Source organism: Alteromonas sp. DYW1 (assembly GCF_059752595.1).
Genome location: NZ_CM186038.1, coordinates 1,932,230 through 1,989,900, shown reverse-complemented (window position 1 = coordinate 1,989,900; position 57,671 = coordinate 1,932,230). Strand labels below are relative to the sequence as shown.

The 57,671-nt window shown below is 44.5% G+C and carries 47 protein-coding genes (2 of these 47 running past the window's edge); 32 read left to right on the top strand and 15 right to left on the bottom strand.

Annotated elements, in window-relative coordinates:
* From AC121Z_RS08805 to pabB, 3 genes are all read right to left on the bottom strand, one after another.
* On the bottom strand, window positions 1–1,132 hold the 5' portion of the coding sequence (locus AC121Z_RS08805) for an L-serine ammonia-lyase (protein WP_498128200.1). Its footprint begins 242 nt before the window's first position; 1,132 of the gene's 1,374 nt are visible here — the first part of the coding sequence; it begins with the start codon at window positions 1,130–1,132; the stop codon falls past the left edge of the window.
* Window positions 1,133–1,290: 158 nt separating this feature from the next.
* Window positions 1,291–1,863, bottom strand: coding sequence for a CoA pyrophosphatase (locus AC121Z_RS08800; protein WP_498123660.1), 573 nt, complete (start codon window positions 1,861–1,863; stop codon window positions 1,291–1,293).
* Window positions 1,860–3,233: an aminodeoxychorismate synthase component I gene (pabB, locus tag AC121Z_RS08795; RefSeq protein ID WP_498123659.1), complete on the bottom strand. Its 1,374-nt coding sequence runs from the start codon at window positions 3,231–3,233 to the stop codon at window positions 1,860–1,862. Before pabB ends, AC121Z_RS08800 begins: the two co-directional genes overlap by 4 nt.
* Window positions 3,234–3,351: 118 nt before the next feature.
* Here pabB and AC121Z_RS08790 point away from each other — a divergent pair, with 118 nt between their 5' ends.
* From AC121Z_RS08790 to AC121Z_RS08775, 4 genes are read left to right on the top strand one after another with little or no spacing between them, the layout of a single operon-like run.
* A complete protein-coding gene (locus AC121Z_RS08790) occupies window positions 3,352–4,881 on the top strand; it encodes a fumarate hydratase (RefSeq protein ID WP_498123658.1) in 1,530 nt (509 codons plus the stop codon).
* Window positions 4,882–4,938: 57 nt separating this feature from the next.
* Window positions 4,939–6,351 carry a DNA recombination protein RmuC gene (locus tag AC121Z_RS08785; protein ID WP_498123657.1) on the top strand — a complete coding sequence of 471 codons (1,413 nt, stop codon included), beginning with the start codon at window positions 4,939–4,941 and terminating at the stop codon, window positions 6,349–6,351.
* Window positions 6,335–7,288, top strand: a complete 954-nt coding sequence (locus tag AC121Z_RS08780) for a prenyltransferase (RefSeq protein WP_498123656.1) — start codon at window positions 6,335–6,337, stop codon at window positions 7,286–7,288. The genes AC121Z_RS08785 and AC121Z_RS08780 overlap by 17 nt, the downstream gene beginning before the upstream one ends.
* Window positions 7,273–7,968: an SOS response-associated peptidase family protein gene (locus AC121Z_RS08775; protein WP_498123655.1), complete on the top strand. Its 696-nt coding sequence runs from the start codon at window positions 7,273–7,275 to the stop codon at window positions 7,966–7,968. Before AC121Z_RS08780 ends, AC121Z_RS08775 begins: the two co-directional genes overlap by 16 nt.
* A gap of 184 nt (window positions 7,969–8,152) precedes the next feature.
* Here the strand turns inward: AC121Z_RS08775 and AC121Z_RS08770 are convergent, their stop codons facing one another.
* The 3 genes from AC121Z_RS08770 to cysK form a co-directional block, all read right to left on the bottom strand.
* Window positions 8,153–9,328, bottom strand: a complete 1,176-nt coding sequence (locus AC121Z_RS08770; RefSeq protein WP_498123654.1) for a hydroxymethylglutaryl-CoA reductase — start codon at window positions 9,326–9,328, stop codon at window positions 8,153–8,155.
* Window positions 9,329–9,437: 109 nt separating this feature from the next.
* Window positions 9,438–9,896, bottom strand: coding sequence for a hypothetical protein (locus AC121Z_RS08765; RefSeq protein ID WP_498123653.1), 459 nt, complete (start codon window positions 9,894–9,896; stop codon window positions 9,438–9,440).
* Between the two features lie 99 nt (window positions 9,897–9,995).
* Complete coding sequence (gene cysK / locus AC121Z_RS08760) at window positions 9,996–10,961, bottom strand: cysteine synthase A (RefSeq protein WP_498123652.1); 966 nt, start codon at window positions 10,959–10,961, stop codon at window positions 9,996–9,998.
* Between the two features lie 253 nt (window positions 10,962–11,214).
* On the opposite strand from cysK, the gene AC121Z_RS08755 reads away from it, so the two are divergent.
* From AC121Z_RS08755 to AC121Z_RS08740, 4 genes are all read left to right on the top strand, one after another.
* Complete coding sequence (locus AC121Z_RS08755) at window positions 11,215–12,051, top strand: AAA family ATPase (RefSeq protein ID WP_498123651.1); 837 nt, start codon at window positions 11,215–11,217, stop codon at window positions 12,049–12,051.
* Window positions 12,051–13,232: a vWA domain-containing protein gene (locus AC121Z_RS08750; protein WP_498123650.1), complete on the top strand. Its 1,182-nt coding sequence runs from the start codon at window positions 12,051–12,053 to the stop codon at window positions 13,230–13,232. Before AC121Z_RS08755 ends, AC121Z_RS08750 begins: the two co-directional genes overlap by 1 nt.
* Window positions 13,233–13,344: 112 nt before the next feature.
* Window positions 13,345–14,025, top strand: coding sequence for a rhomboid family intramembrane serine protease (locus AC121Z_RS08745; RefSeq protein ID WP_498123649.1), 681 nt, complete (start codon window positions 13,345–13,347; stop codon window positions 14,023–14,025).
* A 260-nt stretch (window positions 14,026–14,285) separates the two neighbouring features.
* Window positions 14,286–15,035 carry a pseudouridine synthase gene (locus AC121Z_RS08740; protein ID WP_498123648.1) on the top strand — a complete coding sequence of 250 codons (750 nt, stop codon included), beginning with the start codon at window positions 14,286–14,288 and terminating at the stop codon, window positions 15,033–15,035.
* Here the strand turns inward: AC121Z_RS08740 and AC121Z_RS08735 are convergent.
* The 7 genes from AC121Z_RS08735 to cmoA form a co-directional block, all read right to left on the bottom strand.
* Window positions 15,004–16,365, bottom strand: coding sequence for an MATE family efflux transporter (locus tag AC121Z_RS08735; protein WP_498123647.1), 1,362 nt, complete (start codon window positions 16,363–16,365; stop codon window positions 15,004–15,006). The two genes, AC121Z_RS08740 and AC121Z_RS08735, sit on opposite strands and share 32 nt — an antisense overlap.
* Before the next feature lie 129 nt (window positions 16,366–16,494).
* Entirely contained in the window at window positions 16,495–18,258 is a 1,764-nt protein-coding gene (locus AC121Z_RS08730) for a sugar phosphorylase (protein WP_498123646.1), read from the bottom strand.
* A 2-nt stretch (window positions 18,259–18,260) separates the two neighbouring features.
* Complete coding sequence (locus tag AC121Z_RS08725) at window positions 18,261–19,484, bottom strand: glycosyltransferase family protein (RefSeq protein WP_498123645.1); 1,224 nt, start codon at window positions 19,482–19,484, stop codon at window positions 18,261–18,263.
* A 13-nt stretch (window positions 19,485–19,497) separates the two neighbouring features.
* Window positions 19,498–20,325 (bottom strand): HAD-IIB family hydrolase, encoded by an 828-nt coding sequence (locus AC121Z_RS08720; RefSeq protein ID WP_498123644.1) that lies wholly within the window; start codon window positions 20,323–20,325, stop codon window positions 19,498–19,500.
* Window positions 20,325–21,206: a kinase gene (locus tag AC121Z_RS08715; protein WP_498123643.1), complete on the bottom strand. Its 882-nt coding sequence runs from the start codon at window positions 21,204–21,206 to the stop codon at window positions 20,325–20,327. The genes AC121Z_RS08720 and AC121Z_RS08715 overlap by 1 nt, the downstream gene beginning before the upstream one ends.
* 334 nt (window positions 21,207–21,540) lie before the next feature.
* Window positions 21,541–22,521: a tRNA 5-methoxyuridine(34)/uridine 5-oxyacetic acid(34) synthase CmoB gene (cmoB, locus tag AC121Z_RS08710; protein ID WP_498128198.1), complete on the bottom strand. Its 981-nt coding sequence runs from the start codon at window positions 22,519–22,521 to the stop codon at window positions 21,541–21,543.
* A complete protein-coding gene (cmoA, locus tag AC121Z_RS08705; protein WP_498123642.1) occupies window positions 22,521–23,246 on the bottom strand; it encodes a carboxy-S-adenosyl-L-methionine synthase CmoA in 726 nt (241 codons plus the stop codon). The genes cmoB and cmoA overlap by 1 nt, the downstream gene beginning before the upstream one ends.
* 118 nt (window positions 23,247–23,364) lie before the next feature.
* Here cmoA and add point away from each other — a divergent pair, with 118 nt between their 5' ends.
* Together add and AC121Z_RS08695 are read left to right on the top strand one after the other, a co-directional pair.
* On the top strand, window positions 23,365–24,357 hold the full coding sequence (gene add / locus AC121Z_RS08700; RefSeq protein WP_498123641.1) for an adenosine deaminase: 993 nt from the start codon (window positions 23,365–23,367) through the stop codon (window positions 24,355–24,357).
* Between the two features lie 138 nt (window positions 24,358–24,495).
* Window positions 24,496–24,657, top strand: coding sequence for a YqaE/Pmp3 family membrane protein (locus AC121Z_RS08695; RefSeq protein ID WP_498123640.1), 162 nt, complete (start codon window positions 24,496–24,498; stop codon window positions 24,655–24,657).
* A gap of 72 nt (window positions 24,658–24,729) precedes the next feature.
* Here the strand turns inward: AC121Z_RS08695 and AC121Z_RS08690 are convergent, their stop codons facing one another.
* Both AC121Z_RS08690 and AC121Z_RS08685 read right to left on the bottom strand, forming a co-directional pair.
* A complete protein-coding gene (locus AC121Z_RS08690) occupies window positions 24,730–25,062 on the bottom strand; it encodes a hypothetical protein (protein ID WP_498123639.1) in 333 nt (110 codons plus the stop codon).
* Window positions 25,063–25,796: 734 nt separating this feature from the next.
* Window positions 25,797–30,680: a S8 family serine peptidase gene (locus AC121Z_RS08685; protein ID WP_498123638.1), complete on the bottom strand. Its 4,884-nt coding sequence runs from the start codon at window positions 30,678–30,680 to the stop codon at window positions 25,797–25,799.
* A gap of 419 nt (window positions 30,681–31,099) precedes the next feature.
* Between AC121Z_RS08685 and AC121Z_RS08680 the strand changes: the two genes are divergently transcribed.
* The 22 genes from AC121Z_RS08680 to AC121Z_RS08575 all read left to right on the top strand — a co-directional run.
* On the top strand, window positions 31,100–32,287 hold the full coding sequence (locus AC121Z_RS08680) for a thiamine pyrophosphate-dependent dehydrogenase E1 component subunit alpha (protein WP_498123637.1): 1,188 nt from the start codon (window positions 31,100–31,102) through the stop codon (window positions 32,285–32,287).
* The gene (locus AC121Z_RS08675) at window positions 32,287–33,264 is read left to right on the top strand and encodes an alpha-ketoacid dehydrogenase subunit beta (protein WP_498123636.1); all 978 of its coding nucleotides are present in this window, start codon (window positions 32,287–32,289) and stop codon (window positions 33,262–33,264) included. The genes AC121Z_RS08680 and AC121Z_RS08675 overlap by 1 nt, the downstream gene beginning before the upstream one ends.
* Before the next feature lie 10 nt (window positions 33,265–33,274).
* On the top strand, window positions 33,275–34,855 hold the full coding sequence (locus tag AC121Z_RS08670; protein ID WP_498123635.1) for a dihydrolipoyllysine-residue acetyltransferase: 1,581 nt from the start codon (window positions 33,275–33,277) through the stop codon (window positions 34,853–34,855).
* Window positions 34,856–35,077: 222 nt separating this feature from the next.
* Window positions 35,078–35,920, top strand: coding sequence for a 23S rRNA (adenine(2030)-N(6))-methyltransferase RlmJ (locus tag AC121Z_RS08665; protein ID WP_498123634.1), 843 nt, complete (start codon window positions 35,078–35,080; stop codon window positions 35,918–35,920).
* Window positions 35,921–35,922: 2 nt separating this feature from the next.
* Window positions 35,923–37,737: a serine/threonine protein kinase gene (locus AC121Z_RS08660; protein WP_498123633.1), complete on the top strand. Its 1,815-nt coding sequence runs from the start codon at window positions 35,923–35,925 to the stop codon at window positions 37,735–37,737.
* A 22-nt stretch (window positions 37,738–37,759) separates the two neighbouring features.
* Window positions 37,760–38,629: an acyl-CoA thioesterase domain-containing protein gene (locus tag AC121Z_RS08655; RefSeq protein WP_498123632.1), complete on the top strand. Its 870-nt coding sequence runs from the start codon at window positions 37,760–37,762 to the stop codon at window positions 38,627–38,629.
* On the top strand, window positions 38,626–39,150 hold the full coding sequence (locus AC121Z_RS08650; RefSeq protein ID WP_498123631.1) for a gamma carbonic anhydrase family protein: 525 nt from the start codon (window positions 38,626–38,628) through the stop codon (window positions 39,148–39,150). Before AC121Z_RS08655 ends, AC121Z_RS08650 begins: the two co-directional genes overlap by 4 nt.
* 460 nt (window positions 39,151–39,610) lie before the next feature.
* A complete protein-coding gene (locus tag AC121Z_RS08645) occupies window positions 39,611–40,699 on the top strand; it encodes a pyridoxal-phosphate-dependent aminotransferase family protein (RefSeq protein WP_498128196.1) in 1,089 nt (362 codons plus the stop codon).
* Window positions 40,700–40,752: 53 nt separating this feature from the next.
* The gene (locus tag AC121Z_RS08640; RefSeq protein ID WP_498123630.1) at window positions 40,753–41,982 is read left to right on the top strand and encodes a nucleoside recognition domain-containing protein; all 1,230 of its coding nucleotides are present in this window, start codon (window positions 40,753–40,755) and stop codon (window positions 41,980–41,982) included.
* Between the two features lie 76 nt (window positions 41,983–42,058).
* The gene (locus AC121Z_RS08635) at window positions 42,059–42,736 is read left to right on the top strand and encodes an SIMPL domain-containing protein (RefSeq protein WP_498123629.1); all 678 of its coding nucleotides are present in this window, start codon (window positions 42,059–42,061) and stop codon (window positions 42,734–42,736) included.
* Window positions 42,737–42,743: 7 nt separating this feature from the next.
* Window positions 42,744–43,196: a GAF domain-containing protein gene (locus AC121Z_RS08630; protein WP_498123628.1), complete on the top strand. Its 453-nt coding sequence runs from the start codon at window positions 42,744–42,746 to the stop codon at window positions 43,194–43,196.
* On the top strand, window positions 43,193–43,480 hold the full coding sequence (locus AC121Z_RS08625; RefSeq protein WP_498123627.1) for a hypothetical protein: 288 nt from the start codon (window positions 43,193–43,195) through the stop codon (window positions 43,478–43,480). The genes AC121Z_RS08630 and AC121Z_RS08625 overlap by 4 nt, the downstream gene beginning before the upstream one ends.
* Before the next feature lie 20 nt (window positions 43,481–43,500).
* A complete protein-coding gene (gene proQ, locus AC121Z_RS08620) occupies window positions 43,501–44,151 on the top strand; it encodes an RNA chaperone ProQ (RefSeq protein ID WP_498123626.1) in 651 nt (216 codons plus the stop codon).
* Between the two features lies 1 nt (window position 44,152).
* Entirely contained in the window at window positions 44,153–46,189 is a 2,037-nt protein-coding gene (gene prc, locus AC121Z_RS08615; RefSeq protein ID WP_498123625.1) for a carboxy terminal-processing peptidase, read from the top strand.
* A 112-nt stretch (window positions 46,190–46,301) separates the two neighbouring features.
* Window positions 46,302–47,636: a sodium-dependent transporter gene (locus AC121Z_RS08610; protein WP_498123624.1), complete on the top strand. Its 1,335-nt coding sequence runs from the start codon at window positions 46,302–46,304 to the stop codon at window positions 47,634–47,636.
* A 9-nt stretch (window positions 47,637–47,645) separates the two neighbouring features.
* Window positions 47,646–49,127: a Na+/H+ antiporter NhaC gene (gene nhaC / locus AC121Z_RS08605; RefSeq protein ID WP_498123623.1), complete on the top strand. Its 1,482-nt coding sequence runs from the start codon at window positions 47,646–47,648 to the stop codon at window positions 49,125–49,127.
* A 7-nt stretch (window positions 49,128–49,134) separates the two neighbouring features.
* A complete protein-coding gene (gene pepN, locus AC121Z_RS08600; protein ID WP_498123622.1) occupies window positions 49,135–51,690 on the top strand; it encodes an aminopeptidase N in 2,556 nt (851 codons plus the stop codon).
* Window positions 51,691–51,695: 5 nt separating this feature from the next.
* A complete protein-coding gene (locus AC121Z_RS08595) occupies window positions 51,696–51,950 on the top strand; it encodes a DUF2835 family protein (RefSeq protein ID WP_498123621.1) in 255 nt (84 codons plus the stop codon).
* Between the two features lie 153 nt (window positions 51,951–52,103).
* On the top strand, window positions 52,104–54,185 hold the full coding sequence (locus tag AC121Z_RS08590; RefSeq protein ID WP_498123620.1) for a DUF1302 domain-containing protein: 2,082 nt from the start codon (window positions 52,104–52,106) through the stop codon (window positions 54,183–54,185).
* Between the two features lie 11 nt (window positions 54,186–54,196).
* Window positions 54,197–55,564: a DUF1329 domain-containing protein gene (locus AC121Z_RS08585; protein WP_498128195.1), complete on the top strand. Its 1,368-nt coding sequence runs from the start codon at window positions 54,197–54,199 to the stop codon at window positions 55,562–55,564.
* A gap of 70 nt (window positions 55,565–55,634) precedes the next feature.
* On the top strand, window positions 55,635–56,660 hold the full coding sequence (locus tag AC121Z_RS08580; RefSeq protein WP_498123619.1) for a WD40/YVTN/BNR-like repeat-containing protein: 1,026 nt from the start codon (window positions 55,635–55,637) through the stop codon (window positions 56,658–56,660).
* 8 nt (window positions 56,661–56,668) lie between these two features.
* On the top strand, window positions 56,669–57,671 hold the 5' end (the start) of the coding sequence (locus AC121Z_RS08575) for an efflux RND transporter permease subunit (protein ID WP_498123618.1). Its footprint extends 1,322 nt past the window's final position; only the first 1,003 of its 2,325 coding nucleotides appear in the window; its start codon is at window positions 56,669–56,671; its stop codon lies beyond the right edge, outside the window.

The following is a 57,671-nucleotide window of genomic DNA, read 5'->3' as shown; positions in this document are numbered from 1 at the left end:
GCTCCATGCCAATTTCAGCAGCGTTTTCCACCGCATCAACTGAGCCACCAAGGATCTCAGTTAACGCCCCTGCCGCCATTGAGCAGGCTACGCCCACTTCGCCCTGACATCCAACCTCAGCCCCTGAGATTGAAGCGTTTTTCTTATACAGAATACCTATTGCTGCTGCAGTTAATAGATAGCGGGTTGCAGTTTCATCATCAACGGGTTGCACGAACTTATCATAATAGCTAAGTACCGCTGGTAAAATACCTGCGGCACCGTTGGTCGGTGCTGTTACGACGCGTCCGCCAGCGGCATTTTCTTCATTCACGGCCAATGCAAACAAGTTAACCCAGTCCATTGCCTGCATAGGATCGCTCGATTTTTCATTTTTCAAGCGCCGGTATAGGCCAGGTGCACGTCTTAATACTTTTAGGCCACCCGGCAAAATGCCTTCCGTTTCGATACCGCGTTGAATACAGGCTTGCATTACCTGCCATATATTCGCTAGCTTATCTTGTACCTCTTGCTTCGACGCATGGACCATCTCGTTGCGCCACATTAAAGAGCTAATTGATATACCGTTTGTCTTTGCTTGGTTAACTAACTCTTCGGCAGTGCTAAATGGATAAGGGACTGGTGTATCGTGAAGTTCAATCGCCGCTTTTTTCGCGTCTACAAACTCTTCTTCAGTAACGATAAAACCGCCACCGATACTGTAATAGGTTTGTTTGTGTAGCAATGTTTCGCCTTTATAGGCAAATATTGTCATACCATTAGCATGCAAGGGTAATGTCTTGCGCCGATGAAAGATGATCGCTCCGTCACGAGGAAACGCAATCGTATGTTGTGCGGTGACTGGCAAGCGTTGGGCCTTTTCAACATTTTCAAGCAATTGCTCTATTCGTTCTACTGGAATACTTTCTGGCGTCTCACCATGTAAGCCCAGAATAACCGCTTTACCAGTGCCGTGGCCTTTGCCCGTTTGCCCTAAAGAGCCATACAGTTCCGTTACGATGCGATCAACTTGGGGTAAAATGTCACTGGCGATCAGGGTTTGAATAAATTGATTTGCCGCTCGCATTGGTCCCACAGTATGTGAACTTGAGGGGCCGATACCAATACTGAACATATCGAATACACTAATCATCATTGTGCCTAGTAGGGGGTCTTATAGCCATTATTATGCGCTCAATGTTAGCTGTCTCAAGTCAAAAATCCTAATGCTTCGAATTAGGCTGGTTAATCAATTGTAAAGAAAAGTTTATGCTAGATAACTCTAGCCAGGCGATCGACACAGATTATCTGTTAATCATAGATATGATTGGCTAGCGTACGCAGTATGGCAGCAGTGGCTCCCCAAATGTACACGTCACCATAAGGAATAAAATAGATGGGCATTCTGCGCTGTTGGCGATGCACCCAATGAATTAAATAGTTTTCTTTATTTAGAATATGCTCTAGTGGAACCTCAAATGCATCACAGACTTCATTCTCATCAAGGGTTAGCTCGATACCCGGCGGAACAAATCCTATGACTGGTTGCATGACGTAACCACTAATGGTTCGATAATCAGGTAACTGCCCAATAATTGTTACTTGATGGGGAGGAATACCGATCTCCTCATGAGTTTCTCGCAACGCTGCGGCAACGGCGTCTTTATCATCGACTTCTTGACGTCCGCCCGGAAAGCTAATCTGGCCTGGATGATGACGTAAATGAGTCGCTCTGCGAGTGAGTAATAGATTGATCCCTGTGTCGTGAGTGATAAGGGGTAACAATACGCCGGCCGGTTTACCCGTATAGTGCAGCGGATAGTCAGCCTCAGCAGGTACACGTCTGGTATGATGAAAAAGGTCCAGAAATTCATCTGCTTTCATTGCAAAACCGGTAATATTTTATTCACTTTATCGAGGCTCTCTTGGTATTCTGCGTGAGGGTCGGAGTCCAAGACAATCCCGCCACCAGCCCAGCAATGTAACTCACCGTTACACGCCAGAACGGTGCGGATACATATACTGGTATCCATGTCTTTTTGGGCGCCAATATAGCCCATACTGCCACAATATATACTGCGTGGTGAATGCTCTAACTCATCAATGATCTGCATCGCTCGCACTTTGGGCGCACCAGTGATCGATCCCCCTGGGAATGCATCACGCAATAACTCAAAGGGTGAGGATTGTGGGGCAAGTTCGCCAACGACCGTAGACACCATATGATGGACCGCGGCGTAGCTTTCTAGAGCGAACGGTGACGGAACTTGTACCGAGTTTGGTTGGCAATGTTTGGATATGTCGTTACGCAGTAAATCAACGATCATCAAATTTTCTGCACGATCCTTGTCTGAATTCAGCAGATCCTCAGCAAGACTATGATCCAAGACAGGATCATCACTGCGCGGACGCGTGCCTTTAATTGGTTTAGTTTCAACTTGGTTGTCACGCACTGAAAGGAAGCGTTCAGGGGAAATACTTAAGATGCAGCAAGAAGGTAAGCGCATGAATACCGAGTAGGGCGCTCTATTTGCTTCGCGTAGGCGAAGATACGCTTGATATTCACTGCCGCTATAACCGGCAGTGAAACGCTGAGCGAAATTAACTTGATAACAATCTCCAGCGACCAAATAGTCATGGATCTGGGCCAGTTTATTAATGTATTCCTGCTCTGAAGTATTTGCTCGCCAAGGTTCTGTAAGTGCAAACGCAGGGCTGTTAGGAACCGTGTGGGCAGGCTGAAATGGCTGCGAATCAAATGGCCGGCACTCGTACCATTGTTGTGCAACACGATCATAAATGAGTGAGCGATCGTAAACACCCAATGCCATGTCAGGGCAATCAATCGTATGAGTGAAGGGCGAGGGTAAGTCTTCAAAGTGGCGCCCTAAATCATAACTAAATGCTCCTGCAATACCTACCAAGAAAGGTAATTGTTGCGCTAAGTTAGGCTCGTTAAACGTTAAATTACCGACGAAGTCTTGATGCGCCTGTTGCGCAACGGAAATGGGATCACACTGTGATATGTACTCAGTGTTACCCAAAGTATCAGTAACAATGGTCGTCTTTGCTGTAGTGACAATCGTCTTTATCGGCGAGTGCAGTATGATATCAAAGCGATTATCCTGGTGGGCGTGACCCGCACTATCAAATAGTATGGCCCAAGGTTGCGCGGCAAATTGGGCGAATAAGGCTTCAGCGGAAACCACTGAGGGAATATCTAATTGGCTGATGATGTAGGCTTTTTTATCCATTATCTACTTAAGTCTTAGGTGCAGTTAGTGCAATACCACTAATCAAGGTAGTATACTGTTTGCCTAAACCAATTCACCATGAAAATTTGTGGTTTAACCACCGAGTACAGAGGACACCATGACTGTAATTCGTCAGCAAGATTTGATTGATAGTATTGAAGACGCCCTACAATTCATCTCTTATTACCACCCGTTGGATTATATTAAGGCTGTTGAACAAGCCTATTTAAAAGAAGAAAGCCAAGCAGCTAAAGACGCAATGGCGCAAATACTCATCAATTCTAGGATGTCAGCTGAAGGCAAACGGCCTATATGTCAGGACACTGGTATTGTCACTTGTTTCGTTAAAGTGGGCATGGGTGTATCGTGGGATAAGACGGACATGACGATCCAAGAAATGGTCGATGAAGGAACACGTCGTGCCTATCTTAATCCTGATAATCCATTGCGAGCTTCTATCGTTTCTGACCCAGCAGGTGCACGTATAAACACGAAGGATAATACTCCTGCCGTGGTGCATATTGACATGGTACCTGGCGAAAAGGTCGAAATCATGATTGCGGCGAAAGGCGGCGGTTCTGAAAATAAGTCTAAAATGGTTATGTTAAATCCTAGTGATGATATTGCTGAGTGGGTAGTTAAAACATTACCTACTATGGGGGCCGGTTGGTGTCCGCCAGGGATGTTAGGGATAGGTATCGGCGGAACGGCTGAAAAAGCCGCTGTGTTGGCGAAAGAAAGCCTAATGGATCCGGTCGATATTCAAGAACTGATGGAACGGGGTGCACAAACGACTGAAGAAAAGCTGCGTTTGGATATCTTTGAAAAAGTGAATAAATTAGGGATTGGGGCGCAAGGCCTTGGTGGCATGACGACCGTAGTCGATATCAAGATTAAATCGGTTCCTACTCATGCGGCTTCTAAACCGGTAGCGATGATCCCGAATTGTGCCGCGACTCGTCACGCACATTTTGTATTAGATGGTAGTGGCCCTGCCGAATTACGTGCGCCAAAGCTTGAAGAATGGCCTGAGGTAACTTGGGAAGTCGGGGAAAACACGCGCCGTGTTAACCTGGATACTGTTACCAAGGACGATATTAAAGAATGGAAGGTGGGTGAAACCGTTCTGTTATCGGGTAAAATGTTAACCGGCCGCGATGCGGCACATAAGCGTATTCAAACTATGTTAGATAGTGGTGAAGGCTTACCTGAAGGCGTTGACTTAACCAATAAATTTATCTATTACGTAGGCCCTGTTGACGCAGTGGGTGATGAGGTAGTAGGTCCTGCAGGCCCTACTACAGCAACCCGTATGGACAAGTTTACCGATATGATGCTGGAAAAAACGGGCATTCTGGGCATGATTGGTAAAGCAGAGCGCGGTCAGGCAACGGTGGAGAGTATCGCAAAACACCAATCGGTATATCTGATGGCGGTTGGTGGGGCTGCATATCTGGTTTCTAAGGCGATTAAAAAATCCCGAGTTGTAGCTTTTGAAGATCTTGGGATGGAAGCTATTTACGAGTTTGAAGTAGAAGATATGCCAGTAACTGTTGCCGTAGATAGTGAAGGTAACAACGCACATCAAACCGGACCAGCAATTTGGAAGGCTAAAATCGCTGATCTGGATAGTAAGTTAAAAGCTTAATCATTAGCTAAGGCAAGCGAGAGCTTGCCTTTTTTACAAGGAGACCCCGTGCTCGAAATGACGTTTTTGCAAGTCGGACTTGTGTTAGGTGCAGTCGGACTTTTGCTTATTGGATTTATCGTTTTCACATTTCAATCACGCACCAAGCATGCCCAACAGCAGTGGCAATATGAGCGCTTACAAGAGCAATTAACGCAACGAGACGAGCAACTCGAAGAGCTTGATAGCATACGCCAAAAGGCAAGTGCGTTTGAGCATCAGGTTATTCAACTCACACAACGTTGTACTGGCTACGAAAAACTCGAAGTTGAACACGAAAAGTTGTCCGCAATTTTACAACAAACGCGGGAGCAACATGCACAACAGCAGGCGCAATATGAAGCCAAGATCGCAACCTTGCTGGCAAATGAACAAGCTGCAGCAGATAAGCTATCGCTATTGCAGCAAGCCGAAGTGCGCATGCAAACACAGTTTGAGAACTTAGCGAATCGAATTTTTGAACAGAAAAGTGAAAGTTTCGCAAAAGCAAATAAGACCGGTCTTGATGGACTTCTAGCACCGCTTAAAGAGCAAATCGAGGGCTTCAAAAAGCAAGTCTCCGATGCCTATATAAAAGAAGGGCAAGAACGTGCTTCGTTAAAGACTGAGATCCTCAGTCTAAAAGAATTGAATCAACGCATCACGGCTGAAGCGAATGCCTTAACCAGCGCACTCAAAGGCGACAATAAACAACAGGGTAACTGGGGCGAAGTCGTTCTTGAGAAAATTCTGGAGCAAAGTGGCCTTCGTGAAGGTTACGAGTTTGATACCCAAACCTCGCTATCGACAGAGGATGGGCGAGCCCGGCAACCTGACGTTATTGTTCATCTTCCAAATGAAAAGGACATTATTATTGATTCTAAGGTGTCACTGGTCGCCTATGAGGCTTACCACAATGCAGATGATGAACAGCGCCGTAAAGATTTTCTAAAACAACACGTCAATTCGCTACGAACTCATATCAAAGGTTTAGGGAAAAAGGATTATCAAAACTTAAAAGGGGTTAAGACTCTTGATTACGTGTTGATGTTTATTCCCATTGAGCCTGCGTTTTTATTAGCGGTAGATAGTGATCCTGAGATTGTAAGTTACGCGCTCTCCAACAATATCATGCTCGTGAGTCCAACCAATTTGTTAGTCGCATTACGCACTATCAATAATATTTGGCAATACGAATATCAAAATCAAAACGCACAAGCCATTGCCGAGCGTGCAGCGAAGTTGTACGACAAGTTCAGTGGATTTATCAGTGATATGGAAAAGCTGGGTAAATCGTTGGAGACGACAAGCAAAACCTATGATGCTGCATTTAACAAGTTAAGTACGGGTAAAGGTAATTTATTACGTCAAGTCGAACAGTTTAAGAGCATGGGGGTACAACCAACGAAACAGTTACCGAAGCATTTACTGTCCGATGGGGAAGACGAATAATGCAATTCAAACCATCTGCTGGCGTTCGCTAAACGTTATTATGTTTCAGCTTCTCATTGGGGTGTGTCGCTTACCCTTCCTGACTTTGATTGCAGGCCTAATGCTTTTGTTGGCTGGAATGCTTACTGTCGTCACTGTTGACCCCATTGACTGGCAGCGTTTTATCATGGTTTTCGCTACCGCGCTGTTAGCGCACATCGCAGTAAATGCACACAATGAATATTGTGATCATATCTCGGGACTTGATGCAACTACGCAAAAAACGCCTTTCAGTGGCGGTAGTGGAACGCTACAGCGTATTGCGTTATCGCCGCGTATTGCACTTTATTTTGCTCTTGCTTGCGGCCTGCTATGCGCTGGTATCGGGATCTGCTTAATGGCTACCTCTGCGTATTTCTTCATGCTAGGTGGTCTGGGTATATTAGGTCTGATACTGGTTTTCGCTTACACACCGCTAATCAATCGTTTGCCTTGGCTTTGTCTCATTGCACCGGGTTTAGGATTTGGCATTGTAATTGTGTACGGCGGCTTCCTCGCTGTTGCTCAGCAACACTCATTAGCAGTGCTAATGAGTGCTCTTGCAGTAGCTGGATTGAGTAATAATTTATTGCTTCTCAATCAGTTTCCTGATCGCGGCGCTGATGCTGCAGTCGGTCGCAATCACTGGGTGACTGACAATACACTATCAGTTTGTGTGAATACTTATGTCATGCAATTTTTGTTAAGCCTTGCCTTTCTGACTGTTAGTATTTGGCTGTTGCCAGTGCCAAAAGTTGCTTACCTTGGTCTACTCCCAATGCTGTGTGGCGGTTTTGTTGCTGGCAGCTTATATAAACTGCCTGATTTTACTGTTACTGCAAAGCTACTGGGTTTGAACGTTGCAAGCACTGTTTTAACGCCGTTAATGGTCGGAGGCGTTTTATGTGTGGTCGCCTAAACGTTACGGATGATGCAGCTGTTCAAGATCTGTGCGAGCAACTAGGTCTGCCATTTGCGCCAAACCCGACACCTGAACGGTTTGTCAGGGCTGCTCAAAATGTATGGATTTTACTGCAGGACTCACACGAGCCGAGATGGTGCCGCGCGACCTGGTGGTTGCTGCTTGATAAAGTGCGTAATGAAAATGGCCGCTTGAGTTTTAAACCGAGTCGTTATACATCGTTTAATACCCGTTCGGATAAACTTAATATCAAAGGAAGTGCGGGCTACCACTCGTTTCGGCAGCAACGTTGTTTAGTCATGGTGTCCGGTTTCGGTGAAAGTCAAAAAACGGCTGATGGTATGCAGTATACGGACTTTATGGGAGAAGCAGGGCAGTGCATCGTGCTCGGCGGACTTTACCGTAAGTGGCCTCAAGAGCAGGTTAGCTTCTCCATCATTACAACTCACGCTCACCCTAAAATTGCGCCGTATCATTCTAAGGCGAGCCCATTGATGTTACCGCAGTCTGCTGACACGTTGAACCGCTGGTTAGATCCGACGTTTACCAATATTGATTACTTTTCAACGTTCTTAGAGCGACCAGCACTACCGCAAAATTTGCTTGCACAGTCGATTGATAAACCCAGTTCGTATAATGCAATCGAGGAACCGGTTTTTGTTCCTAAAGACCCATAACAACGAAAGAGTCTGAATTCTTTATCTTGCTCTAATCTATCAGTATGTCGAATGTTCTAGCAGTTTGAAGTGTTATCAGTCGGCTTCTTTGAAGCTGCAAAAGTAGATAGTAGCGTACAGGATTTCAACATAAAAAACGCCGACTTAAGTCGGCGTTCAATTTTCTTTTGAGCTAAGTAGCTAATTAAGTGCGGTTACGGCCGTACTTATCGTGGCTCGATACCCAATGTCCTGCAATAACCGCACAGGCAAGTGAGATATCACCAGCAAGCACTGTCGCCGCAACGATTTCAGCTAACTTGTTAGCTTTCCCTTTACCGTAACATCCGAGCAATTCGAGACATTCTTTTTGTGTCGGTAATCCAGTACCGCCACCGTAAGTTGCACAAATCAATGAAGGAAGAGTAACCGCCATGTAGAAGTCACCATTGTCCAATAACTCATGCGACAGTAAACCCGCGTGTGATTCAACCACGTTAGCCTCATCCTGCCCGGTTGCAATAAATAGCGACGCAATACCATTAGCACTGTGTGGGCCGTTGTATGCCGCGCCAGCCATCATTGCGCCGGTGTTGGCTAATACAGATGCCTTGGCAAGGGTTTTCGTATCGACCTTCATGATACGTTCAAGCACTTCTTTCTTTAACGTAATTTCGGCGATGACGCGTTTACCGCGGCTATGCAGCACGTTTAAGTGTGAATGTTTCTTATCAGTATCCATATTGCCGGAAAGCAAGTATAAACATTTACCCGGATAATTCGCTTTGATCCACTCACAAGCCGCTAATGTCGCCTTACCGACCATGTTTTGGCCTGCAGCGTCACCAGTGGTGTAGTTAAAGCGTAGATAACGCACACGCGCCACTGACCATTGATGTATGTGTTTGAGTTTACCAATGCTGGTTGTGCTTTCGGCAGCAGCACAGATACCATCCATATTGTCACAGACCCATTGGCCAAATTCACGCGCTTCGCGTGCATCAGCAAAAATGAAGGCAGGGGCACGTTGCATAAACTGTTCAACAACAGTGGTTTTAACACCACCACACTCGTTGATCACACGCATGCCACGGCTATAACTAGCAACCAAAGTTCCTTCAGTGGTTGCTAATGGTACATAAAACAGCCCGTTTGCATGCTCACCGTTAATTTGTACTGGGCCCGCAACACCGACCGGCATCTGCACGATACCAATAAAGTTTTCAATGTTACCTGGTAGCGTATCCGTGCTGATCGAGTACTGACCAGTATGGGTGAGTTCAGCACCGGTTTTTTCCTTTAGAAACGCGCGCCGCTTTTCTGCCCACTCGTCACTATAGTCATTGTCCGCGCTGCGGGGAATACGAAAATCTTCGCTCATCTAATGCTCCTACCTACATCGTGTTAATTAAATGTTAAATTTGCATTTTTCTTGGAAAAACACAAGCAATAATCGTCCATAAAACGGTTAGATGATGACAAAATTACCGCTACAAGAACGGATCTGCTTCGATCTTGTCAACTTTCCAATCACCGCGAACTTTAATTAATTCAACGGTTCGTAACTCGTCAATTTTATCGTCGTTATAAAATCCAGTAAAAAACAAGGTGACTTCAGCACTATCTGAAAACTCGGTCCGACCCACACTGTCGCTACCCTCAGGGCTTACTTCAACTTGATCGTAGACTAGGCCAATGACATGGCGCTGTACGTTGCGGTTAGTACGGTAATTATTTAAAAGGCGAGACATCCGCTCAGAGCTAAGTGCCAATGCTGCGTCGATTGACGAGTCGCGATAAATACTGTGCATAAACATCACTGCTGCGTATTCGGGGGTGTTGTCGGCCATCATACCGTATTTACCGACACCTTCGCCTTGCTTGACTTCGCTGCAAGCAAATAGGGTTAAAAGCATTAGGGCTGATACTAAGGCTTTATGAAGCTTCATTGGGTTATCTCTTTTCTTGTTATCCCTTATTGTAGACACAAAAAAAGGAAGGTGTCAGCCTTCCTTTAAAATTCATTGACTTTTCTGCACTTAGCTGTGCTATTGCACTTCTTCAGCGTCGGTAAACTGACCTGCAAAAAGTGGGCTACTGAGATAACGTTCAGTACCACTCGCCAACAGCACTACTACTATTTTATCCTGGTTTTCGGGGCGCTCAGCAAAACGTTTTGCTGCAACGACAGCTGCGCCAGAAGAAATACCCGCTAGAATACCTTCTTCTTTCATCAAGCGATGAACCATCTCCATACATTCTTCGTTAGTTACTTGTTCTACTTCGTCAACTAAGTCCAAATCCAGATTGCCTGGAATAAAACCGGCGCCAATACCTTGGATTTTGTGTGGTCCGGGGGTTAGTTCTTGCCCTGCTTTAGCTTGGGTGATCACTGGTGAATCTGCGGGCTCAACCGCGACAGACGTGATCGCTTTGCCTTGGGTGTTTTTAATGTAGCGACTTACACCAGTGATGGTACCGCCAGTTCCTACGCCGGCAACGAAAGCATCGATTTTGCCGTCGGTATCATTCCAAATTTCTGGTCCGGTGGTTTTTTCATGAATTTCAGGGTTGGCAGGGTTATCAAATTGCTGCAATAAAATATATTTACTTGGATCTGAGTCAACGATCTCCTGAGCTGCGGCAACAGCGCCTTTCATACCCTTAGGAGCTTCGGTTAAGACAAGGTTTGCGCCCAATGCTTTTAGTAATTTACGTCGCTCCAGTGACATGCTTGATGGCATAGTTAAGGTAAGCTTGTAACCGCGCGAGGCTGCTACAAAGGCTAGGGCAATCCCAGTGTTACCGCTGGTTGGCTCAACAATTTCTTTGTCTTTGGTTAGTACACCACGTTTTTCTGCATCCCAGATCATATTTGCACCAATCCGACATTTGACACTAAAACTGGGATTGCGTGATTCGATTTTCGCGTAAACATTGCCGCTAGTGACGCGGTTCAATTTAACCAGTGGAGTGTTACCTATCGCTAGCGAGTTATCTTCAAAGACTTTCATAATTTTCCTATTCTCTTGAACCAGTAATAAAGCCCATTATGCAGCGTTGGCTATTCGTTTTGTTTATCCATCGTTGCAGCGTGGCGCGCTCAAATGATCCGTTAACGCTAATTTTAGTCACAATGTGAACAAGGCGTTAACTCTTTGCGTAACATAATAACCACAGGATTGGTATGATGGCTAAAAAAGCAAGGTGCTTTTTTGCTATAACTTATAGAATTTTTAATCGCGCAAACAAACGATGAGGTTTTACATGGGGTTTACCGGCACCGACGAATATATCGCAAGCAAAGAATTACAATTGGCTGTGAATGCCGCAATGACATTGGAAAAGCCGTTATTAGTCAAAGGCGAACCCGGTACTGGTAAAACCATGTTGGCAGAGCAATTGGCAAATAGTTTAGATACCCAACTGATCCAATGGCACATTAAGTCTACCACTAAGGCACAACAGGGGCTTTATGAATACGATGCGGTGTCACGCTTGCGAGACTCACAGTTAGGTGATGAGCGTGTACACGATATTGGCAACTATATCGTCAAAGGTAAGCTATGGCAGGCTTTTACCGCTGAACAACGCTCAATTTTGTTGATCGATGAAATCGATAAGGCTGATATTGAGTTTCCTAACGACCTGTTGCTGGAGCTGGATAAAATGGAATTTTTTGTCTATGAAACGCAACAGACCATCCGCGCGACCCAACGACCGATCGTTATTATAACCTCCAATAATGAGAAGGAATTACCGGATGCCTTTTTGCGCCGTTGTTTCTTTCATTACATTCAATTTCCGGATGCCGACGAAATGCGCAGAATCATTGATGTGCATTACCCCAATATTAAGCAACGTTTGATTGATGAAGCCTTACGCGCCTTTTTTGATCTACGCGAAATACCGGGATTGAAAAAGAAACCCTCAACCTCAGAGCTATTGGACTGGTTAAAGCTGTTGGTGGCGGAAGATATCCCGCCTGAAGCGCTACAACAAAAAGACGGTAAGTCGTCGATCCCACCGTTGTATGGCGCGTTGCTCAAAAACGAACAAGATATCCATTTATTCGAGAAATTAGTGTTTATGGCGCGTCGCTAGTGTTAGTTGATTTTTTCTTTACGCTTAAAAAATATCGCTTACCGGTTAGTTTGCGGGAGCTTCTTGATCTCATCAATGCGCTTGAGCAACACGTTGTATATGCTGATATGGAGGGTTTTTATTTTCTTTCTCGCATGATCATGGTGAAAGATGAGAGTCAGTTCGATAAGTTTGATCGTGCCTTCGCTGATTATTTCAAAGGTGTTGAAAGTATCGATTTGTTTAATACCGAGATCCCGGATGATTGGTTGAATAACGCATTAAACCGATACTTTAGTGAAGAAGAAAAGAAAAAGATCGAGGCGATGGGGGGGCTTGATAAATTAATGGAAACGCTCAAGCAGCGTCTCGAAGAACAACAGAAGCGGCATCAAGGCGGAAACAAATGGATTGGAACTGGCGGCACGTCGCCTTTTGGTGCGAATGGATTCAACCCAGAAGGTATCCGTATGGGCCAAGACGGTAACCGCAATTTCTCAGCGGTTAAAGTCTGGGATAAACGCGAATTTAGGAATTTATCCAATGACACTGAGTTGGGTACGCGTAACCTAAAAGTAGCGCTGCGCAAGCTGCGTAAGTTTGCGCGCACAGGGGCTGGAGAAGAGCTTGATGTCAATGAGACTATTGGGGCAACGGCTAAAAACGGTGGATTATTGGATATCCATATGGCACCTGAGCGGCATAATGCGATTAAAGTGTTAATGTTTTTCGATATCGGCGGCTCCATGGATGCTTATATTCAGCAATGTGAAGAGTTGTTTTCGGCCGTACATACCGAATTTAAGCATCTAGAGTATTTCTATTTTCATAACTGCATTTATGAAGATGTATGGAAAGATAATGCGCGTCGCGATAAAGAGCGCTTATCGGTTTACGAAATTCTGCATAAGTACGGGCGCGACTATAAAGTGATTTTTGTCGGTGATGCCACCATGGGGCCCTATGAAATAACTTATCCTGGAGGCAGTGTAGAGCATTGGAATGAAGAGCCGGGGGCTGCATGGGTCAGTCGGATCACACAGCACTTTAGTCATTGCGTGTGGCTAAACCCGCAATCACAAGCGCATTGGAATTTTTATGCTTCTGTGCAGATCATGAATGATTTGTTGGATCAGCGCATGTACCCACTGACACTTGAAGGGTTAGGTGATGCTATTAAGCGATTGACTCAGTCACACTAGTTAATTTCAGAACGGATAAATCTATGCCATCGTTAGGTCGTCTAAGTGGCGACTTGTATCTGGTGTTTTTGTAATTATATCTGTTAGTACACTATCACTCCTGAGTGACTGAATGAAAAATGCAATTATTATCGCAACAGGTTTAACCGCATTGTTGTGGGTTATACATTCTGCGGTTGTTCTATTTGGCTTAAACCAAGGTGTTCTTGGTTTGGTACCGCTACAGGTTTATTCACTGCATGGCATACTGACGGCGCCATTGGTGCATGGTAGTTATGAACACCTGTTTAACAACACCTTGCCACTTATTTGTCTGATAACCATGCTTATTTATGGTTATCCTAAAACGCGTTGTCGGGTGCTGTTAATGATTTGGCTGGTATCTGGCTTGGGGGTGTGGTTATTCGCCCGCTCGGCAACCCATTTAGGTGCGAGTGGTATCACTCATGGTTTGTTTTTCTTTTTATTCACGGTGAGTATATTTCGGCGTGATAAACGTTCTGTGGTGTTGATGATGATTGCCTTTTTTATGTACGGTGGCATGGTCATGACAATCTTTCCACGTGAACCCGGTATTTCCTATGAGTATCATTTCTTCGGCGCAGTGGCAGGTATATTGAGCGCTATACTTTGGCATCGTCGCGATCCTAAATTTGTTGAGAAAACGTATTCCTGGGAATTGAACGACAGTCTTGATGCGGATATCGCACGCATCGGTGATGCATGGAAAACCGACGCTCAGAGGGCTAGGGAAGAGGGTGAAGCAAACGCTCAAAGCCAGCGTGGTACCTGAGTTTAGTGCATGATGGCAATCAACCCGACACCTTAACAAAGCAAATCTTAGCTAACAAAAAACGATAAAAGAGTCAAAAATAAGCACAAGCGCCTGTTAATGACTGTTAAGCTGGCTGCTATGCCAGTTTTCTGTTGCGCAAAAAATAAGCTATGAGCGTAACGCGCATATTCGGTGCTTAGAGTCATTTTACCGAATTCATTGACCTTAATAGTTAGCTCGCGCAAAATGCTCAGACTTTTTTGCGCAGTGGTGGTGTTTTGCAGCCTAAACGACTCAATAAATATATCAGTGATTCAGGTTTCTGTTCACGTCGTGAAGCCGATGCGTTAATCGCAGCAGGGAGAGTGACAATTAATGGCAGGGTTCCAGAGTTAGGCACAAAAGTCTGTGATGGCGATAATGTCTGTGTCGATGGCAAGTCAATAGCAGCGGTCAAGCAAGATAAGAGCGATCGTGTGTATATTGCTTATCACAAGCCAGTGGGGGTGATATGTACCACCGAGCGCAAAGTCAAAGGGAATATTATCGATGCCATCGGTTATAGAAAAGCGCGCATCTTCCCGATTGGTCGTTTGGACAAACCCTCGGAGGGTTTGATCCTATTAACCAGTGACGGCGATATCGTGAATAAAATCCTGCGCGCTGAAAATGCTCACGATAAGGTTTACCGAGTCACTGTCAATAAGCCGGTGACGCCTCGCTTTATTGAAAGAATGGCGCGTGGCGTACCTATCTTAAACACTGTTACGAAACCTTGCCAAGTTAAAGCGCTGAGTCAAAATGGATTTGAAATTGTCCTTACCCAAGGCTTAAATCGTCAGATCCGACGTATGTGCGAATACCTCGGGTATGAGGTCAAGCGGCTGGTCCGTAAGCGTATCATGCATATCAGCATAAAAGGTTTGGCTCCTGGTCAATGGCGTTATCTCACAGAAGGTGAATTATCATTACTGAATGATGCAGTAAAGACGTCCACTAAAGTTGCTGTTGGATCCGCTGCTGAATAACAGAAACTCGATAACCGAGCATCACAGCTGCGCAACTTAAGCCAATAATAAACCCAATCCAAAATCCTCTGGCCTGCAGCGGTTCTACGATCCAGTCTGTTAAAGCGAGTATTAATCCCATTGGTAGACCAATTAACCAATATGCAGTAAATGTGATAAGGAACATCGCTGTAGTGTCTTTATAGCCACGCAGGGCGTTGGCCGATATGGCTTGGATTGCATCAGAAAACTGAAACAGAGCGGCGAGTAAGAGCAATGGTGCAGCGTAGTTGATGACGCTTAGCTCTTGCGTATATAAGGTTGGAATGAAGTAGCGTAGCGCAACAGTTAGTGTAGCGGTAAACATAGCGATGGTTAACCCTAGCAACAGCGCAGATTTTAATGCGAGTTTTGCTTTCTGGGGTTGCTTGTGGCCGATCAAGTAGGCTATTCGAATCGATACTGCCATACCAATACTGAGTGGGAACATAAACATCAACGAAGAAAAATTAAGCGCAATTTGATGTGCGGCCACAGTGATTGCCCCAAACGGAGCCAGTAATAGCGCTACTACTGAGAATAATGTTACTTCAAACAATATTGTCATTGCGATAGGCAAACCGATTTTGATGCTTGCCAGCATCTTCTTACGATCGGGTTGGTACAGGTGTTTGAAAAGGTGCACATAACGCAGTGTCTTACTGTAATTTGCGTATATGAGCGTCGCGACCATCATCATCAGAAATACCAGTGCAGTAGCTAAACCGCATCCAGCACCGCCCATCGCAGGTAGGCCTAAACCACCATAGATAAAGACATAATTGGCGGGAATATTTACCATGAGTCCAATTAACGTGATAAGCATGGTTGGCCGGGTTTGATTTAGACCCTCACAAAAATTTCTTGCTCCCTGATAAAGTGCAAATGCGGGAGCCGACCAGAATACAAAGGTGACATACTCAATAGTGATAACACGCAGTTCGTCCGCCATTGGTACTAGTGCCAATAAAGGCTCAATGAATATGAGTAAAACGTAAACCAACAAACTGATGCTTAATACACTCCACATGGCCTGCTGAGTTGCATAGGCAATTTTTTCGGTCTCGCCGGCTCCATTTAAGCGCGAAATAATAGGGGGTATAGCTAAAGCAATGCCTTGAATAAACATCAGGACGGGCGTGGTTATACTAAAGCCAATAGCGACTGCTGCCATGTCATTTGCAGAGTATCGACCAGCCATCATGGTATCAGCAACGCCCATTAACATTTGCGTAAGCTGGGCAATTAATAACGGCCAGGCTAAATGAATAACTTGCCTGAGTTCTGATGATAAGGAGCGAGTGTGCGGCACAAATAAACGTACATAAGACCAAAGTATCGGCGCAGTCTAGCGGATAGTGCGGATTAAAGCGATATACAGGTCAGATGATCATGCAAAATTGTTCGCCGTCATTGATGCAGGCTCTCAAGCCAGTCTAGCTTACATAAATTCTTGATGGTTGCTGATCCAGACCGTCTGATAAGGCGCTAGGTTTAACATTACATCGGTTAGATTAATGGTATCGCCAGTGATCAGGTCAATCCAATTGTCAGTGCCGATCAGATTAATATCTGACAAAGCAATGCGTTGTGGCTGGTCTGATATATTCGAAATACAAAAAATACTTTGATGACGCTTAAGGCTCTGTCGCCAATAGCCAAAAATTTGATCGCCCAACTGTAAGGTAAACTGTGTCGCATTCGGGTGAAACGCAGGTTGTGCTTTACGGATCCGAATTAATTGGGATAACCGTGTCAGGACTTTGTGGTGCTGCGTTTTCGGATCATCAAGCAATGCTTCCAGTTCATTGAATTGCCAACGGCGTCGATTGATCGAGCGATTTTGCCCAGTATGTTCGACTTTTTCATAATCGTTTGATGTGGCAATGAGGCTGTGTATGTAGATGCCAGGAATACCTTCTAATCCAAGCATTATGGCGTGAGCACAAATAAATCGGTCAATTTGAAAGCGGTCAGGGCCTTTAACCGTGCCTTGCAGTGCGTCAAATAAAGTAATGTTTATTTCATAGGGTTTCTGTTGTCCCATATCGGATGTACGCCAACTGACACGGCCACCAAAGTTTTGCATAGTTTGAACGAGTGACGCGATTTCCAGATCGGTGAGTAATCCTTCCGCTGGCCGTAAGCCGATCCCATCATGTGAGGCAATAAAATTGAAATAGGTTGTACCATTTTGGGCGGGAGGCATGGTCATTAACCAACCCTTCAAATACCGGCAGTCACCCGTTACCAATGTATTGACGAGAAGTGGTGGTAAGGAAAAGTTATAAATAGCGTGCGCTTCATTCGCGTTGCCAAAATACGTTAGATTTTCACGGTTAGGTATATTGGTCTCGGTGATAATAATCGCATTTGGATCCCGATTTTCTATTAGCGTCCTTAACAGCCGGATAACTTCATGAGTTTGCGCCAAGTTGATGCAGCTAGTGCCAATCTGTTTCCACAAAAATGCCACTGCATCAAGCCGGAACAACGTTGCACCTTGCTGCAAATAATCTCTAATAATCGCCACAAAAGTATTGAGTACAGCTGGGTTACGAAAATCAAAATCCACTTGGTCATGTGAAAACGTACACCAAACATGTTCAAGTCCGCGCGGCGTTTCGGTTTCACGTAGCAATGGCGACGTCCGCGGTCGCACAACTTTGGACAGATCATCGTCGAGTTGAGCAGTATAGAAAAAGTCGTGTCCGACACCTTCGCCTTTAATGAAATTTTCAAACCACATACTGCGGGCAGAGCAGTGGTTAATGACTAAATCAAACATCAAGCCATAGTCTTTCGCTAAGTCGTTAATATCATGCCAGTCCCCCAGTGCTTGATTAACTGTGGAATAGTCTATGACTGAAAATCCGTCATCCGAACTGTATGGATAAAACGGCAATATATGCACTTTATTGATGCTATTGACACAGTAACGTTGCAGAAATTTATGCAACGTTTTCAATGGCTGAGCACCTTCTTCAACAATACTGTCACCATAGGTGATCATCATAATATCTTGCTCGGTCCATAGATTACGATGAGCGTCAGGTAGGCAGGGAGGTTCGGTAGTAGTTATTCCCATCGTCGCTATGAGTTGGTCAGCTAAGCCCGTGTAGTCGGTAACCGCGTCAACTTGGTCGTAGATGCACGCGAGATGATGCACAACTTTGTCTTTTAAAACCGCGATTACGTCTGTCATGACTAGGCTCCAAATTCTTTTGCGTCGAGTTCAACGGCTTCTTTCAAGCGTGGGAATATATCTGGCATAGCACTGTTCACCCGGTTCCAACTTGGTATAAATGGCGTTTCCATTGGGTTTTCTAAAAAGCTTTGGCCCGCTTTCATGATATTTTGGGCAAACATTTCAACCGCTTTTTCTTCGTTATGGATATCCAGTTTGAGACCATTCATTACCGCATCATTGTGGTAGGTTTCAATAAAATCTAACGCAATTCTAAAATACGTAGCTTTTATTGAACGGAACATTTCAGTACTGAATGTGTGTCCTTGCGTTGCTAGCTTTCTGAACAGAGCTTTGGTGATGTCGATGGACATTTTTGAAAGCCCACCAGCATCATTATTCAGGCTCAAATCTTGGTGTTTGTGATCATAGACTCTGGCGATATCAGCCTGACATAGTCGATTGTGATTATAGTTGCGATGCATTTCAGACAATACGCCAATTTCTAGACCCCAGTCGCTCGGAATTCGAATATCGTTCAGCACATCACGGCGAAACGAAAATTCACCGGCTAATGGGTAACGAAAACTATCCATAAATTGCAGATATTCATTGTAGCCACAGGTTCTTTGTAGCGCTCGGATCAGTGGGGTTACCAATAATCGAGATACGCGGCCGTTGATTTTACCGTTAGCGACGCGGGCGTAATAACCTTTACAAAATTCATAGTTAAATTGTGGGTTGGCAACAGGATAAATTAGCCGCGCGAGTAGGGCACGATCATAAGTTAATATATCGCAATCGTGCAGAGCGACACTTTCGGATTTCCCTGAAGCTAAGATATAGCCCATGCAGTACCAGACATTACGGCCCTTACCCATTTCCTTTGGGGCCAACGACAAGGCCTGCAGTTCTTCATCTAAGGCCTTTAAGCGCGGACCGTCATTCCATAGTATGCGGTGATGCTGCGGTAGTTTGCCAAAGAACTTCAGCGCATGCTCAAATTGTGATTGGCTTGCGCGATCCAGCCCAATGACGATTTCATTAAGATAGGGAACATCACATAAGTGATCGACAATAGTCGGCAGTGCCTCTCCTTCGAGCTCTGAAAATAGTGATGGCAATATCAGCGCCATTGGACGCTGCTTACCAAATTCAATTAGCTCTGCTTCAAGAGCTTCTACAGGGCGCTCTGACAAGTTATGTAATGTAGTTACGATACCATTTTGATAAAAGTCTGCCATGGGTACTCCAAAATTAGTCGAGCGTTAAAAGTTGGTTTAGTGCTTCAGCCCAACCTGAGGGACCAAAAGCGTGAGTAGTGTAAACATTGTCTATGCGAGTCAATGCCGGTGGGGCGTGCACCGGTGAAAGAACGCGCACGGCGATATCGGATTTCTCAAGCATTGCAATATCGTTCTTTCCATCACCTAGCGCGACCGTCGTTGGTGTGTCATTAAATGTGTTTCCATACAGCTCAGTTAACCATTGCATGGCCACACCTTTATTACAGTTGCCACAGATGTGAATAAACCGGCCACCCTCAACTGGGCTTGCCCCTAATGACTCTAACTGCTGCATAAAGCTTTGTTTTTCTTCTTCATCGCCCAGCCAAACAACAGGTTCACCGAATTCTCGTTGGGACGCTTTACTCGCATTTTCAGCGGTTAATCCGGTAAGTTCTTGGATGCCACTAATACCTAGTTCGGTAAAACTCTTAAATAAGCCTTGGTACTGAGGAGTCATACGGCTTAACAAACTTACCCAGTGTGCGTGAGGTTGGGTAAATACTTTTCGCAAATACCCGGAATGTGGTGCCGGCTCCAGCGACACATCCTGAAATTTTTCTGTTATAGCGCTGGGGAAGTAGCATGCGGCACCATTTTCAGTGATCAAGGGAGCGTTAAGCTCTAACTGTTTAGCTATATCGCTCACTTCGAAGAAGGTTTTACTGGTATTAATGATCACAGGAATATCATGTGCTAGCAGCTTTTGCAGCATGCTGTGGGCTGGTTCACTCGTGTAAGTGTAGTGATCAAGTAGGGTTCCATCCAAGTCGGTGAATATTAAATAAGGGCGAATCATTACAAATACTCTGCCGTCACTTTAGTAATATTGCGTTGATTATCTAATTCAAAAAGACAGTTAGTTTTAGCGGGCAAGGTTTGTAATATATGCCGAGTAAGGCGTTCAAAATAGCTGACAAATCTAACTATCTCTTCGTTGCTCATTAACGCTGTTGCGAGTGATGGATCTGTTTGCATTTTTCTTAGTTTAGCTTCCTGTTCAATGCGCCATTTCACGACACAATCAAAGGTAGGTGCCTTTAACATGATCCAATAATTCATCAATCTTTGTAACGGCACATAGTCATTACGCAGGGCCGCATTAGCATATTCACGCCAGACACCCAGTCCATCTTGGTTTTGCTCAAGTTCATTGACGGGCATTGATAAAGCCGTACTCTCCTGTGGTTCAGCGCCCCAACACCAGCCTTCAAATAGTACGACATCAACCGGAGCATTGATGACTGGCCATTCAAGCACAGGAAATGGATTATCTGTGGCTTTATTGAAGCGTGGTAGCGAAACCGTACCATAATTCCTTAATTGTTTTAGCGTCTTAGCCATGAGTGGAATATCATGCGTACCGGGTACGCCGCGCGTTTTGAGCAATGGATGCACTTTGACTGCAAGAGCCATGCGTTCGGACTTAGGCAGGTAAAAATCATCCAATGATAAAGTAACGGTGTTCAGGCCTTTTTCTTGTTGCAGGTAAATCGCAAGATATTGCGCTAATGTTGACTTTCCAGAACCTTGTGCACCATTGATCCCAACGTAAAACGGTTTTTTTGCACCTTTACAGTGCAATGATAGTGCATCACCCAGAGGGTTGAACCATTGTTGTGCAAACACCAAGTAATCTTGGGACAGCAAATTTGATTCCAGAAAACCGTCGTAGTCCATACCTATCCTTTAAATAGCGCATATTTGCAAACCATATCCCTAAAGTATAAACAACTACTGTGCCAATTAAGGCAAAGCGACACGCTTATTAACTGTATTGTGTAAAATTCAGTAAGTTAAATGAGTAGAACTAAAACATAGCGGCCCAATATCCCTTGATTAGCAGCTTTAACCTGGTGTGGTCAGTTTCTGCTCTTTAAGCACGCTCTAAAGATTACTGATTTGGGATGAGGAGGGCGTACAAAGGCGCAAACATATCCACACAGACTGATTTTAATGATGCAATCTCGTCACTATTGTCCGGTGCCTTGTACAAAGTTAAACGCAATACTCCTTAGCGTTTGGTGGCGATGATGACCGAACGCAACGGAGCAGGGTAGCCTTCGATAGTTTTGCTTTTATCGGTGGGATCTAAAAAATCACTTAACGATTGGCTTTGCATCCAATCCGTTTTACGTTGCTCTTCTACGCTAGTAACGTTAGTGTCAACCACTCGTATATCAACAAAACCTAGACGTGATAACCAGAGTTTCAATGCTTCGTTACTGGGAAGAAACCACACGTTGCGCATTTGTGCATAGCGGTCAGTTGGCATCAACACGGTACGAGTATCTCCTTCCACAACTAAGGTTTCTAGAATAAGTTGGCCCCCAGATTTCAGTTGATTTTTAAGCTCGGAAAGAAATGCGATAGGGTCGCGACGATGGTACAAAACTCCCATCGAAAATACTGCATCAAAGCCGTTCAACTCAGGCATTTCTTCGATCCCTAAGGGCAACATGTGGACAGGCGCATCACCATAGAAATGCTTTACGGCATAAAATTGCGCTAAAAAAAGTGGGGTTGGATCGATGCCAATAACGAGGTTTGCATCGCAACCCAGCATACGCCAGAGATGATAACCACTGCCACAACCAACATCTAACACGGTTTTATTATTTAAATCTGTGATATGTGGAACGACTCGTTCCCATTTCCAATCCGATCGCCATTCAGTATCGATAAGAATATCAAAGAGATTGAATGGGCCTTTTCGCCAAGGCATAAACTTTTTTAGTAGTGCATGAGCCCGATTTCGGTCTTGTTCACTTAGGTCACTTGCTTGCCCAATAGTAACCGCCCGTTTGATATCTATGACGCTCGGTTTACCTGCAGGTAATTGGTTAATGAGTCGACTGAGCTTAATGACTTCTTCACTGCGGTGGGAATTGAGCCATTGCTCCATTTGTGCGGGGAGGTCAGTCATCCACGCGCCTACAGATGAACCAATGATGTCGTGATAACAGGCGTTAAACCAATCTTGCGGTGCTTTCATCACTTAATCGCCACCATTGAACAAAAGTTATACTGTTGCTGTGTAACGGCAACAGCTTTGAATCCAGCATCATGTAAACGAGTTTTATGTTCTTCCAGGGTGTTCAGTTGCATAACATTTTCCAACGCAGCTCGCTTTTGACTGATTTCTAGCTCACTGTAACCATTGTGCCGTTTAAATTGATGATGAAGGTCGATGAGTAGTTCATCAGCGTCCGGTTGGGGATGCTTTACCTTCTCACTCAGTATCAAAATGCCGCCGTTTTCAAGCCCAGCATATATTCGCTTGATAAGTCCGTCGCGCTGGTCCAAGGGAACAAACTGTAAAGTAAAGTTCATGATCACTATACATGCATTGGATATTTCAATTTGAGTGATATCATTTTCGAAAAGATTGATATTAGCCGCATGTGAAAATTGCCTAATATAACGCTGGCAACGTTGCAGCATGGCGCTTGAATTGTCTACCGCGTACACTTCATTTTGATGTCGACTTCCGTGCGCTGCAGCAAGACTAGCCGCGCCAAGTGAACAACCTAAATCATATATACGTAAGTTTGGTCTGGCGTAACGCTCACTTAACTGTTCGATAATTCGCAAAATATTATTGTAACCTGGCACTGAACGGGAAATCATATCCGGGAAAACGTCAGCAACTTGGTCATCAAAGCTGAAATCTTCGACCTTATTCAGTGGTTGCGAAAAAAGTGTGTCGGTTTTGGTCATGTTACTTTGCGTTTTTTTCAAAGGTGGCATTTTACGTGAAAATGGTTGTTTTCCAAAGCATGCAATTTGTTTAATCGTCTGGTAATTTAGTGTTCTTATAACAACTAAAAGGATCCCCATGTTTAACCCGTCTTTACCCGTGATTGATTTACACCGCCATCTGGACGGGAATATTCGCCCGGCAACTATTCTCGAGTTAGGGCTTCAGCATGGTGTTTCGCTACCAGCGCAAACAATTGAAGAGCTAATACCACACGTGCAAATCATAGATAAAACTAGCGATCTTTTGGCATTTTTACAAAAGCTTGATTATGGTGTCTCTGTGCTTGCCGATGTTGATGCCTGTTATCGGGTTGCGTATGAAAACCTACTCGATGCACAAAGGGAAGGTTTAGACTATGTCGAATTGCGATTTTCGCCTTACTATATGGGAATGAATCATAGCATATCTCCAGGTGAAGTTACCGAAGCCGTTATTCAAGGCGTGCATGACGGTATAAAAGCGACAGGTGTTAAGGCAAACTTAATTGGGATCTTAAGTCGTACGTTTGGTCAAGAGAAATGTCAGTATGAGTTAGATGGATTATTGGCTCACAAAAACCATATAACGGCATTGGATTTGGCCGGTGACGAATTGGGTTACCCTGCGGAACTGTTTGAGCAACACTTCAGTGCTGCGCGCAAAGCCGATTGGCGTATTACTGTGCATGCAGGGGAAGCTGATGGTCCGAACAGTATTCGCCGAGCCATAGACCTTTTAGGAGCCGAGCGGATAGGGCATGGTGTTGCGGCTATCAAAGATGATGAGTTGATGGCTGAGTTAGCACATAAGCGTATAGCTATAGAGTCTTGTCCAACATCTAACTATCAAACTTCGACATTTGTTGATATTGCTAACCACCCAATAAAAACATTCTACGAGCATGAACTGTTGGTCACAATAAATACCGATGATCCAGGCGTTTCCGCAATCGATTTAGGCAATGAGTATAAAGTTGCTAAGGAGACGATCGGTTTGACAAGCGAAACTCTCGATCGTATTCAACTAAACGCGCTCGATGCTGCTTTTATATCGGATGGAGATAAACGAGAACTGAAAAACGCCAAGTGAATTCTGTGTGTTGGATTGACTTAGAGTGAAACCATGCACTATAGCATGAACAGGTCACAATAGAAATTAATGTACAAATGCTCAGGCTTACATGAAACTGCTATCTGGGACCTAAGAAAACAATAATGAGGAAATCGAATGAATCAATTAGTGATGATAATTTTGTGTCTTTTACTTCCGTTTGTCGCAGTATTAATTAAACATGGCTTTGGGAAAGATTTTTTAATTAACATTTTACTGTGCATTTTGGGTTATATCCCCGGGGTGATCCATGCACTTTGGTTGATTACAAAAAAATAATAGACTCGATATTCATAAACAAAAAAGGTTCCATTGGAACCTTTTTTTGTTTGCCTTAAAGACGAGGAGAACTTAGTAGTTAAACGTAGTCTCGCCGCTAATTTCAATCTCAATCGCACGTGATTGCGATTGAGGTAAACGCTTCACATACAAGGTTCCAGCCTCTACGCTAGCGAATACTTGTTCGTTGATTGAAGTGACGTTTGGGCAGGCTGGACTAAAGCTATTTATAATCAATGAATCTTTTGACTGACCCGAAAAACTCTTACTTTTCTTTTGCATTGTTTGAACAGCTTGATGGGTAGTATCACATGTTACCGCTTGCTGTGCAGTAGAGCTCGCAAATGCAGTAGAATTAACTGCAGTACAGAGTAGTAGTAAAGTGGCTTTAACTGCTTTCAACATGAGCGCTCCTTTGAGTTCGCAAAAAAGTGATTAAATCTTTTATTGTGCAAGAGCAAAATGTTTGAGGTTATACCTAAGTATATTTATTTATACCTTATGCGAAATTCTGACTTTATTTTCGGTGTTTTGCCGAACGGATATTTATTGAAATTATGCACAAAATATAGGACTTTATCGTCCTAAATAGATTGGGTTCAAAAGTATCGATTCCTTAGATAATAAGCCTAACGAGAGGTATAAGAATAACGACAGGATAAAGGTTAACGATAGCAGCGAGACTATTTAGCATAAACGAGGTGGCAGAGTTCTCTATTACAACTTGTGCTTCCAGCGCACTTAGGGCGGCGTTAATATTTTCCTAACTACTAATTCTCTCTAGCACTTCAATTCTCTTCTCTTGCTCCTATGTTAGAGCGTTACCATCCATTTTGGTACGACTTGTTGCGAGAATTCTATAATTCCAATTTAGTCGACTATGCTTGCGAAGCTAAATTAAAACTACAGAGGGGCCGTGAATAGCATATTGGCCTTGTACTTTTTTAACGCTCATTTCGCAGTTTTCTTATTGGTCAACAATCACTAGGTTAAAAGCGAGGGAATAATATTTTTGAGTTTATTGGCTCTTTGAATTCACTTTACCCTCTACGGAGGTTTAAACGTTTTCTAGGATGGTCAATAGGTTGAAAAAAAAGGCCACAAACTGTGGCCTTTTTTATCGTTTAACGAGCTAATCGTTAATGAAGATTTCTTCTTCTACGTAACCAGATAACTGGAACAAGGAGTAGGGCAATCCAACCCATGCTTCCCGCTTTCTTGTTACGAACTTGTACTGAAACAACTTCAGTTGTTGTGTTCAACCCGTCCGTCGCTACTACTTCGAATGATACAGAAGTATCGGAATTAGTCGCAGGAGCAACAGTAGTGTAGGTCGTACCTTCAACACCATTAATAGTTACAGTTACAGCGTCTCCTTCATTATCAGTTGTTGATACAGTCACACGGATAGTATCGCCTTCAACAACTGAAGTAGGCGCGTTAACAGCAATTACTGGTGGAAGGTTATTCATAACCATCACGTTTGCAGTTGCAGTTACTGAGTTGCCATTAGAATCAGTAGCAGTCATTTCAAGCACTACCATTGAATCTTCTTCGACTTCTGGTGCCATTAGGATAGCTTCAGCTAGACCATTGCCCGCAATAACTGCCGCTGGTCCAGATACTTGCTTCCATAGGATTTCCACTTCATCACCATTCGGCTCAGTAACAGTGCCAGGAAGATCGAGCTCTGTAAGTTCAACAACCGTAAGGTCAGCGACAACCATACCATCGATGAGTGCAACTGGAGGACCTTCTACCTGTACATCGTCAAATAGCTCTGTTGCAACAGACGTAGTGCCTGGGAATGCCTCTTCAGAACCGCCTTTGAACACCTGAGACATAGCCATCATTTGGATAGGTCCACCAGCGTTATCAGCGTCAACAGCAACTTCGAACGATAGCAATGTTGGGTCATCTGGAACATCTTCTAACCACATACATACTGCGAATTCGTCCTGAACACTAGCCACTATGCTACCAATACGCTTCGACGAATCAAAGTCATATGGAGAATACAAGCCTGTGCCACCTGAAGTACCTGTGGTGCTCTCATAACCCACAGTAGTAGGAATGATATCGCCAAAACCATGAACAACATCAGTGTAGACGTATGTAATGTCAGGGATTTGACCACCACCACCAGCACGGGTAATAACAACCTGGAAGTCAGCCTTGTCGCCAACAGGAACGCCACCAGAGGTCCAGCGAGTTTCCATGTTATCCCACTCAACAATGATAAATGATGAGTTAGACGCAACAGTTAGACCAGAGTCGTTTGCCAGATTGAATTGCATGTTTCTCCATAGTGGAGCCATCACACCATTCGGCGCTTCTGAGTCTGGTAGCAATTGGTTAACGAAAGGATTCGCCCCAGGAGTGCTATCTAATGTAATGAAACCATCATCAGACACCCCAAACCCAGCTACTGGCGAACCAAGGTAGTTAAAGCCAAGCGAATAAGTTGGGAACTGAGCATTTCCATCGATAGAGGTGTCTAAACCAATGCCTAAATCAGCAAGGTTGAGATAACCGCCAAATGGGCTGGCACACATCGCATCACTTTCATTAGTAGTAATACGATAGGTTGGTTCTTGGCCGAATAATGAAGGCTGTGAAACCATCCATGTTAACGTATTACCGTCAACTTCAGCACTAGTGCTACCGTCAACCAAGCTTACACCTTCTGGAAGGGTTACAGAAACTTGATAATCGCGATCTTCTGGTGTGAAGTTAGGCGCAACAGCTACGCTAAACGGTACGGTTTCGCCAGGCTCAGCGCGATCTTCTTGTGAACTTACAACGTAAACGTCGTCTTGTCCGCGATAAAGGTCAACACCAATTAGCCCTAGGTTGCCAGCGTTTTCTGCAGAGGTGCCTAGTTCCATTGCACCGAAGTACATGTCGCCCTCAGCTCCATCAGCTAGATCCCATGTCAAACGCATTTCGAATGGCGTTAGTCCAGGTACTGCACTTGGTCCATCTACCATCAAGTTGTCGCCCTCTTCACCGTCAACTACAGCATAGTTAAGGTTAAAGGTATCTTCAGCGTCTTCACTTGATGCAGACCAGTTCTGAACGATTAGCCAATAGAAACCAGCTTCGGGCTCCATTAAGTTAACGAGTTCATCAGCAGTTGCAGTAGCACTTGCACCAACAACTTCGTCTGCTGTTGGAATACCATCCGCGTTACGGTCGATAACTACAAACAAATCTAAATCAGGTGAAGTTGAATTTGACGTACTTGCATACAAACGTTTCGCTCCTTCAGGAACATCAACTGTTGTAATAAACAAACCGTCTTCAAGGTCATCTAAGATAGAAGAGTTATCACTATCCTGCGCAACACTGCCTTCCACTACTGTGGCCTTGGTTAGACCAAACGAGGTTGCTGTGAAGTCAGTAATTTCAACAGAGAGCAAATCTGTGACTAAGAATGAATCTTGGTTACGTTTTGCTTCCATTTCTAGCGTATCAGGAATATTCCCTAAAGATGCTACTACTGAAACAGGTAAGTGAAGGTCAGGTGATGTATCTGAAGTCAAGTTAACAATACCAAATGACCAAACATCGGCCTCGGCATTAAATACGTCAACAGTGATTTCAAGTTCTTGGCTTTCACCTGCCGCTAGCGAGAACGTTTCAGGACTTACTGACACAACTACGCCATCAGAGATAGCACCACCGGACGCAGTCCAGTTACCATCTTTAGTGGCTGTTACAGTTCGAGTCCACGTACATACGCCGACGCAGTTGTCGTCAGTTACGCTAGGCATGTTCAATGTACGAGGATCGCCACCTGCTTCTGGGTTTGCATTCGAGTAATTGGAGTCAGACTCATCCATTACTAACCCAGATTGAACGGCTAAGTCCACCTGTATACGACCAGAGCCCATATCAAACCAATCGGCTGGTGTCACTGCATCTTCTTTAGTTACATTAGGTGTCGCCGTCATTGCTAATGCCGAGCGAACATTATCAGGAGTCCATGTTGGTTGAACCGCTCTCACTAGAGCAGCAGCACCGGCTACGTGAGGACCTGACATTGAAGTACCAGATAAATAAGCAAAATCTGCAGGTGCAGGACCATTAACTACTTTTCCGTAGTTTTCATCAGCATTCGCAGCGTAAATACTCACTCCAGGCGCAGTTACAGTCGGAGTAAGAGTGCTAATTGATGCATTTGGACCCCGAGAAGAGAAGCCTGCTGTTACATCAACTCGCGACTCGTCAATAACTAATTCACCTTCAGAAGCCGCAATTGTTGCTGTGTGACCTTCACCAGACGCTAACCAAGCTTTTAAAGCATCACCATCGTCAGCACTAATGTGAATTCCTGGAATGACATATGCGTCACTATTAAGTGAAGCTGCTCCGTCTTGTAAATTGGCTAGCACATAACCGCCAGCTCCACCGTCAGCAACGTTAATTGCCTTTTGCACACGAGCGATCGATCCTCGGTCACAGACAACGATTTCACCGTTGAACGTACCTTCTGGGAACGGTTCAAGGCACTGTGCAGGGTCGTCGGCTGAGTTGGGGTTTTCATAGTCGCCCGCATAAACGATAGAAGCAGTGATGCCACCAGAATTACTCACACCATCGATGTCTGCTAGCTCTGAATCACCACCAGTAAATGAACCGATTGTCTTTGAGTACTCTACCGAACGACCGTGTTCTGTTGCTGCTACAGCAGTGTACCATGGTGCATGTTTTGCCGTAGTTGCAGCGCCAGGGCCATCATTACCGGCAGAAAGGGCGATAAAAATACCAGCATTTCTTGCAGATAACCAAGCGGCATTTATTGAACCTGCCCAAGGGAAGCCACCGCCACTGATCGAATAGTTGAGGACGTCAACGCCAACTGCGATCGCATTTTCAATTGAAGCAATTGTTGGGCCTCCCCAACAACCAGAATACGGGTCGCCATTATCACCAGGCTTACACACTTGGTAGGCAATAATATTTGCTCTTGGTGCAACACCCGAAATACGGTCATAAACAAAACCAGTCGGTATACCGTCGCTTTGCTCTACGCCAAATTCAGGGGTTAGTTCTGGTACGTCGTATAACGTATTGCCCGCAGCAGTTGAAGCTACGTGTGAACCGTGACCGTCGTAATCTTCACCAGTCTTAGGCAATCCTGGTGGGAATACATCAGTATCGTCATAATCATCAGTAATGAACGGGTAGGAGAATACGCCTACTAACTTGTCGTTACACTGAATTTCAGGCTCGGCAACAGCACAATCACCAAGGTACACACCATCACCAAACGGGTTTTCGTGATCATAGCCGTCGTCAGCTACATCAGCGAATGATGGGTGGTCAGAGTTAATCCCTGAGTCAAGAATTCCGACCAAAACACCTTCACCGTATGTGCCGACACCGCTGTCTGGTGCAGAACCGCTCCATATACCCGGCGCGCCAATAAGGCCAGGGCCAGTGTCTGTCTCGAGTTTCTGCGGAACGTCTCTCTCAACTAATTTTACGCCATCAAGCTGAGATAATCTTTTAGCTTCTGCAGGCGTCATTTTGACCGTCATGCCATTAAGGGCATATTTGAAGGATAAAATGGGTTTTAGGTCGCTGCGGATTGATTGGGCTTTTTCTAGGAAACGGCTTTGTTGATTCTCTAGATACGACGCATATGATTTTACATTTGGAGAATTAACGTCGAGCCGATTACCAAAACTTGGGTTAACCGCTGAAATTTCAGTAGCGTTTAACGCTGGGTTCGTTGCTTCAAAACCTTCTATTCCACCATTATAGCTTGCAACCGAAGGCGCTTCTAAATGGACAATATAGTAGTAATCTTGATTAGGTAGGTCTTTTTCCTCTGCAAATCTCGCTTGAGGTTCCGTTTTAAAAGTCGATTGCTTGTTCACTGAAATTGGCACTTCTGCCTTCAGAGATTCCTTGTTCAGATCAAACGTAGAACTTGCATTCGCTAATTCTGTCGCTGAATGAACTGACATCGACATCAACGCTGCTGAGACAGCTAATGTCACTTTATGGTTCACAGGTTAACCTCCGTCTTCCTGGTATGGGAATAAGTCCCTGGATTGATTTGATTATTGTTATGTTTGAGTGATGTAGACATTCACCCAAGAGAACGCCATATAATTGGCGACTACATAGTTCTAGCACAAAAAAATGACTTCTGTCATGTTAATTCAGTAATAAATCATTATCTTTTACAACGTTTTATTTGATGAATAGGTGCTAATTCGAAACTTAATTTTTCAATTTTAGCCCATAATAAAGAAAGCATTTTTGTTCTCGCCAAATCGTAGGATAAACATTCCCATTTTATTTACATTTTAGAAACATAATTATTATTGTATCTATTGAAGTTCAATGAAAAAGCAACGCCGACATTCGGTTAATCGCGTACTATTCTAACCTTATCCCTACATATAATAGTTAAAGCGGAGTTTCTATGAACGACCGTAACCATTTGTCAAACGTGGCGTCTACTCAAACATTAAACGTCATTGCTAATGGCATCGTTGATATTCCAATGCTGCAGATTTTGGATGAGCAAGGCAGTGTTATCGTAAATGCATCCACCCCGAAGATTGATGAAGAAAAAGCAGTCAAAATTTTACGCACCATGGAGTACATACGACTACTTGATGAACGTATGATTGCAGCGCAGCGTCAAGGCCGCATCAGCTTTTATCTCGCATGCACAGGTGAAGAAGCTGCAACAACAGCCAGTGCCGCAGCATTGGCCGATCAGGATATGATTATGTCGCAATACCGAGAGCAAGCAGCACTCGCGTATCGCGGCTACCGCACCGAACAATTCATGAATCAAATGTTTAGCAATCGTTTGGATCCAAATAAAGGCCGTCAAATGCCTATCCATTACGGTGATAAGGCGCTCAATTTTATGACGATCTCTTCACCGCTTGGTACGCAGATCCCGCAAGCTTCAGGCTATGCCTATGGTCAACGCCTTGCTGGTAATGATGCAATCACGATTTGTTATTTTGGCGAAGGCGCAGCGTCTGAGGGTGATTTCCATGCTGGTTTGAACATGGCCGCAGTATTGAACTGTCCGGTAGTGTTTTTCTGCCGCAATAATGGTTACGCCATATCGACTCCAGCAGAAGAACAATTTGCTGGGGATGGTATCGCTTCGCGCGGTATTGGTTATGGGATTAAAACGATACGCGTTGATGGAAATGATGTATTGGCCGTTTATGCTGCAACAGAAAAGGCGCGTGAAATAGCCTTAGCTGAGAACTGCCCGGTATTAATAGAAGCAATGACATATCGACTTGCTGCCCACAGTACATCTGATGATCCGACGGGCTATCGTTCTAAGGAAGAGGAAGCCAAATGGCGAGAAAAGGATCCAATCCATCGCTTTAAACAATGGGTGATCGACAATGGTTGGCACGATGAAAAAGCCCATGACGCATTCTTAGCTGAGACACGACAGGAGATCCTTGCCGCGGTAAAAATCGCAGAAAAAGTATCTATATGTCCATTAGACGATATGGTCAATGACGTATACGATCAGGTTCCTTGGCACCTCAAAGAGCAATTAGACGCATTAAAATCACACATTCGGAAATACCCAGATGCGTATCCAAAAACCGCGAAGGAGTTTGAATAATGGCTAAAATGAATCTACTGCAAGCCATCAACAATGCGCTTATTTTAGAGATGGAACGAAATGAAAAGGTCGTTGTTTTTGGTGAAGATGTTGGTCACTTTGGTGGTGTTTTCAGAGCAACAAGTAATCTACAAGAAAAATTTGGTAAACAGCGCTGCTTTAACTCTCCGTTAACAGAGCAGGGAATTATCGGATTTGCAAACGGTCTAGCATCACAGGGCTCATACCCAATCGCTGAAATCCAATTTGCTGATTATATTTTCCCTGCCTTTGACCAGATCGTGAATGAAACTGCTAAATTTCGATACCGCTCTGGTGGACAGTTTACCTGTGGGTCGTTGACTATTCGTACGCCATATGGCGGTGGAATAGCGGGCGGTTTATATCATTCACAATCACCAGAAGCGTATTTCGCGCACACGCCGGGCATGAAAATCGTAGTTCCGCGTAATCCCTATCAAGCAAAAGGGCTTTTGTTGGCGTCAATTCGCGACGATAACCCCGTATTATTTATGGAGCCCAAGCGTTTATATCGTGCTTCTGTTAGCGAAGTGCCAGAAGAAGACTATACGTTGCCATTAGGTAAAGCAGATGTTGTTGAAGAAGGAAGTGACATTACTCTACTTGCGTGGGGAGCACAGATGGAAGTGATTGAAAAAGCTGCTGCCATGGCGCGTGAACAGGGGGTAAGTTGTGAAGTCATTGATTTGCGCAGCATATTGCCCTGGGATGTTGAAACTATTTCAGCATCAGTCATGAAAACAGGCCGCTTACTCATTAATCATGAGGCGCCTCAAACGGGTGGGTTTGCGAGTGAAATTGCTGCGACTATTCAAGACAAGTGCTTCTTATACTTAGAGGCACCAATTGCAAGAGTGTGCGGTCTTGATACCCCGTATCCGCTCGCACATGAGAAGGAATATATGCCTGATCACTTAAAAACTTATGAAGCCATTATGCGCACTATGAACTACTGAGGCGAAAGCAATGAGTAAAGATTTTATTTTACCTGACATTGGTGAAGGGATCGTTGAGTGTGAGTTGCTTGAGTGGTTGGTCAGTGAAGGGGACTTCATTGAAGAAGATCAGCCTGTGGCCGAGGTCATGACTGATAAGGCAACAGTACAAATACCAGCGATGCACTCGGGTGTTGTGGAGAAGCTCTATTATCAAGTGGGCGAGATTGCAAAAGTTCACGCACCTTTATTTGCAATGAGCGAAGAGCTAAACGATGAGCCTTCATCCGAAGTGAAAGCTAAATCGAACGAAAACATGCAACCAGCAAAACCAGAGACATCGGGTGCCGTGAGTGAAGATTTTATTTTGCCAGATATTGGTGAAGGTATCGTTGAATGTGAAATTGTTAAATGGTTAGTCGCAGAAGGTGATGTGGTTGCAGAAGATCAGCCCATTGTTGAAGTAATGACTGACAAAGCCGTAGTTGAGATACCTGCAAAAACGGCGGGCATTATTGGTAAGCAATATCATAAAGAGGGTGAAATCGCGAAAGTTCATGCCCCGCTTTTCGCGTTGCTTGTTGATACACCTAACGCAAGCGCTGCTCCAGTAGTAGTAGAAACAACCGCACCGCGCGAAGCTCTAGCAAGCCCTAAGTCAGGCAGTAACGCTAAGTTTCCCGATGGGGCGTTTGAGCCGCCAGTCGCTATTCCTGGGAAAGTGGTTGCAAGTCCAGCGGTGCGCCGCATAGCAAGAGAGAGGAATATCGATTTATCTCAAGTTCCTGGTAGTGGTAAAAAAGGCCGAATTTTAAAGCAGGATTTAGTAACTGTTGCCAATGAAATGCCCGTATCAGCAGTTTCGAGTGTGTCAATTAAAGATGCTCAGGGAATAGAGACTAAGCGCTCCGACACCACCGTGAAGGTGAGAGGGATCCAGGCTGCAATGGCTCGGCAAATGGTTGAGTCGGTTAGCACGATTCCGCATTTTACAGTTAGTGATGAACTAGACATGGGGGAACTGATTGCACTGCGGTTGCAGGTAAAACCGGTGTTGGAAAAGAAAGGGGTTAAACTCTCGTTCATGCCATTCTTTATCAAGGCGTTATCCCTTGCCTTGAATGAGTTCCCAGTTATTAATAGTCGGTTATCGAACGATGGAACAGAGCTTACATATATCGCGGATCACAACATCGGTTTTGCAGTCGATAGTAAAATAGGGCTATTAGTACCGAACATTAAGTGCGTGCAAGATAAGTCGATTGAAGATATTGCAATTGAGATGAATCAAATTATTGAGCGCGCTCGTGAAGGCAAGTTGTCTAACCAAGACCTGACTGGTGGAAGTATAAGTATTTCCAATATAGGAGCCATTGGCGGTACTGTAGCGACGCCGGTTATTAATAAGCCTGAAGTGGCCATTGTTGCGTTGGGTAAAACGCAGCAGTTGCCGCGCTTTAATGAGAGCGGTGAAGTAATTGCAGCCAACATTATGCAGGTTAATTGGTCAGGGGATCATCGCGTCATTGATGGAGCAACAATGGTAAAATTCAACAATTGCTTTATGGCGTATTTGCAGCAACCATCGACAATGTTGTTGAATTTGCGCTGAGATAGTTGAACTTCTATTGATTAACTGCGCTAAATTACGTTTTTTAATTAAACAGCGCAGTTCGCGCAATTGACACGGCATACACCAAGGGCCTGATTTCGATAGAGTGTTGAAATCAGGCTTTTGCGTTTTAGAGCGATGCTTGTAACGCATCGGCTACATGCTTATTTACGTAACATCTCCACAGTGGTTAAATACTGAAAAAAATGGTTGGAAAGCAAATTGTTAAGCTATAAACATGCCTTTCACAGCGGCAATCATGCAGATGTATTGAAACATGTATTGTTATTGGAAACATTGCATCAATTCAAACAAAAGGACAAACCCTTTTGTGTATTCGATACGCATGCTGGAGCAGGTATGTATTCATATGCCGATGCTGAGGTGCAAAAAAATCGAGAATTTGACACCGGCGTAAGCTTGCTTAAAAGGGCAGATTCAACGATACCGGGTATCGCTCTATATCACGCATTAATCGAAAAATTTAGCGCAGACAACCTGCTTCCGGGTTCACCGATATTGATTGCTGAGTCACTTAGAGAAGGGGATGAGCTTACCCTTTTTGAATTGCATGCAACAGAAGTTGATAAACTCAGACAACTATCACAGTTACACTGCGCAAACATCCATCACCGAGATGGTTTTGAGGGCATTGTAGGACTAACACCACCTAAAATTAGACGCGGTGTAGTGATTATCGATCCACCTTATGAGTTGCTCGATGAGTATGCAAAGGTTGTGTCTACTATTAGTAAAGTACTAGAGAAGTGGTCGAATGCTTGCATATTGTTGTGGTATCCGTTACTCACAAAACGAGCTAAGAGCAAAAGTGGACAATCAGAAAAAATGCTACGAAGACTAGCTCCGCTTGCCGAGTCTGGTGCTTTTAAAATCGAGTTAGAGGTAGCGAGTAAAACCGCAGACGTTGGCATGTTTGGCTCGGGTATGCTCGTGATTAATCCACCTTGGCAGCTTTACTCTGCAGCCGAATCGATTATTGCGCACTTAGGCAATCAATTAGGTGCCACTCAAACGGGCCTTGAGTGGCTGGTAAAACCGACCTGATAATGGCAGATAGTAAAGCGTTAAAGCATTTTTACATTCCAGAGGAGCAAAGCATCTATTTGCTTTCGCACTCAGATGCGAAACGACTGAAAGACTGGTTTGCTCTGTGCACTCAACAATTAAAGGAGCACGGCTACAGTCATGTAGAAATGATTGGTAAGGGAGCGTTTGGCTTTGCTTTTGCTGGGATTAATGTCAAAGGCGAGCATCACGTGTTTAAGTTTTCGCGTATTAATCTGCCGCAGCACGTGCAGGACAGACTTGAAGAAGAAGCCTTTATGTTGAGCCAGGTGGATCACCGTTTTGTGCCTGCATTGATAGAGTTTCAACAAATAAAGCGCCAGTCAATCTTGGTTATGCAACGCGCTATTGGAGACGATTTGGAGCGTGTTTCTTTACGTGAAGGGCCTCTTGGTGCGGAAAAAGTCATTAAAATTGCAGTGCAACTAGCCGATGTATTACTGGCGCTGCGAAACAATGTTCACGGCGATGCATTAAAACCAATCGTGCACGGCGACATCAAGCCATCCAATGTGGTCTGGGACGACTCCGCTCAAGAGGTTGGTTTGATTGATTGGGGCTCAAGTGTTTATGCGCAACTAGATGAGCGTGGTCAACATATTAACCAAAACGTCATGGACCTCATGTCCGGTGATCTACAACAAACCAATGCGCGACTGGGTGATGTTTACTTTATTGGTGAGGAACAACTTAATGGTGCATTGTCCTCACCTCGCTTTGACGAACAGGGACTCGCGAGTACGTTGTATGCACTAGCGTCAGGACAATCCAGTCGTTTTGGACGGCATGTGATCCCCCCCGCCTCGTTGGGATTACCCAAAGTATTTGCCGACATTTTGCATGGAATGTTGAGTGATGACGCGATTATACGACGGCAGGCAGGCGATGCATTCTTTGCGAACTTATATTTACTCAAAAACATTAAATTAGCACCGCATCATCATGGACCCATGCCAGCAATGATCCCATCCTGGGTTAGCCCACATGAAAAAGAAATTGAGACAGTGGTTTACAGTTCGCGGAAGTCATATTTGCGACAACAAGTCGATATTAATGATGCTGACCTTAAATACATAAATGACGCACAATTTGAGCGTTACTATAAGAATTACATGCAGGGGATGGGGGAGACCGAGAAGGCTTTTATCGCAGCAGTGTCTCGGTTAGGTAAGTACCCGGTGGTCGGCGGTCTTGTGGTGCGTTGGCAGGCTGAGGGTATCTACATCGATTCAAGTCTGAATCTGGTTGAACCTGAGTTAAAATACAGCTTCGATATGTCCGTCAATGTGGTTGTTACCCTTGCGCGCGCAATTCATCGAGAGGGTATTTTCAAGTGCTGTATGTTCAATGCAAAAGATACTTTGCATGTTGAACGCGAAGATGAAAGCGCCCCCTTTGTTCCAGCACAAAACCTGACCATTGGCTTTGAAAAGAGTAAGCTGTCAGTGTTTGAAGATGAAAGCCGTATGCACTCTTATTTTGAGGATGGAGAAGATCCGGACGAATTACTTAAGTTACCAGAACCCTTGCTTGACGTGATTGCACAGATGAATCAGATCCATCACACAGGCTGTATCATTTTTGAATCATTGCCAACGCACCTGAAAATCCATAACTATTATAAATTGCTCGATCATGCCAAAGAAGAAGAGTTTACTCAGTTACTCGCTAACGTTATTGAGTTGATACCGACCATTGAAGGGATTGGTATCTCTGGCTTTATGAAGTTACCCTACAAAGATACACGTTTTTTTGAGCACCAAGCGGTTGCTAAAACGTACTATTACCCAACTTAGAATAAATGAGTATTCCAACCATATGAAACAGGCAAGCTTGACCCAATTGATGACACTTGAAACGCTAGACGCATCGCTGTATCGAGGGCAAAGCTGGGATTTAGGCTTTCGCGCATTATTCGGAGGGCAGGTGCTAGGACAGTCCTTAGCCGCGGCTACGGCTACAGTGCCTGAAGACCGCTTTTGTCATAGTTACCATTCTTATTTCCTCTTGCCGGGTGACGCGCAAAAACCGGTGATCTACGAGGTCGAAAGTGTAAGAGATGGTGGCAGTTTTTCAACGCGTCGCGTTAAAGCTATTCAAAATGGTAAAAATATATTCTATATGACAGCGTCTTTTCAGGTCGAAGAGGATAACCTTAGCCACCAATACGCATCTATGCCTATAGCGCCAGCTCCAGAATCTACGCTAAGTGATGTTGAGTTCTACGAACAAAATCCACATCTAGTTGGGCGTGGTGTACGTGACGCACTTGAATACCACAAAGCGGTGGAGTTACGTACTGTAGAAGCGATGAAGCCCTACAGTAGTTCTGTTACAGAACCCAAAAAACAGGTTTGGTTGCGTGCGAGCGAAGCAATCCCTCAACATTCAACGACGCTGCAACAAGCGGTTCTTGCTTATGCCTCAGACTTTCATTTTTTAGGTACTGCACTGCAGCCACACGGCGTTGCTATCAATAATCCCAAGCTTAGGATTGCCACAATTGATCACTCAATTTGGTTTCATCGAAAGTTTGATATCAGTGAATGGCATCTTTACGATATGGAAAGTCCTGTATCGGGCAATGCTAGGGGACTTGTGAACGGAAAAGTTTTCAATCAAAAGGGAGAGTTAGTTGCCAGTACAGCGCAAGAAGGATTGGTACGTTTAATGGGAGAGCATAAATGATTTATCGTTTTCAAAAGCACGCACCAAGCGTGGCGGAAAGTGTGTACATTGCGCCAGGCGCACAGGTCATTGGGAATGTCGAACTGCAGGCAAAATCGAGCATCTGGTTTAACGCGGTTGTGCGTGGCGATTGCGATAAAATCACTGTTGGTGAAAGCTCAAACATTCAGGATGGTAGTGTACTGCATACGGATTACGGTATTCCATTGACGATCGGAACTGGAGTGACTGTAGGCCATAAAGTCATGCTGCATGGCTGTCAGATTGGCGACTACAGCTTGATTGGGATCAACGCAGTGGTGCTGAATAATGCAAAAATAGGACGATATTGTGTCATCGGTGCTAATGCACTAATCACAGAAGGAATGGAGATCCCGGATAACTCTTTAGTCATCGGCTCACCCGCGAAAGTCGTCAAAACGATACCTGCCGACATGCAGAATAAATTAGAGGCGTCGGCTGAACATTATGTAAAAAATGCAAAACTATTTGCCGAAGGACTTTCATTGATTGAGAGTTAAACGCCGCAACCTAGAATAAAAAATGCCCAGAATTATTGCTAATTCCGGGCCTAGGGGAATGGCTCATTGCTGAGCCGTGCGCTAACTTTTCCTTCAGGGAGAAATGTACTACAAAAGTCTGAAAATTAATAATAGAACACAATTGATTAAATTATAAACATTTTTTGTGATTATTTTTAAATTGATAATCAGATGTAGCTTTATCACTATAATTTATCCGGATGCTAACACAGAATTTACGCTGAAGTGGTCGTACTTTGTTGATGTGATTGCGGCCAAATATATCACCGCCTAATTCTGTTTTTGACGGGCGTCTTCTGTATAAAAGTTGTGAATGTCTAGCATAACCAATTGAATTCTTGTGAATGTGTGAAACAATGTTGTTTTGAAAAATTCCGAGGCGAGATACATGGCAGCGCAACCTCAATTTACCACGTTTATTCCACAGCAACGAACATTAATGGGGCCCGGCCCATCTGATGTCAGTCCTCGAGTCTTGAATGCGCTGGCGCGACCGACGTTGGGACATCTCGATCCGCAATTTATTCAATTAATGGATGAAGTTGGTGTCTTACTGCGAGACGCGTTTAGAACTAAAAATCAATTAACGATGCCAATTTCTGCACCAGGTTCAGCGGGTATGGAAGCCTGTTTTGCCAATCTAGTTGAGCCCCAAGACAAGGTCATAGTATGTATTAATGGCGTTTTTGGTGGGCGCATGAAGGAAAATATCGTGCGCTGCGGTGGGGAAGCGATTGTCGTTGAAACACCTTGGGGCCAACAAACTGATCCACAACACCTTGAAGACGCTCTAAAGGCAAATCCAGACACGAAGATAGTGGCTTTTGTGCATGCTGAAACCAGCACTGGTGTGCGCAATGATGCTGAAAAGCTATGCGCAATCGCAAAAAGCCATGGTTGTCTAACTATCGTTGACTCTGTGACTTCACTGGCGGGTATTCAACTTGAAATTGATGATTGGCAAATTGATGCAGCCTATTCAGGCTCGCAGAAGTGCCTGAGTTGTGTGCCCGGTCTATCGCCTGTAACTTTCAGCGAGGAGGCACTTAATGTCATTCGTCAACGGAAGTCACCGGTGCAAAGTTGGTTCCTTGATATTAATCTAATACTGGGTTATTGGGGGGAAGGTACCAAACGCGCGTATCATCATACCGCGCCAGTTAATAGTATTTACGCGCTACACGAATCGTTACTAATGTTGCGCGAAGAGGGAATTGAAAACGCGTGGGCGCGTCATGCACACATGCATGAGTTATTACACGATGGTCTTAGCGCGATTGGAATTGAATTTGCCGTTGACGCGGCGTATCGACTACCCCAACTAAATGTTGTTAACATTCCTGACGGTATTGATGATGCCCAGGTTCGTAGTGAGCTATTGCAACGATTTGGACTTGAAATTGGTGCCGGACTTGGTGCGTTTGCCGGGAAAGTTTGGCGTATTGGACTTATGGGCACAGCGTGTACAGAAAAGAATGTGCAACACTGTGTTGCGGCATTGGACGCTGTGATCAATAAAAGACAATAAGAATAAATAATTCGTGTAACATTGGCTCCAGTTGAACAAAACGGTCAGAAAAAATGTTACATCGCATTTGGCTTTTTTTTATCGTTGCCGCGTTCTTAAGCACTGTTTGGCAAGTCTTTATATCTGGTGATTTAGGCGCGTTTGAGACGACCATGGCATCAGTCACTGCGATGGCCAAATTGAGCGTTGAGATTGCTATTGGACTGATTGGATTGTTGGCGTTTTGGTTAGGGGTTTTCAACGTTGCTGAGCATTCGGGGTTAATTGCCAAAGTATCACGAGTGCTTGAGCCTCTGCTTTGTCGTCTTATGCCTGATATTCCGCGCGGTCACCCAGCGATTGGCAGTATTACAATGAATATGTCTGCCAATGTGTTGGGATTAGATAATGCCGCGACTCCTTTTGGTATTAAAGCCATGCAGGACATGCAGACGTTGGCGCCACAAAAGGATACGTTAACCAATAGTCAGATTTTGTTCCTAGTCCTCAACACTTCTTCTGTCACTCTATTCCCCATTGCAGTGTTTTTGTACCGCGCAGAACAAGGAGCGATGCAACCAACCGATGTTTTTATTCCCATCTTATTAGCCACAAGCGCCTCAACACTTACAGGACTTTTCGTTACCTGCGCAGTACAAAAGGTTAATCTATTTAACCGTGTTGTTATTTTTTATTTACTGGGCTTATTTAGCCTTCTGATTAGTATCGTTCTGTATTTTGCAAACCTCGCTACTGAGCAATTGGCGCAACAATCTTCGTTGATTGCTAATTTTGTGCTTTTGTCGTTTATCGTGATTGTGTTAGTCGCGGGGTGGCGGAAAGGGCAAAATACTTACGAACTGTTCGTTGAGGGTGCTAAAAAGGGCTTTGAGGTTGCAATTTCGATCATTCCTTTTTTATTAGCTATGTTATTTGCTATAGGCATGCTCCGTGCAAGCGGTGTTATGGGAGCCGTTGCAGACGGTATAGCGTGGTTTGTCGCTTTGTTCGGGCTTGACACCCGATGGGTTGAGGCGCTACCAACCGCGCTGATGAAACCCCTCAGTGGCTCTGGTGCTAGGGCATTGATGATTGAAACTATGCAGTTTCACGGCGCAGATTCTTTTGTCGGTCGACTTGCTTCTGTGATGCAAGGGTCAACGGAAACAACATTTTATGTGCTTGCTGTTTATTTAGGTGCGGTAGGGATCAAGCACAGTCGCTATGCAGTCGGCTGCTGTTTGGCGGCTGATGTTGCTGGGATCATGGCGGCTATTTTTGTTAGTTATTGGTTTTTTGGTTAATTTGGCTATTGCCTTGTTCAGATTGCATTAAGCTGGTCTTGCTTACACTGCTATTTCTATCCTAAAGGAGTTTCTGATGTATAAAGTTCTCAGTGTAATTTTTATGTTGTGGTGCACGTCGCTTGCGCAAGCGAGCGAAAGGTCAGTCATAATTGTGCAAGGTAATGCTGCAATTAGTGCTGTGCCTGATGCATTTTCAATTACTTTCGTTGTCGAGACGAAAGGCACAGTGGTTACCAAATTGAATCAAGAGGTCACTGCAAAAACTCGGCAGATTATAGCTTTCTTACGGGATAATAATGTTGCTGAGCGACACATACAAACCATGCAAATTCGGCTTAATCCGTATTATGAAAGACACTCTAATGGCGAGTCGAAGGCTGCTGGATTTGTTCTAAGCCGCACCATTTCAGTTACGCATACGGAACTAGAACAGTACGATACGTTGATCGATGGCGTGCTGCGTGCAGGGGCAAACCGGATGGAAAATTTCAATTTTATTATTAGTCAGCAGGACAAGCTGTACGAACAAGCGCTAGTTGCCGCGATGGAAAATGCCCAAAACAAGGCGAAACTACTGTTAAAACCGACCGGCGCAAAGCTAGGTGCATTGATTTCAGTGTCAGAAAACTCTATAAACCATCAACCAGTTATGCGTATGCGAATGATGGCGGCAGATGCCGAAATGTCGAGCGCCGTGCCCGGTACACAAGCTGTCAGCGCACAATTATCAGTCACTTTTGCAGTCGAATAAGGACGCCATGAATACAGATTATCAATTACTCGCCGCTCAGGCCAAGTCACTAATAACCGGAGAAAGCGATATTATTGCCAACATGGCAAATATTAGTGCACTTCTTTTTAATCAACTGCCTGATTTAAATTGGGCGGGTTTTTATCGAGTTATCGATGACGAATTAGTGTTGGGACCGTTTCAAGGACAACCTGCCTGCATTCGGATCCCGATGGGGAAAGGCGTGTGTGGAACCGCAGCAAGTACTCAGCAAACCCAGGTTGTTGATGATGTACATAAATTTGAAGGGCATATCGCGTGTGATGCAGCATCTAATTCTGAAATCGTTATTCCAGTCTTTCAACACGGCAAAGTCGTAGCCGTCTTAGATATTGATTCGCCATTGTTTTCGCGGTTTAGCGAAGTTGAAGCCCATGGCTTGCAAAGTATAGTCAAACTGTTTGAAGAGACCTTAATTTGAAAGAACTTATTGATATTCATACGGTATTATCAACGCCTAGTGATTTGGATGATTTTCATGATGATCCAGAGCAAGCAAGCGATAGTCTAAACCTGCTGCTGCATGCGGTGTATCTGAAATCTCCAGACGATGTTCCACTGCATCGATTAGAAAAAATGTTGCAACATACGTGGGAATTTTGGGTCAATGAGCAACAACTTAGCGATATTGATGACGATGATTTAACGGATTGGGTTGACCAAATGCTAGCAACTTGGGATGATTCAGATCATGAAGAAGATTAAATTACAGCGTTTCACTCTCAATGGATAGCACTGAAAAGTTAGCTAATAGCAAAGAAGTCATCGCATTTCTTGCCGAAAAATTCCCCAACTGTTTCTCAGTTTCTGGTCAAGCGAAACCATTAAAAGTTGGTATCTTTCAAGACTTGGCCGAAGCTTTACAAGATGAGCCTAAAGTCAGTAAAACCTTACTGCGTTCCTCGTTACGTCATTACACTAACAGCTGGCGTTATCTTGAGTCCGTAGTCGTAGGGGCACATCGTGTAAACCTAGCCGGAGAGCAAGACGCCGCGATAGAGGCTGAACATGCTGACCATGCACAAAAGCAATTAGCCGAAAGTAAGGCGCTTGCTGCTGAGAAACGCAAAGATCAGAAACGCACACCGAAAAAACGCAATGAAAAGTCGCGTCAAGGTAAAACGGAGAAGTCGAATGGTATTAAGAAAACCGGAACTTCTTCCCCTAATACTCGCTCTAACAAGCCTGCTCCACAGAAATTAACCACGGACGACATCGTCGTAGGTACTAAAGTTACAGTTAAACTTGGCAAAGTGCCCATGCCAGCAGTAATTACTGATGTAGCTAAAGATGGTATTCACGTGCAACTAGATACTGGAATGGTAGTAAAAGTTGCTGAGGATGCGTTACGTTTGGCGAGTCCCAAGAGGTCGTAATATGAAAAAAATGCTTCGTCTATCCCTGTTGTCATCTTTTGTTGCGGTCGCGTTTGCGAGTGCAGCACCTACCACGGAGACAATCGAGTCACTGCCAATTTTGCAACAAGAGTCGCAACATGAAGCTGCGGCTAAGCGAGTGTCGCGAATGTTTACGCGTGCTCATTATTCAGAAGTGGTATTAGACGATGCATTGTCGGAAAAAATATTTACACGGTTTCTGCGCATCCTCGACAGTAATAGAAATATTCTTTTGCAGGCGGATATAGACAAGTTTGCTGCACACAAGACTGAATTTGACGAGGCGATCAAGTTAGGTGATTTGACCTTAGCCTATGAGATGTATGCACTTAGTCTAGCGAAGCGGGTTGAACGTTTTGAATATGCATTGACATTGCTAGAAACACCGTTTGATTTTACTGTCGCCGGTGATCAATTCCATTATCGCCGTGATGAAGCGGATTGGCCTGTTACAGAGGCTGAGTTGAACGAGTTATGGCGTCAACGGGTCAAGTATGATGCGTTAAATTTAAAGTTGGCTGAAAAGTCGCCAGATGAAATTAAAGAACTGCTAGAGAAGCGATACACACGGGCGATTAAACGTTTGCAGCAAACAACGAGTGAAGACGTTTTTCAAACAGTCATGAATTCTTTCGCGCGCAGCATTGAAGCCCATACCAGTTATTTGTCCCCACGCAATGCGGAACGTTTCCAAATGGATATGAATCTGTCATTTGAGGGGATTGGCGCAGTTTTACAAAGTGAAGATGACTACACGGTAATTAAAAGTATCGTCGCTGGCGGTCCTGCAGATGCTTCAAACAAACTAAAGCCAGAAGATAAAATCGTTGCTGTCGGTCAAGATGATGAGCCCTTTGTTGACGTTATAGGCTGGCGTCTAGATGAAGTGGTCGATTTAATTAAAGGACCAAAGGGCAGTACGGTGCGTTTGCAAGTCATGAAAGGCAGTGGCGATAGCAAGGCGCTTGAGTCGATTGCTCTAGTACGCGACAAGATTAAATTAGAAGACCGCGAAGCGAAGTCCAAAGTTATTATCCCTGAGACCGGTCCAAATCAAGGGGAAAAGGTTGGAGTTATCGAAATACCTTCGTTTTATAATGCATTGCATGAAGATGTTAAGAGAGAAATTGACGAACTTAACGAGCAAGACGTCAAAGCAATGATCATAGATTTACGCGGTAATGGCGGTGGATCATTACCTGAAGCTATTTTGCTCACTGGTCTATTTATTGAGAAGGGACCCGTGGTGCAAATACGTTATGGTGAAGGCCGAGTAAAAGTCGACAAAGATACTGATGGTAAAGTCTACTATGATGGTCCACTAACCGTTCTGGTTGACCGTTACAGTGCGTCTGCCTCGGAAATCTTTGCCGCAGCAATGCAAGATTATAATCGTGCATTGATTATCGGTGAGCAAACTTTTGGCAAAGGGACTGTCCAGCAGCACCGTCCACTAGGCCGAGTCTATGACCTTTACGACAACCCTTTAGGCAGTGTGCAATTCACGATTGCTAAATTTTATCGCATCAATGGTGGCAGCACCCAACACAAAGGTGTAGTGCCTGATATTGCCTATCCTAGCGCAGTAGAACCAGAAGAGTGGGGTGAAAGTCAGGAAGAAAATGCGCTACCTTGGGACAGTATTAGTCGCGCTAACTACATGACGTTTGGTGACAGTCAACAAGCACTTGACGTGCTAACCGCAAAGCATCAAAAGCGTGTAATGCAAGATCCAGAGTTTCAATACTTATATGAAGACATTGCTGAATATCGTGCTCACAAGGATGAAAAGTACATCAGCCTGGTTGAATCTGAGCGTTTAGCCAAAAAACGCGACGCTGATGAAAAACGTCTTGCACGAACTAACGAACGTTTGGTCCGCATGGGGCTTGAGCCAGTAACGGCATTAGATGACGTTCCTGAAGATCTTGAATTTGAAGACCCGTTCCTGTTGGAAGCAGCAAATATCACAGTGGATATGATTGAGACAGGACGCTACGCAATTCGGACAAATTAATTCTACAATTGTAATTAATAATGCTATCTTTCACACTTTGACGGGCTTTCTTAAAGCCCGTTTCTCGTCTTTAGGCGAATGCATAACAGAATAATAACTAAGAGGAATATGCATGAGTGCTCGCGGAGAATTTTCATCTCGCTTTGGCTTTATATTAGCCGCTGCTGGTTCAGCCGTTGGATTAGGTAACATTTGGGGTTTTCCCAATCAGGTTGCTGAAAACGGTGGGGCAGCGTTTGTTTTAGTTTATCTACTTCTGGCGTTCGTATTAGCCTACCCAGTGCTAATGGCAGAGTTAGTGATTGGTCGTGCTAAGCGGGCCAATATGGTTGATGCTCTGGGTAAAATTTCCGGCAATAACTTAGGTCGTGCTGTTGGTTTATGGGGCTGTGTAACAGTGTCGTTAATCCTCGCATTCTACGCAATTGTCGGTGGCTGGATGATTGCTTATTTCTTTGAAGCGATGGTGCGTTATGTCGGCGCAGTAAACACCGCCGATTGGATGATTGGCTTCTCGCTTGAGCGCAATCTATTATTCTGCGCGTTGTTTTTCGGTTTGACCGCATTTATAGTCAATGGCGGTGTAAAACAAGGTATTGAACGTTGGTCAGTACGTCTAATGCCAACGCTTATTCTGATTATCTTAATGTTGATCGTTTACGTTAGCACGCAAGCGGGCGCTGTCGACGGTTGGAAAGCATACCTCGTTCCCGACTTCAGTAAAGTGTTCAATCCAGATCTCCTCATAAGCGCGATGGGGCAAGCTTTTTTTAGTATGTCACTAGGGGTTGGCACCATGCTTGTTTACGGTTCTTATGTCAGCAATAAAGAGAATCTACCAACGCTCGGAGCATCGGTTGCGTTAGTCGATATCGGTGTGGCAATTCTAGCCGGTATGCTAATTATTCCTGCAATGTACGTTGCTTTACACAACGGTGTACAAATCTTTACCGAATCGGGTGCGTTAATTGGCGAAGACCAACTGATATTTACGGTCTTACCTGCGTTATTTGCATCCATAGAAACCATTGGGCCATTTATTGCGTTCGCATTTTTTGCGCTGATGGTTATCGCGTCTTTAACCTCTTCTATTTCAATGCTTGAAGTACCTGTAGCGTATATGGTTGAGAATCGTAAAGTACCGCGCTCACGTGCAGTTTGGATCCTAACACTGATAATATTTGCGCTAAGCACGCTTATAATTTTCAATTTTTCAACGCTTTTTGGCTTAGTTATCACCGCTACGACACAATATAGCCAACCGCTATTAGGAATGGTTCTGTGTATTTTTGCCGGTTGGGTCTGGAATAGAAATGGTTTATTACAGGAGTTGCAGCAAGGGGCGCCAGAGATTGAAAAAACCTTGTTCTGGAAAATCTGGCCCGTGTATGTGAAATTCATTTGCCCAGTTGTTATTTTCTTTATGTTTATCCGCTCAGTGCTGTAGGAAGTGCCAATGTCCGAAACACAACTAAAACAACCTTCTTTATTGGATGCGCTGATCCCTGTCATCGTTTTAATTATTATGATGGGCGGAGCCGTGTTTATATTTGGCGATGGTTCATCGTATGGGCCCAATCAAATCGCACTCCTGATTTCTACGGGTATTGCAGCCATTATCGGTTTAAAAAATGGTTATACATGGCAAGCCATTGAAAAGGGCATTATTAAAGGGATCTCAATGGCACTGGGTGCCTGCCTGATCCTGCTAGCAGTTGGTTCATTAATCGGGACATGGATGTTGGCGGGTACCGTCCCAACCTTAATTTATTTTGGTCTTGAATTGCTTAATCCCGCAATTTTTTATGTTGCTACCTGCGTTATTTGTGCGGTCGTAGCGATGAGTATTGGTAGTTCTTGGACGACTGCTGCGACTGTCGGTGTGGCCCTTATGGGGGTTGCTGCAGGGATGGAAATGTCCGCTGCAATTACGGCGGGAGCGATTATTTCTGGTGCTTATTTTGGCGATAAGATATCACCACTCAGTGAAACAACAAATCTTGCGCCAGCGGTTGCTGGAACCGAGTTGTTTGAACATATACGTTATATGTTGTGGACAACGATCCCAAGTTTTGGATTAGCGTTGGTGTTCTTTCTAATCCTAGGGTTTAATCAGGATTTAGAGGCTTCTTCTGCACGTATAGAAGAAATGCAAACCCTTCTGCAAGGTGAGTTTGAACTCGGATGGCATTTGTTAGTCCCGCTGATTGTGCTGTTAGTTCTAGCGATAAAAAAAGTACCCGCATTCCCCGCTGTCTCTATTGGTGCATTGTTAGGCGGTGTTTGGGCACTGTTATTCCAAACTGATGTCGTAGCAGCAATGAATACCAGTGAGTTCCAAGGCTGGTTGGGAAACGTGACCGTGGTATGGACGGCATTATTTGCGGGTGTTAGCTTTAGTACGCCAGACACAAACTTAAATGATTTGCTCAGTCGGGGTGGCATGGAAAGTATGCTGAACACAATTTGGCTAATCATTTGTGCAATGTCGTTTGGCGCAGTGCTTGATAAAATTGGCTTACTCAGGCGCGTGGTCAGTACCATATTAACAGGGGCGAAGTCAGCCGGCGATATGGTCTCACGCACTATTTTAACCTGTATTGGGACAAATTTAGTGACTGCCGATCAATATATGGCCATCGTTATGCCGGGTCGCATGTTTAAAGAAGAATTTGAATCCCGCGGGCTGAATCAACTGAATTTGTCACGGAGTTTGGAAGATGGCGGAACGATCACCTCAGCGTTGATCCCGTGGAATACCTGTGGAGCATACATGCATGGTGTACTAGGCGTTCATCCATTTACCTATTTTGCCTATGCGTTCTTTAATTGGCTAAGCCCGATCTTAGCCGTTGTATATGCGTACTTGGGTATTAAGATCCTACGGGTAACACCGCCTAATTTAGAAGGTCATATTTCTCCACAAGAATCAAAGTGAAAGCGTTATGAAACAGGCTAAACGATTATCCGATTACACCGCTCCGGCGTTCTCAATTGAAACCGTAAAGCTTGAGGTCCGACTGCATGAGAGTTGCACTAAGGTATTCTCTCGTCTTTCTGTTAAGCGTCTGCATGGGCGCTCGAGTTCTTTTGTATTGGATGGAGAAGGACTTGATTTACTCGCGCTTGAGCTTGATGGTGCGGACTGGTCTATTTACACCAAAACTGATACGCAATTGATTTTGGATGATGTTCCTGCGTCATTTGAACTGGCCATAACAACTCAGTGTGATCCCAGTCAAAATACCTCATTAGAGGGTTTATACCTATCCAATGGAACCTTCTGCACGCAGTGTGAGGCAGAAGGGTTTCGCAAAATTACGTATTTCATGGACCGACCTGACGTGTTGTCCACCTATGAAGTAACCTTGACCGCAAACAAAGCTAAATACCCACAACTGTTGGCGAATGGCAACAAAATCGGAGAAGGCGTAAATAGCGACGGTTCACACTGGGTCACTTGGCAAGACCCATATCCTAAACCGTGCTATTTGTTTGCTTTGGTGGCTGGCGATTTGGCGTGTATTACCGACAGCTTCACTACACGCAGTGGACGCGACGTAGCGATAGAGCTCTATTTAGATAAGCATAACGCGACTCGTGGTGGGCATGCGATTGCGTCCTTGAAGCGTGCGATGCAATGGGATGAAGACACATTTGGGCTAGAGTATGACCTCGACGTGTATATGATTGTCGCAGTGGATTTCTTCAACATGGGCGCTATGGAAAACAAGGGCCTAAATATTTTCAACAGTAAATATGTTTTAGCCGATGAGGCGTCAGCGACTGATGATGACTATTTCAACATTGAATCTGTCATAGCACACGAATATTTTCACAACTGGACGGGCAATCGAGTGACTTGCCGCGATTGGTTTCAATTGTCCTTAAAAGAGGGGTTGACGGTATTTCGCGATCAGTTATTTAGTGAAACATTTAACGCAGAATTATCAACGCGCATTAAGCAGGTAAAGGTCATGCGTGAGCATCAATTTGCAGAAGATGCGAGCCCGATGAGTCACCCCATCCGCCCGCAAGAAGTTATCGAGATGAATAACTTTTACACGGTGACGGTGTACGATAAAGGTGCAGAAGTGATCCGCATGCTGTGGACGCTGTTGGGCGCAATGGGTTTCAAGAAGGGGATGAAGCTTTACTTTGCCCGACACGATGGACAAGCAGTCACCTGTGATGATTTTGTCAATGCAATGCAAGACGCTAATAATGTCGACTTGACGTTGTTTAAACGCTGGTATGAACAATCAGGCACGCCAATAGTTTCAATGCAACGATTGGATGACAAAACGTTACGTGTAAGTCAGCAGACACCAATCACGGCGGATCAAGACAGTAAAGCAGCGTTGTTGATCCCGCTCTCTATTGAACACATCAGCGGTTCAGGAGATGCCATTAAGGCCAGTGGCGAGCGTATTATTTGGCTCGATAGTGACAGTGTCGATATAGCTTTAAATACCGAAGATTCTGACACTGTAGTGATTAACTGCGGTTTTCGCGCGCCGATAAAAGTCGCTGTCGACTATAGTCATCAGCAACTTGCAAAAATTATGCAGTTCGCGTCACATCCTTTTGACCGTTGGGATGCAAGCCAACGGTTGTTCGCGCACGGTGTGGCGCAATGTGCGGCACAGAGTGAATTTATGCCATCAGAAACAGCACAAATTTTTGCTGATTTTGCGCACAATAATAAAGCAAACCTTGAATTGTTGAGTGAAGTATTAGCGGTGCCTAGTTTAGAATCGATCGTCGCTGATTGTTCGCAAGTCGATTTAGACCGATTAATTCCAGCCTACACCAAGGTTAAACGGAGTATTGCTGAAGCGTGTCTACCCATCATGAATGAAGTGGTTGATCAGCTATTACCCCGAGATATGTACAGTTATGACGCTGAAAGTATACTCCAGCGTCGCTGTTTAAATTCAATAGTCCGTTTGGCTGCAGCGTCCCATTTATCTGCGAATACGATTCGCAATCTCTATATGCAATCTGACAATATGACGGATACATTAACTGCGCTGCAGAGTGCCCAGGTATCTGATCTCGACGTGTTCGAGTCGTTAATGGCTGATTTTGAACAACGCTGGCAAAACGATCCGCTCGTCCTTGACAAGTGGTTTGCTTTGCACGCCACCTGCGACCGACCAGATATTCTTGCACGCATGCAATTGCTAATGGCGCATAAACAGTATTCGATTCGAAACCCCAATCGTATCCGTGCGATTTTAGGCAGTTTCGCATTTTACAATCTACCATGGCTGCACGCGGCAGATGGGAGTGGCTACAAGTTTTTAGTTGATCATTTGTTGGAAATCGACGCAGTCAACGCACAAGTGGCCGCGCGTATCGTTACGCCTCTTTTGAGTTGGAAGAAGTTTGACCAACACCGGCAAGACCTGATACAGGCGCAATTATGCCGGTTAGTCGATAATCCGCAAATCAGTCCTGATGTGTTTGAGAAAGTGAGTAAAAGCCTCGCGAGTTAAAGAGCATGAGCTACAATGAATATGAAATATCTATTTGTGTTTCGTATGCTGAATGCGAGCGGCTTTATATGCAAGGCAGCAATACGGTGGTCGTGACTACGACGACCGGCTTGCGCGTCCAGTTGCCAACCAAAAATCTGCGGCCTTTCGTTGGTCCCAAGGGGATCCATGCAAGGTTTAAGCTGGTGACCACGTTGCAACACAAGATTGTAAGCTTTACCCAAATTAGCACGCATGAGCATCGTTCACCTGCTCAATAAATATACGAATTATTAAGCGGCCGACGAATTGTTTTTCAACTGGTACGATTTGTCCTTGCGATTGCGTACAAATGATGTAATCATTTTGTTAATTAGTCTACATACGGTCTTAATGCCATTAACTTTTGTTAACGGCTCAGGAGAATAAAAACGATGACAAACAGGCCTAGTGCATTCAAAAGAACACCTCTTGCAATTGGAATCGCAGCACTTGTTGCGGGTACATGTAATGTGAATGCAAAAACGTGGGAAGTCGGGGATTTTGAAATCAGTCTTGACTCCAACTTTACGATAGCAACGAGTATCCGTACAGAAAAGCGTGATCGTGATCTCATTGGTAAAAGCAATTTACCCCAGTTCGATTGGACGGGTTATAACGCGGCGACCAATGTCATTTACCCATCGGCTGATGTTTGGTCTTACACACGCGGCCAAGGCTCGTATAGCACTAACGGCGACTTGGGGAACTTAGCGTTTGACCAAGGTGATGCATTCTCGACTCAGGTAGTTGGCTTGCATGAACTTGACATTCGTAATGGTGACTTTGGTTTCTTTGCGCGTGGTTTCTATTTTTACGATTTTGAATTGCTCAATGGCAGCCGCTCTTGGGAAAATAAAATAACCGGCAAAGAAGTTGATCTTTGCGATGATCCTGAAGCGCGTAACGAACTATGTGCAGATATCCGTTTGCTCGATGCATTTGCGTATGCGGACCTGTGGGTTGGTGATATGCCTTTGTCGTTGCGTATTGGTGATCAGGTAGTGAGCTGGGGTGAAAGTACTTTTATTCAGCACGGTATCAATACGACAAACCCTGTGGACGTGCCACGCGCACGCGCACCTGGTGCAGAACTTAAGGAAGTATTCATTCCGGTAGGGATGATTTTTGCATCTTTGGGTGTTACTGAGAATTTAAGCTTATCTGCGTACTATCAATACGAGTGGGAAAAGAGTTTACTTCCAGTTGCTGGTAGCTACTTCGCTACTAACGATTTCGCTGGTGAGGGTGGTCAGGAAAATAACATCCAATTAGGTTTTACCGGCAACCCTGATATCGACCTTGATCATTTGATGACGGAAATGAACCGTTTGGGTGATGCATTAAAGGCCGGTGCGAATCCTGCTCAAGTCAGTGGTGCTTTATTAGCCTACAGTACGAAGGTGGGCGTTCGTGGTTGGAGCGACAATGCACATGATGATGCGGATGACCAGGGCCAATATGGTATTAAGATCGGTTACTTCGCTGAAGAATTAAATGGGACTGAATTCGGCTTGTACCATATCAATTACCACAGTCAGCGCCCATTAATTAATGGTATTGCGTCAGATTTTACCCAGGCAGGGATTGCGCGTGATTTGGCTTTCCTAGCTACTGCTGAAGAAATTAATCGCTTTAATATCACGGAGTTGAATACGTTCGCTGAAGCGCGTTTTGTTTATCCTGAAGATATCAAACTGTACGGCTTTAGCTTCAATACTAACGTAGGTACTACTGCGCTAGCCGGTGAAATTGCGTATCGCCAAGATGAACCATTACAAATGGATGATGTTGAATTGCTGTACGCTGCAATGCCAGAGCAGCTTGCTGCGGCTGGTTTGCGACCTGATTTAGCGGGTATCTCACAATACAGCAACACGGGTAGAACTGTAGTGCCCGGTGGAGTTGTAGACGGTGTGTTATTCTCTGATACTATCCAAGCGCAGATGACAGCGTCTCATGTGTTTGGTCCGGTGTTAGGCACTGACAACTTTATTCTTTTGGGCGAAGTGGGTGTGGTTAACATTCAAGATTTTCCTGATCCGAATGTTATTCGTTTAGAGACGCCTGGAACAGCACGTACGCCATCGCTCGAACCGACAACGTTCCCTGATGGAAGTATAAATAATCGTGAAGGTTTACATATCGGTTTATCAGACGGCCCTGAAACTAACGAATTCGCAACCTCGACTGCTTGGGGCTATCGTTTGCTGGCTGTAGCTGATCATAACAACGTGTTCTCTGGGGTGAACTTACGTACCCGTGTTACGTTCTCACATGATGTCAACGGTACTACACCAAATCCTTTGTTCTTATTCACTGAAGACGTTAAGTCAGCGAATGTCAGCTTTACTTTTGACTATTTAAGTCGCTGGTCATTTACCGCTGCATATAATGCATTCTGGGATGGTGCAGGTACAGCTAATCCACTATCTGATCGTGACTTTGTGTCTTTCAATATTAAGTACGCAATCTAGGAAGAAGTATGATGATGAAAAAATTTGGAATGCTGGCAGCCGCTATGGCTTTAGCGCTATCAAGTCAAACTGCGCTAGCCAAAGTAAGTGCTGATGAAGCAGCGAAATTAGGTGCCTCTTTAACCCCTCTGGGTGCAGAAAAGGCAGGCAATGCCGATGGTTCAATTCCAGCATGGGATGGCGGTATAACCTCAGCTCCAGCAGGTTTTGTTCCCGGTGGTTTCCATATTGACCCGTTCCCTGATGATAAGCCGTTATTTGAAATTACTGCGGCTAACTACCAAGAATATGCGGATCTTCTGAGTGACGGTCAGAAGAAAATGTTTGCTACCTATCCTGATACGTACCGTATGCCGGTGTACCAGACGCGTCGCACTGCATCAAACCCCCAAGCTATTTATGATGCGACCAAAGCGAATGCAACACGTGCTGAGCTACTCGACGGTGGTAATGGACTTAAAGGCGCAGCTATTGGTATTCCGTTCCCAATTCCACAAGATGGTTTAGAGGCGATTTGGAACCACATTTTACGTTACCGTGGCGAAGCTGTTGCACGCTTCGGTGGTCAGGCAGCTGTTACAGCAAGTGGTGACTATAATGTTATTGGGTTCGATGAAGAGCTTCTTATTAACTACGCGCGTCCAGGTGTTACACCGGAAGAATTGCTAGAACAAAATATCTTATTCATGTTTAAGCAACAGGTAACGAAGCCTGCTCGTTTGGCTGGTACTGCATTGTTAGTGCATGAAACCGTTGACCAGATTAAGGAGCCGCGGAAGGCTTGGACATATAACACCGGTCAACGTCGTGTACGCTTAGCGCCTAACATTGCGTATGATACGCCTGGAACTGCGGCTGACGGTCTACGTACCACTGATGACTTTGATATGTTTAACGGTTCTCCTAACCGCTACAACTGGGAGTTAAAGGGTAAACAAGAGTTATATATTGCCTATAATAACTACAAATTGCACAGTGATAAGTCCAGTTATGCAGATATCTTGACACCTAATCACGTTAATCCGGATTTAACACGGTTTGAGAAACACCGCGTATGGGTTGTTGAAGCGACATTGAAGCCTGAATTCCGCCACGTTTACCAGAAGCGTGTATTCTATATTGACGAGGATAGCTGGCAGATCCATGTTGCTGATATGTATGATAATCGTGGCGAACTGTATCGTGTCGGGTTAGCATATGGTGTAAATTATTATGATGTTCCGACACATTGGTCTACGCTTGATGTATACCATGACCTTAACTCGCGTCGTTACTTAGCCATAGGATTGGATAATGAAGAGAAAATGTATGATTTCACCATCCGTCCAGATGAGAAAGAGTTTACGGCTTCGGCATTGCGTCGCGAAGGTAAGCGTTAATAATCGTGCAAACTAGAGCGGTTGGTGCTATTGCGGTAGCGCCAACCGCTTTTTTTATAAGTGGTTGATTATGATAAGAAAACGTTCCGTTCTTTTAGCTAGTTTTTTACTGCAAGCCAGTTTCTTTACCCAGGCTGATACTTTTCAGGCTCCGCTCGTTGAAAAATCCTTGTTACTGGATGCCGCCAGCAAACAGTTCTCAGTAGTTGTTGGCGAGCGTGGTCATGTGTTGGTTTCCGCTGCTGAAAGTCCAGAATATGAACAAGTTTCCTTACCACTTGCGACCACGCTGACTGCTGTAGATATTGCAGGAGAGGGGATATTTGTTGCTGGTCATGATGCAACGATTATGTTTACCCCAGACAAAGGAAAAACCTGGTCTGTTCAGCTTAATGAGCCTGAATTAGAACGTCCAATCCTAGATATTCACTTTTTTAATCCTCAAGAAGGCATCGCTGTTGGTGCTTACGGTTTGTTTTATCGCACGACTGATGGCGGCGAAACCTGGCAAAACGAGCAACACGCTACGCTATTGAACCCGTTAGACATTGAGTACCTCGAAGAGATACGAGCGGAAGATGAAGCGTTTTACCTGCAAGAACTCAACTCAATCCTGCCACACATTAATCGCGTGTATGAGTTTAATGATAAGGTTTATGCTGCCGGTGAAATGGGCTTATTGGCTTGGAGTAATGATCAGGGGCGTTCATGGAATCGTTATCCGCTAGACTATGCGGGTTCCTTTTTTGATATTCATCCAATGAGCGAAGATTTTAAAATAGCTGCAGGTTTGCGAGGAGCTGTTTATGTACTCATGAACGATGGCCAGTGGCGTTCGGTAAATAGTTGTACAACCGCAACCCTTAACTCGATAGTCGAAGTTGCTGAAAATCAGCTGCTGATTGTTGGGAATAACGGAGCCATATTGTCAGTGGATTTGCCCACCTTGCGCGCCAATCTGAATGCTGATTGTGGTGCTAATGGCATCCAATATCAACAGTTGAATAGTAAAAGTGCTATTGCAACTGTAGTCACTAATAATCAACAATTCGTCGCAGTTACTGCAGATGGATTGCAGCCGCTCAACCTGAAGTAGGACGCTTTATGTCGACGATCAGCCACTTTTTAGAACGCCTTGTTTTTAACAACCGGATGGTTGTTATTGCCGTGTTTTCTCTAATCACATTGGGATTGTTATATAGCGCTACGCAATTAAAACTCGATGCTGGTTTTGAAAAGAATATCCCACTCAACCATGAATATATGCAAACCTACATGGAGCATCGCAAAGATTTTGGTGGTGCGAATAATATCTTGGTATCTGTGTGTGATACGAGCGGTGACATTTTTAATACACATTTTTTCGATACGTTAAAAAATGTACATGACCAACTCTTCTTTATTAATGGTGTTGACCGCTCATTAGTTATTTCTTTATTTGCTCCATCTACTCGATTTACAGAAATTGTTGAAGGCGGATTCGCCGGCGGTCCGGTGATCCCGGCCGACTTTAATTCTACCAGCGAAGAAGCGCTACAATTGGTAGCAGCCAATATTGAAAAAGCTAAAATTGTTGGTCGTCAGGTGTCAGACGATTATAGCTGTGCCATGGTCACTGCCCAATTACTGGATATCGATCCGGAAACAGGCGAGGCCCTTGATACATTAGCGATTGCTGCGGAGCTTGAAGACAAGCTGCGCGGCCAGTATGAAAGCGACAAAATTTCTATTCACATCATTGGTTTTGCCAAAATGATTGGTGATGTGGCTGATGGTGCAAAAGACGTATTGTTATTCTTCGCTATTGCCATCGTGATCACCGCGTTTATGGTTTACTTCTTCTGTAAATCACTGATGCTGACATTCTTGCCATTACTGTGTTCAATCATAGCTGTGATCTGGCAATTAGGATTATTGACAGTATTAGGTTTTGGTTTAGATCCGATGTCTATTTTGGTTCCCTTCTTGGTTTTTGCAATTGGCGTTTCTCATGGCGTGCAAATGATCAATGCGGTGGGTAAGGATGTTGTATCGGGCTTATCGGTATTTCAAGCGGCGAAAGATGCATTCCGTGTTCTATTGATCCCAGGCGGCATTGCCTTGCTAT

Bases quoted from the DNA above. Each gene is read 5' to 3' on its own strand.
- AC121Z_RS08655 (WP_498123632.1), top strand. From the start codon at position 37,760: ATGAAACAGGCAAGCTTGACCCAATTGATGACACTTGAAACGCTAGAC.
- AC121Z_RS08780 (WP_498123656.1), top strand. From the start codon at position 6,335: ATGGGGAAGACGAATAATGCAATTCAAACCATCTGCTGGCGTTCGCTA.
- AC121Z_RS08785 (WP_498123657.1), top strand. From the start codon at position 4,939: ATGACGTTTTTGCAAGTCGGACTTGTGTTAGGTGCAGTCGGACTTTTG.
- pabB (WP_498123659.1), bottom strand. From the start codon at position 3,233: ATGGATAAAAAAGCCTACATCATCAGCCAATTAGATATTCCCTCAGTG.
- AC121Z_RS08635 (WP_498123629.1), top strand. From the start codon at position 42,059: ATGTATAAAGTTCTCAGTGTAATTTTTATGTTGTGGTGCACGTCGCTT.
- AC121Z_RS08680 (WP_498123637.1), top strand. From the start codon at position 31,100: ATGAACGACCGTAACCATTTGTCAAACGTGGCGTCTACTCAAACATTA.
- AC121Z_RS08765 (WP_498123653.1), bottom strand. From the start codon at position 9,896: ATGAAGCTTCATAAAGCCTTAGTATCAGCCCTAATGCTTTTAACCCTA.
- AC121Z_RS08770 (WP_498123654.1), bottom strand. From the start codon at position 9,328: ATGAGCGAAGATTTTCGTATTCCCCGCAGCGCGGACAATGACTATAGT.
- AC121Z_RS08640 (WP_498123630.1), top strand. From the start codon at position 40,753: ATGTTACATCGCATTTGGCTTTTTTTTATCGTTGCCGCGTTCTTAAGC.
- AC121Z_RS08725 (WP_498123645.1), bottom strand. From the start codon at position 19,484: ATGGCAGACTTTTATCAAAATGGTATCGTAACTACATTACATAACTTG.
- AC121Z_RS08800 (WP_498123660.1), bottom strand. From the start codon at position 1,863: ATGAAAGCAGATGAATTTCTGGACCTTTTTCATCATACCAGACGTGTA.
- AC121Z_RS08650 (WP_498123631.1), top strand. From the start codon at position 38,626: ATGATTTATCGTTTTCAAAAGCACGCACCAAGCGTGGCGGAAAGTGTG.
- pepN (WP_498123622.1), top strand. From the start codon at position 49,135: ATGAAACAGGCTAAACGATTATCCGATTACACCGCTCCGGCGTTCTCA.
- nhaC (WP_498123623.1), top strand. From the start codon at position 47,646: ATGTCCGAAACACAACTAAAACAACCTTCTTTATTGGATGCGCTGATC.
- AC121Z_RS08630 (WP_498123628.1), top strand. From the start codon at position 42,744: ATGAATACAGATTATCAATTACTCGCCGCTCAGGCCAAGTCACTAATA.
- AC121Z_RS08755 (WP_498123651.1), top strand. From the start codon at position 11,215: ATGGGGTTTACCGGCACCGACGAATATATCGCAAGCAAAGAATTACAA.
- AC121Z_RS08715 (WP_498123643.1), bottom strand. From the start codon at position 21,206: ATGGACTACGACGGTTTTCTGGAATCAAATTTGCTGTCCCAAGATTAC.
- cysK (WP_498123652.1), bottom strand. From the start codon at position 10,961: ATGAAAGTCTTTGAAGATAACTCGCTAGCGATAGGTAACACTCCACTG.
- AC121Z_RS08730 (WP_498123646.1), bottom strand. From the start codon at position 18,258: ATGACAGACGTAATCGCGGTTTTAAAAGACAAAGTTGTGCATCATCTC.
- AC121Z_RS08745 (WP_498123649.1), top strand. From the start codon at position 13,345: ATGAAAAATGCAATTATTATCGCAACAGGTTTAACCGCATTGTTGTGG.
- AC121Z_RS08610 (WP_498123624.1), top strand. From the start codon at position 46,302: ATGAGTGCTCGCGGAGAATTTTCATCTCGCTTTGGCTTTATATTAGCC.
- cmoA (WP_498123642.1), bottom strand. From the start codon at position 23,246: ATGACCAAAACCGACACACTTTTTTCGCAACCACTGAATAAGGTCGAA.
- AC121Z_RS08645 (WP_498128196.1), top strand. From the start codon at position 39,611: ATGGGGCCCGGCCCATCTGATGTCAGTCCTCGAGTCTTGAATGCGCTG.
- proQ (WP_498123626.1), top strand. From the start codon at position 43,501: ATGGATAGCACTGAAAAGTTAGCTAATAGCAAAGAAGTCATCGCATTT.
- AC121Z_RS08690 (WP_498123639.1), bottom strand. From the start codon at position 25,062: ATGTTGAAAGCAGTTAAAGCCACTTTACTACTACTCTGTACTGCAGTT.
- cmoB (WP_498128198.1), bottom strand. From the start codon at position 22,521: ATGAAAGCACCGCAAGATTGGTTTAACGCCTGTTATCACGACATCATT.
- AC121Z_RS08695 (WP_498123640.1), top strand. From the start codon at position 24,496: ATGAATCAATTAGTGATGATAATTTTGTGTCTTTTACTTCCGTTTGTC.
- AC121Z_RS08775 (WP_498123655.1), top strand. From the start codon at position 7,273: ATGTGTGGTCGCCTAAACGTTACGGATGATGCAGCTGTTCAAGATCTG.
- prc (WP_498123625.1), top strand. From the start codon at position 44,153: ATGAAAAAAATGCTTCGTCTATCCCTGTTGTCATCTTTTGTTGCGGTC.
- AC121Z_RS08670 (WP_498123635.1), top strand. From the start codon at position 33,275: ATGAGTAAAGATTTTATTTTACCTGACATTGGTGAAGGGATCGTTGAG.
- AC121Z_RS08660 (WP_498123633.1), top strand. From the start codon at position 35,923: ATGGCAGATAGTAAAGCGTTAAAGCATTTTTACATTCCAGAGGAGCAA.
- AC121Z_RS08675 (WP_498123636.1), top strand. From the start codon at position 32,287: ATGGCTAAAATGAATCTACTGCAAGCCATCAACAATGCGCTTATTTTA.
- AC121Z_RS08720 (WP_498123644.1), bottom strand. From the start codon at position 20,325: ATGATTCGCCCTTATTTAATATTCACCGACTTGGATGGAACCCTACTT.
- AC121Z_RS08590 (WP_498123620.1), top strand. From the start codon at position 52,104: ATGACAAACAGGCCTAGTGCATTCAAAAGAACACCTCTTGCAATTGGA.
- add (WP_498123641.1), top strand. From the start codon at position 23,365: ATGTTTAACCCGTCTTTACCCGTGATTGATTTACACCGCCATCTGGAC.
- AC121Z_RS08580 (WP_498123619.1), top strand. From the start codon at position 55,635: ATGATAAGAAAACGTTCCGTTCTTTTAGCTAGTTTTTTACTGCAAGCC.
- AC121Z_RS08790 (WP_498123658.1), top strand. From the start codon at position 3,352: ATGACTGTAATTCGTCAGCAAGATTTGATTGATAGTATTGAAGACGCC.
- AC121Z_RS08595 (WP_498123621.1), top strand. From the start codon at position 51,696: ATGAGCTACAATGAATATGAAATATCTATTTGTGTTTCGTATGCTGAA.
- AC121Z_RS08585 (WP_498128195.1), top strand. From the start codon at position 54,197: ATGATGAAAAAATTTGGAATGCTGGCAGCCGCTATGGCTTTAGCGCTA.